The organism is Nocardia sp. NPDC050408, assembly GCF_044458905.1.
Lineage (GTDB): Bacteria > Actinomycetota > Actinomycetes > Mycobacteriales > Mycobacteriaceae > Nocardia.
Window position 1 is genome coordinate 152442 of the sequence record NZ_JBITIL010000013.1, and the last position, 54063, is coordinate 206504.

General features: G+C 65.0%; 63 protein-coding genes (1 of these 63 cut by a window edge). 29 read left to right on the forward strand and 34 right to left on the reverse strand.

Translation table 11 applies throughout. The features are described from left to right. Nucleotides 1–142: 142 nt before the first annotated feature. Nucleotides 143–484 carry a hypothetical protein gene (locus ACIBJI_RS30020; protein ID WP_364348694.1) on the forward strand — a complete coding sequence of 114 codons (342 nt, stop codon included), beginning with the start codon at nt 143–145 and terminating at the stop codon, nt 482–484. A gap of 44 nt (nt 485–528) precedes the next feature. On the opposite strand, the gene ACIBJI_RS30025 is transcribed toward ACIBJI_RS30020, so the two are convergent. Beyond that, nucleotides 529–1698, reverse strand: coding sequence for an acetyl-CoA C-acyltransferase (locus ACIBJI_RS30025; protein ID WP_364348691.1), 1170 nt, complete (start codon nt 1696–1698; stop codon nt 529–531). A 101-nt stretch (nt 1699–1799) separates the two neighbouring features. Here ACIBJI_RS30025 and ACIBJI_RS30030 point away from each other — a divergent pair, with 101 nt between their 5' ends. After that, nucleotides 1800–2312 (forward strand): helix-turn-helix domain-containing protein, encoded by a 513-nt coding sequence (locus ACIBJI_RS30030; RefSeq protein WP_364348688.1) that lies wholly within the window; start codon nt 1800–1802, stop codon nt 2310–2312. A gap of 5 nt (nt 2313–2317) precedes the next feature. On the opposite strand, the gene ACIBJI_RS30035 is transcribed toward ACIBJI_RS30030, so the two are convergent. Continuing rightward, nucleotides 2318–2965: an NAD(P)-binding domain-containing protein gene (locus ACIBJI_RS30035; RefSeq protein WP_364348685.1), complete on the reverse strand. Its 648-nt coding sequence runs from the start codon at nt 2963–2965 to the stop codon at nt 2318–2320. Between the two features lie 163 nt (nt 2966–3128). On the opposite strand from ACIBJI_RS30035, the gene ACIBJI_RS30040 reads away from it, so the two are divergent. After that, nucleotides 3129–3731 carry a hypothetical protein gene (locus ACIBJI_RS30040; protein WP_364348682.1) on the forward strand — a complete coding sequence of 201 codons (603 nt, stop codon included), beginning with the start codon at nt 3129–3131 and terminating at the stop codon, nt 3729–3731. A gap of 96 nt (nt 3732–3827) precedes the next feature. On the opposite strand, the gene ACIBJI_RS30045 is transcribed toward ACIBJI_RS30040, so the two are convergent. Further along, entirely contained in the window at nt 3828–4922 is a 1095-nt protein-coding gene (locus ACIBJI_RS30045) for a sn-glycerol-3-phosphate ABC transporter ATP-binding protein UgpC (protein ID WP_364348679.1), read from the reverse strand. Nucleotides 4923–5105: 183 nt separating this feature from the next. Between ACIBJI_RS30045 and ACIBJI_RS30050 the strand changes: the two genes are divergently transcribed. The 7 genes from ACIBJI_RS30050 to ACIBJI_RS30080 all read left to right on the forward strand — a co-directional run bounded on the left by ACIBJI_RS30050 (nt 5106) and on the right by ACIBJI_RS30080 (nt 11310). After that, the gene (locus ACIBJI_RS30050) at nt 5106–5900 is read left to right on the forward strand and encodes an LLM class F420-dependent oxidoreductase (protein ID WP_364348676.1); all 795 of its coding nucleotides are present in this window, start codon (nt 5106–5108) and stop codon (nt 5898–5900) included. A 214-nt stretch (nt 5901–6114) separates the two neighbouring features. Beyond that, nucleotides 6115–7905: an ABC transporter substrate-binding protein/permease gene (locus ACIBJI_RS30055; protein WP_396958800.1), complete on the forward strand. Its 1791-nt coding sequence runs from the start codon at nt 6115–6117 to the stop codon at nt 7903–7905. Next, complete coding sequence (locus ACIBJI_RS30060; protein WP_364348670.1) at nt 7905–8630, forward strand: amino acid ABC transporter ATP-binding protein; 726 nt, start codon at nt 7905–7907, stop codon at nt 8628–8630. Before ACIBJI_RS30055 ends, ACIBJI_RS30060 begins: the two co-directional genes overlap by 1 nt. 96 nt (nt 8631–8726) lie before the next feature. Beyond that, entirely contained in the window at nt 8727–9023 is a 297-nt protein-coding gene (locus tag ACIBJI_RS30065) for a hypothetical protein (protein WP_364348667.1), read from the forward strand. Nucleotides 9024–9469: 446 nt separating this feature from the next. After that, a complete protein-coding gene (locus ACIBJI_RS30070; RefSeq protein WP_396958801.1) occupies nt 9470–9826 on the forward strand; it encodes a nuclear transport factor 2 family protein in 357 nt (118 codons plus the stop codon). Between the two features lie 92 nt (nt 9827–9918). Further along, a complete protein-coding gene (locus tag ACIBJI_RS30075) occupies nt 9919–10338 on the forward strand; it encodes a hypothetical protein (RefSeq protein WP_396958802.1) in 420 nt (139 codons plus the stop codon). Nucleotides 10339–10470: 132 nt separating this feature from the next. Next, nucleotides 10471–11310: an alpha/beta hydrolase gene (locus tag ACIBJI_RS30080; protein ID WP_364348658.1), complete on the forward strand. Its 840-nt coding sequence runs from the start codon at nt 10471–10473 to the stop codon at nt 11308–11310. A 356-nt stretch (nt 11311–11666) separates the two neighbouring features. Here ACIBJI_RS30080 and ACIBJI_RS30085 read toward each other — a convergent pair whose 3' ends face one another. The 5 genes from ACIBJI_RS30085 to ACIBJI_RS30105 all read right to left on the reverse strand — a co-directional run bounded on the left by ACIBJI_RS30085 (nt 11667) and on the right by ACIBJI_RS30105 (nt 17569). Beyond that, a complete protein-coding gene (locus ACIBJI_RS30085) occupies nt 11667–11921 on the reverse strand; it encodes a MerR family transcriptional regulator (RefSeq protein WP_364348655.1) in 255 nt (84 codons plus the stop codon). 482 nt (nt 11922–12403) lie between these two features. Then, nucleotides 12404–13669 (reverse strand): CHAT domain-containing protein, encoded by a 1266-nt coding sequence (locus ACIBJI_RS30090; protein WP_396958804.1) that lies wholly within the window; start codon nt 13667–13669, stop codon nt 12404–12406. Continuing rightward, complete coding sequence (locus ACIBJI_RS30095) at nt 13666–15201, reverse strand: tetratricopeptide repeat protein (protein WP_396958805.1); 1536 nt, start codon at nt 15199–15201, stop codon at nt 13666–13668. The genes ACIBJI_RS30090 and ACIBJI_RS30095 overlap by 4 nt, the downstream gene beginning before the upstream one ends. After that, nucleotides 15201–16250 (reverse strand): hypothetical protein, encoded by a 1050-nt coding sequence (locus ACIBJI_RS30100; protein WP_396958806.1) that lies wholly within the window; start codon nt 16248–16250, stop codon nt 15201–15203. The genes ACIBJI_RS30095 and ACIBJI_RS30100 overlap by 1 nt, the downstream gene beginning before the upstream one ends. Further along, a complete protein-coding gene (locus ACIBJI_RS30105; protein WP_364349079.1) occupies nt 16250–17569 on the reverse strand; it encodes a hypothetical protein in 1320 nt (439 codons plus the stop codon). Before ACIBJI_RS30105 ends, ACIBJI_RS30100 begins: the two co-directional genes overlap by 1 nt. Before the next feature lie 146 nt (nt 17570–17715). Between ACIBJI_RS30105 and ACIBJI_RS30110 the strand changes: the two genes are divergently transcribed. Further along, nucleotides 17716–18258: a lipoprotein LpqH gene (locus ACIBJI_RS30110; RefSeq protein ID WP_364348643.1), complete on the forward strand. Its 543-nt coding sequence runs from the start codon at nt 17716–17718 to the stop codon at nt 18256–18258. Between the two features lie 73 nt (nt 18259–18331). Continuing rightward, complete coding sequence (locus ACIBJI_RS30115; protein ID WP_364348640.1) at nt 18332–19135, forward strand: hypothetical protein; 804 nt, start codon at nt 18332–18334, stop codon at nt 19133–19135. 58 nt (nt 19136–19193) lie between these two features. Here ACIBJI_RS30115 and ACIBJI_RS30120 read toward each other — a convergent pair whose 3' ends face one another. Then, nucleotides 19194–19439 (reverse strand): hypothetical protein, encoded by a 246-nt coding sequence (locus tag ACIBJI_RS30120; RefSeq protein WP_364348637.1) that lies wholly within the window; start codon nt 19437–19439, stop codon nt 19194–19196. Nucleotides 19440–19715: 276 nt separating this feature from the next. On the opposite strand from ACIBJI_RS30120, the gene ACIBJI_RS30125 reads away from it, so the two are divergent. Next, a complete protein-coding gene (locus ACIBJI_RS30125; protein ID WP_397086810.1) occupies nt 19716–21788 on the forward strand; it encodes a PhoX family protein in 2073 nt (690 codons plus the stop codon). A gap of 98 nt (nt 21789–21886) precedes the next feature. On the opposite strand, the gene ACIBJI_RS30130 is transcribed toward ACIBJI_RS30125, so the two are convergent. Together ACIBJI_RS30130 and ACIBJI_RS30135 are read right to left on the reverse strand one after the other, a co-directional pair. Next, entirely contained in the window at nt 21887–22546 is a 660-nt protein-coding gene (locus tag ACIBJI_RS30130; protein ID WP_364349076.1) for a glycoside hydrolase family 25 protein, read from the reverse strand. Nucleotides 22547–22740: 194 nt separating this feature from the next. Then, entirely contained in the window at nt 22741–24078 is a 1338-nt protein-coding gene (locus ACIBJI_RS30135) for an MGH1-like glycoside hydrolase domain-containing protein (protein WP_364348631.1), read from the reverse strand. Between the two features lie 202 nt (nt 24079–24280). Here ACIBJI_RS30135 and ACIBJI_RS30140 point away from each other — a divergent pair, with 202 nt between their 5' ends. From ACIBJI_RS30140 to ACIBJI_RS30150, 3 genes are read left to right on the forward strand one after another with little or no spacing between them, the layout of a single operon-like run. Next, nucleotides 24281–24976, forward strand: coding sequence for an SDR family oxidoreductase (locus ACIBJI_RS30140; RefSeq protein WP_397086812.1), 696 nt, complete (start codon nt 24281–24283; stop codon nt 24974–24976). 51 nt (nt 24977–25027) lie between these two features. Next, entirely contained in the window at nt 25028–25243 is a 216-nt protein-coding gene (locus ACIBJI_RS30145) for a hypothetical protein (RefSeq protein ID WP_364348625.1), read from the forward strand. Next, complete coding sequence (locus tag ACIBJI_RS30150; protein ID WP_364348622.1) at nt 25240–25641, forward strand: DNA-binding protein; 402 nt, start codon at nt 25240–25242, stop codon at nt 25639–25641. The genes ACIBJI_RS30145 and ACIBJI_RS30150 overlap by 4 nt, the downstream gene beginning before the upstream one ends. Nucleotides 25642–25808: 167 nt before the next feature. Here the strand turns inward: ACIBJI_RS30150 and leuS are convergent, their stop codons facing one another. Further along, on the reverse strand, nt 25809–28658 hold the full coding sequence (leuS, locus tag ACIBJI_RS30155) for a leucine--tRNA ligase (RefSeq protein WP_364348619.1): 2850 nt from the start codon (nt 28656–28658) through the stop codon (nt 25809–25811). Nucleotides 28659–28785: 127 nt separating this feature from the next. Between leuS and ACIBJI_RS30160 the strand changes: the two genes are divergently transcribed. Further along, entirely contained in the window at nt 28786–29193 is a 408-nt protein-coding gene (locus ACIBJI_RS30160) for an SdpI family protein (protein WP_364348616.1), read from the forward strand. Nucleotides 29194–29236: 43 nt separating this feature from the next. Here the strand turns inward: ACIBJI_RS30160 and ACIBJI_RS30165 are convergent, their stop codons facing one another. From ACIBJI_RS30165 to ACIBJI_RS30195, 7 genes are all read right to left on the reverse strand, one after another. Continuing rightward, complete coding sequence (locus ACIBJI_RS30165) at nt 29237–29608, reverse strand: type II toxin-antitoxin system death-on-curing family toxin (RefSeq protein ID WP_396958807.1); 372 nt, start codon at nt 29606–29608, stop codon at nt 29237–29239. Next, nucleotides 29605–29799 carry a ribbon-helix-helix protein, CopG family gene (locus ACIBJI_RS30170; protein ID WP_364348613.1) on the reverse strand — a complete coding sequence of 65 codons (195 nt, stop codon included), beginning with the start codon at nt 29797–29799 and terminating at the stop codon, nt 29605–29607. Before ACIBJI_RS30170 ends, ACIBJI_RS30165 begins: the two co-directional genes overlap by 4 nt. 85 nt (nt 29800–29884) lie before the next feature. Then, nucleotides 29885–30268, reverse strand: coding sequence for a cupin domain-containing protein (locus ACIBJI_RS30175; protein ID WP_364348610.1), 384 nt, complete (start codon nt 30266–30268; stop codon nt 29885–29887). 171 nt (nt 30269–30439) lie between these two features. Beyond that, nucleotides 30440–31474, reverse strand: coding sequence for an aminotransferase class I/II-fold pyridoxal phosphate-dependent enzyme (locus ACIBJI_RS30180; RefSeq protein ID WP_364348607.1), 1035 nt, complete (start codon nt 31472–31474; stop codon nt 30440–30442). After that, the gene (locus tag ACIBJI_RS30185) at nt 31471–32514 is read right to left on the reverse strand and encodes a 3-oxoacyl-[acyl-carrier-protein] synthase III C-terminal domain-containing protein (RefSeq protein ID WP_364348604.1); all 1044 of its coding nucleotides are present in this window, start codon (nt 32512–32514) and stop codon (nt 31471–31473) included. Before ACIBJI_RS30185 ends, ACIBJI_RS30180 begins: the two co-directional genes overlap by 4 nt. Nucleotides 32515–32523: 9 nt before the next feature. After that, nucleotides 32524–33183, reverse strand: coding sequence for an SRPBCC family protein (locus ACIBJI_RS30190; RefSeq protein ID WP_364348601.1), 660 nt, complete (start codon nt 33181–33183; stop codon nt 32524–32526). Continuing rightward, nucleotides 33180–34859 carry a thiamine pyrophosphate-binding protein gene (locus tag ACIBJI_RS30195; RefSeq protein WP_364348598.1) on the reverse strand — a complete coding sequence of 560 codons (1680 nt, stop codon included), beginning with the start codon at nt 34857–34859 and terminating at the stop codon, nt 33180–33182. Before ACIBJI_RS30195 ends, ACIBJI_RS30190 begins: the two co-directional genes overlap by 4 nt. A 202-nt stretch (nt 34860–35061) precedes the next feature. Here ACIBJI_RS30195 and ACIBJI_RS30200 point away from each other — a divergent pair, with 202 nt between their 5' ends. The 3 genes from ACIBJI_RS30200 to ACIBJI_RS30210 all read left to right on the forward strand — a co-directional run bounded on the left by ACIBJI_RS30200 (nt 35062) and on the right by ACIBJI_RS30210 (nt 37440). Continuing rightward, a complete protein-coding gene (locus ACIBJI_RS30200) occupies nt 35062–35577 on the forward strand; it encodes an EXLDI protein (RefSeq protein WP_040697293.1) in 516 nt (171 codons plus the stop codon). 118 nt (nt 35578–35695) lie between these two features. Continuing rightward, a complete protein-coding gene (locus tag ACIBJI_RS30205; protein WP_364348594.1) occupies nt 35696–36673 on the forward strand; it encodes an ATP-binding cassette domain-containing protein in 978 nt (325 codons plus the stop codon). Further along, entirely contained in the window at nt 36670–37440 is a 771-nt protein-coding gene (locus ACIBJI_RS30210; protein WP_364348591.1) for an ABC transporter permease, read from the forward strand. Before ACIBJI_RS30205 ends, ACIBJI_RS30210 begins: the two co-directional genes overlap by 4 nt. A 50-nt stretch (nt 37441–37490) precedes the next feature. Here ACIBJI_RS30210 and ACIBJI_RS30215 read toward each other — a convergent pair whose 3' ends face one another. The 3 genes from ACIBJI_RS30215 to ACIBJI_RS30225 all read right to left on the reverse strand — a co-directional run bounded on the left by ACIBJI_RS30215 (nt 37491) and on the right by ACIBJI_RS30225 (nt 39506). Next, a complete protein-coding gene (locus ACIBJI_RS30215) occupies nt 37491–38198 on the reverse strand; it encodes a zf-HC2 domain-containing protein (RefSeq protein WP_364348588.1) in 708 nt (235 codons plus the stop codon). Next, entirely contained in the window at nt 38195–38704 is a 510-nt protein-coding gene (locus tag ACIBJI_RS30220; RefSeq protein WP_364348585.1) for a sigma-70 family RNA polymerase sigma factor, read from the reverse strand. The genes ACIBJI_RS30215 and ACIBJI_RS30220 overlap by 4 nt, the downstream gene beginning before the upstream one ends. Nucleotides 38705–38861: 157 nt before the next feature. Continuing rightward, on the reverse strand, nt 38862–39506 hold the full coding sequence (locus tag ACIBJI_RS30225; RefSeq protein WP_364348582.1) for a YqgE/AlgH family protein: 645 nt from the start codon (nt 39504–39506) through the stop codon (nt 38862–38864). A 116-nt stretch (nt 39507–39622) separates the two neighbouring features. Here ACIBJI_RS30225 and ACIBJI_RS30230 point away from each other — a divergent pair, with 116 nt between their 5' ends. After that, nucleotides 39623–40384, forward strand: a complete 762-nt coding sequence (locus tag ACIBJI_RS30230) for a 1-acyl-sn-glycerol-3-phosphate acyltransferase (protein WP_364348579.1) — start codon at nt 39623–39625, stop codon at nt 40382–40384. A 1-nt stretch (nt 40385) separates the two neighbouring features. Here the strand turns inward: ACIBJI_RS30230 and ACIBJI_RS30235 are convergent, their stop codons facing one another. Beyond that, the gene (locus tag ACIBJI_RS30235) at nt 40386–40697 is read right to left on the reverse strand and encodes a GNAT family N-acetyltransferase (RefSeq protein ID WP_364348576.1); all 312 of its coding nucleotides are present in this window, start codon (nt 40695–40697) and stop codon (nt 40386–40388) included. Nucleotides 40698–40837: 140 nt separating this feature from the next. Between ACIBJI_RS30235 and ACIBJI_RS30240 the strand changes: the two genes are divergently transcribed. Then, nucleotides 40838–42436: an alpha/beta hydrolase gene (locus ACIBJI_RS30240; protein WP_364348573.1), complete on the forward strand. Its 1599-nt coding sequence runs from the start codon at nt 40838–40840 to the stop codon at nt 42434–42436. 13 nt (nt 42437–42449) lie between these two features. On the opposite strand, the gene ACIBJI_RS30245 is transcribed toward ACIBJI_RS30240, so the two are convergent. The 3 genes from ACIBJI_RS30245 to ACIBJI_RS30255 form a co-directional block, all read right to left on the reverse strand. Next, nucleotides 42450–42572 (reverse strand): hypothetical protein, encoded by a 123-nt coding sequence (locus tag ACIBJI_RS30245; protein ID WP_397086816.1) that lies wholly within the window; start codon nt 42570–42572, stop codon nt 42450–42452. 41 nt (nt 42573–42613) lie between these two features. Further along, the gene (locus ACIBJI_RS30250) at nt 42614–42922 is read right to left on the reverse strand and encodes an aldo/keto reductase (protein ID WP_397086818.1); all 309 of its coding nucleotides are present in this window, start codon (nt 42920–42922) and stop codon (nt 42614–42616) included. Nucleotides 42923–43024: 102 nt separating this feature from the next. Then, a complete protein-coding gene (locus ACIBJI_RS30255) occupies nt 43025–43849 on the reverse strand; it encodes a metalloregulator ArsR/SmtB family transcription factor (RefSeq protein ID WP_364348564.1) in 825 nt (274 codons plus the stop codon). A gap of 161 nt (nt 43850–44010) precedes the next feature. Here ACIBJI_RS30255 and ACIBJI_RS30260 point away from each other — a divergent pair, with 161 nt between their 5' ends. The 3 genes from ACIBJI_RS30260 to ACIBJI_RS30270 are packed head-to-tail and all read left to right on the forward strand — an operon-like array spanning nt 44011 to nt 46029. After that, entirely contained in the window at nt 44011–44937 is a 927-nt protein-coding gene (locus ACIBJI_RS30260) for an ABC transporter ATP-binding protein (RefSeq protein WP_397086821.1), read from the forward strand. Continuing rightward, on the forward strand, nt 44934–45785 hold the full coding sequence (locus tag ACIBJI_RS30265) for an ABC transporter permease (RefSeq protein ID WP_396958813.1): 852 nt from the start codon (nt 44934–44936) through the stop codon (nt 45783–45785). The genes ACIBJI_RS30260 and ACIBJI_RS30265 overlap by 4 nt, the downstream gene beginning before the upstream one ends. Beyond that, nucleotides 45775–46029 (forward strand): helix-turn-helix transcriptional regulator, encoded by a 255-nt coding sequence (locus ACIBJI_RS30270; protein ID WP_084509363.1) that lies wholly within the window; start codon nt 45775–45777, stop codon nt 46027–46029. The genes ACIBJI_RS30265 and ACIBJI_RS30270 overlap by 11 nt, the downstream gene beginning before the upstream one ends. Before the next feature lie 3 nt (nt 46030–46032). Here ACIBJI_RS30270 and ACIBJI_RS30275 read toward each other — a convergent pair whose 3' ends face one another. Beyond that, entirely contained in the window at nt 46033–46911 is an 879-nt protein-coding gene (locus ACIBJI_RS30275) for an NAD(P)-dependent oxidoreductase (protein ID WP_397086823.1), read from the reverse strand. Between the two features lie 180 nt (nt 46912–47091). Between ACIBJI_RS30275 and ACIBJI_RS30280 the strand changes: the two genes are divergently transcribed. Further along, complete coding sequence (locus ACIBJI_RS30280) at nt 47092–47442, forward strand: winged helix-turn-helix transcriptional regulator (protein WP_396958815.1); 351 nt, start codon at nt 47092–47094, stop codon at nt 47440–47442. 160 nt (nt 47443–47602) lie between these two features. Here the strand turns inward: ACIBJI_RS30280 and ACIBJI_RS30285 are convergent, their stop codons facing one another. The 5 genes from ACIBJI_RS30285 to ACIBJI_RS30305 all read right to left on the reverse strand — a co-directional run bounded on the left by ACIBJI_RS30285 (nt 47603) and on the right by ACIBJI_RS30305 (nt 50981). Next, on the reverse strand, nt 47603–48718 hold the full coding sequence (locus ACIBJI_RS30285) for a glycerate kinase (protein ID WP_397086825.1): 1116 nt from the start codon (nt 48716–48718) through the stop codon (nt 47603–47605). Between the two features lie 134 nt (nt 48719–48852). Further along, a complete protein-coding gene (locus ACIBJI_RS30290) occupies nt 48853–49266 on the reverse strand; it encodes an arsenate reductase ArsC (protein WP_396958827.1) in 414 nt (137 codons plus the stop codon). A 17-nt stretch (nt 49267–49283) separates the two neighbouring features. Further along, nucleotides 49284–50009: an aquaporin gene (locus ACIBJI_RS30295; RefSeq protein ID WP_396958817.1), complete on the reverse strand. Its 726-nt coding sequence runs from the start codon at nt 50007–50009 to the stop codon at nt 49284–49286. After that, the gene (locus ACIBJI_RS30300; protein ID WP_364348542.1) at nt 50006–50383 is read right to left on the reverse strand and encodes a metalloregulator ArsR/SmtB family transcription factor; all 378 of its coding nucleotides are present in this window, start codon (nt 50381–50383) and stop codon (nt 50006–50008) included. The genes ACIBJI_RS30295 and ACIBJI_RS30300 overlap by 4 nt, the downstream gene beginning before the upstream one ends. Before the next feature lie 67 nt (nt 50384–50450). After that, the gene (locus ACIBJI_RS30305; protein ID WP_364348539.1) at nt 50451–50981 is read right to left on the reverse strand and encodes an ArsI/CadI family heavy metal resistance metalloenzyme; all 531 of its coding nucleotides are present in this window, start codon (nt 50979–50981) and stop codon (nt 50451–50453) included. A gap of 102 nt (nt 50982–51083) precedes the next feature. On the opposite strand from ACIBJI_RS30305, the gene ACIBJI_RS30310 reads away from it, so the two are divergent. Beyond that, complete coding sequence (locus ACIBJI_RS30310; protein WP_397086828.1) at nt 51084–51443, forward strand: Rv2640c family ArsR-like transcriptional regulator; 360 nt, start codon at nt 51084–51086, stop codon at nt 51441–51443. Between the two features lie 148 nt (nt 51444–51591). Further along, nucleotides 51592–52038 carry a nitroreductase/quinone reductase family protein gene (locus ACIBJI_RS30315; protein ID WP_364348533.1) on the forward strand — a complete coding sequence of 149 codons (447 nt, stop codon included), beginning with the start codon at nt 51592–51594 and terminating at the stop codon, nt 52036–52038. Nucleotides 52039–52091: 53 nt separating this feature from the next. Here ACIBJI_RS30315 and aroQ read toward each other — a convergent pair whose 3' ends face one another. Continuing rightward, nucleotides 52092–52529 carry a type II 3-dehydroquinate dehydratase gene (aroQ, locus tag ACIBJI_RS30320; RefSeq protein WP_364348530.1) on the reverse strand — a complete coding sequence of 146 codons (438 nt, stop codon included), beginning with the start codon at nt 52527–52529 and terminating at the stop codon, nt 52092–52094. 24 nt (nt 52530–52553) lie between these two features. After that, nucleotides 52554–53135 (reverse strand): hypothetical protein, encoded by a 582-nt coding sequence (locus ACIBJI_RS30325; RefSeq protein ID WP_364348527.1) that lies wholly within the window; start codon nt 53133–53135, stop codon nt 52554–52556. A 514-nt stretch (nt 53136–53649) separates the two neighbouring features. On the opposite strand from ACIBJI_RS30325, the gene ACIBJI_RS30330 reads away from it, so the two are divergent. Further along, a protein-coding gene (locus ACIBJI_RS30330) for an NTF2-like N-terminal transpeptidase domain-containing protein (protein WP_397086830.1) crosses the window boundary here: on the forward strand, nt 53650–54063 show its beginning. Its footprint extends 1167 nt past the window's final position; the window shows 414 of its 1581 coding nt (coding positions 1–414); the start codon lies at nt 53650–53652; its stop codon lies off the right edge, out of view.

Sequence of the window (54063 nt, forward strand, 5' to 3'; positions counted from 1 at the left end):
CGGTGCCTCGGTGCCTCGGTGCCTCGGTGCCTCGGTGCCTCGGTGCCTCGGTGCCTCGGTGCCTCGGTGCCTCGGTGCCTCGGTGCCTCGGTGCCGTGGGTGCTGGGATGTATTAGACCGATCTACCGGGCATGCTGGGGGAATGGGGTCGAGTCAGTGGGAGCTGCGGCTGGCGAATGCGATTCGGGCGGTGCTCGGGTCGGTGTTCGCGGTCGGGTTCGGCTGGGTGGTGGCCTCTGCTGTGCCGCTGTATGAATTTCTCGCACGGGATGCCGATCCCGATGGGGGTGTGCGCTACCTACCCGTCGCGTATTGCGTTGCCTGGCTTGGGATTGCGCTTTCGGTAGTTGTGGTGGTCATGAGGATGGTGGGGAAGATCCGCTACCGACGCCGCATTGCGTGGACGCCATTGGTAGCGGTGCCGTTGATCGCCGAGTCGTGGTTGGTCGGCTTTCTGATCGCGGTGGTGCTGGTTTCGGTCTGAGCGCCGCGGCACGGATCGGGAGCGGTGCCGCGGCACTCGGTGACTCAGAGTCGTTCGATAATGGTTGCGTTGGCCAAACCGCCTGCTTCACACATGGTTTGCAGACCGTATCGGGCGCCGCGCTCCTGCATTGCGTGCACCAGCGTGGTCATCAGGCGTGCGCCGGAAGCGCCGAGCGGATGACCGATGGCGATGGCGCCGCCGTTCACATTCACCTTCGACATATCCGCACCGGTGTCGTGCGCCCAGGCCAGCACCACCGGAGAAAATGCCTCGTTGATCTCGACAAGATCGATATCCGACAGCTGAAGTCCGGCGCGCTGCAATACCTTTCGCGTCGCCGGGATGACGGCGGTCAGCATGAGCAGCGGATCGTCCCCGGCCACCGCGAAGCTGTGCAGTCGGGCCAGTGGCTTCAGCCCGAGCTCCTCGGCGCGTTCGCTGGTCATGATCAGCACCGCGGCGCTGCCGTCGCTGACCTGGCTCGCGGTCGCGGCGGTGATCTGCCAGCCGATTTCCGGGAAGCGCGCGGCCATGGCCTCGTCGAAGTAGGCGGGACGCAGTTTGCCGAGGGTTTCCAGGGTGCTGCCGACCCGGATGCCCTCATCGGTTTCCAGTCCGGCGATGGGAGCGAGTTGGCTGGCGAACGAGCCGTTCTTCGTTGCCAGCGCGGCCTTTTCGTGGCTGCCGAGGGCGAATTCGTCGAGCTGGCTGCGGGTCAGTCCCCAGCGGGCCGCGATCAGTTCGGCGCTGATGCCCTGGGATACCAGTCCCTCCGGATAGCGCTCGGCGAAGCCGACACCGGAAAAGTCCTCGGATCCGATCATGTTCGCGCCCATGGGAATTCGTCCCATGGACTCGACACCCGCCGCGACCACGATGTCGTAGGCGCCAGCGATCACACCCTGTGCGGCGAAATGAATGGCCTGCTGGCTGCTGCCGCACTGGCGATCGACCGTCGTCGCCGGAACCGATTCCGGATAGCCCGCGGCCAGCGCGGCACGCCGGGTCATATTTGCACCCTGTTCGCCGATCTGGGTGACGATGCCGCCGATCACATCGTCGATGAGCGCCGGATCGATGCCGCTGCGGTCGACTACCGCGCGCAGGCTGTGGGCGAGCAGGTCCACCGCGTTGACGTTGTGCAGTGCCCCGTTCGGCTTCCCCTTGCCGATCGGCGTGCGTACCGCTTCGACAATCACCGCGTCTCTCATGGTGGTTCCTTTCGAACCGCGAGCCGAGCTCTTATGTCTGGCTCTACTGACTTATAGTCAGGTTAACGCCTGGGTATAGTCAACTCAAGTCAGATTTCGCTATGATGTTCGTCATGGCAGCCGTAATGGAAGGACCGTTGGCAGATCTGAGCGCGTGGAAACCCACGGAATGCTCGATCGCGAAGGCGATGGACCTCATCGGCACCCGCTCGGCGATCCTGATCCTGCGCGAGGCGTATTACGGCACCACGCGCTTCGACGGTTTCGCCGCCCGGGTCGGCATCACCGATGCCGCGGCGTCGGGTCAGCTCCGTAAGCTCACCGAGGCGGGGCTGCTCGCCAAACGCCCGTATCAGGAGGAGGGCAAGCGGACCCGCCACGAGTACGTACTGACGGATATGGGCCGCGATCTACTGCCCGTTGTGCTCGCACTCATGCAGTGGGGCGATGTGTACCTGCAGCCGGGACCGGCCCCGTTGCTGCTGGTCGAGGAAGCCAGTGGCGCGCCGGTTCGGGTGCAGGTCCGCAGCGAATCGGGTCGCGAGCTCGACCTGGAAGAGCTCGGGGTGCGGCTGAACCCCGAATATTCGCGCGCCATCCGCTCGGCGAAGTAATCCGCTCAGGCGGTGACCACCGCGTAGTTGATGTCCTCGGTGCCGAACTTGTTGTAGAGGTGAACCCACAGCAGCACAAGGGGTTCGGTGCTGCGCGCGGTCACCACACCGCCCAGGTCGATGATCTGCTCATCGGACCAGCCGAAGGATTTCAGCAGGGTCGCCACCTCGGCTTTGGCCGACTCGTCATCGCCGCTCAGAAAGACGTTGTGGCGCCCCGGAATTCGAGACGGGTCCACCATGAGCTGGTTGTTCATGGTGTTGAGGGTCTTGACCACCCGCGCTTGCGGGAATGCCTGCTGGATCGCTTCGGCAACGCTGCCCGCCTCGGGCGTGGCCAATTTCGGCGGGAATCCATCGGAGAAATCCAGCGCGTTCGACACATCCACCAGCACTTTCCCGCTCAGATTCGAAGCTCCCGCCGCAGTGAGCGCGGCCAGCGAGACGGTGCCGGACGTCGCATTGATCACCAACTCCGCCTCGGCCACGGCATCAGCGAAAGTGCCGTGCGCGCCCCCGGTTTCGTTCGCCCACTCGGTCGCCGCCGCATTATCGGCGGTCCGGGACCCGAGCGTCACCGAATGACCGAGCTCGACGAGCTTGCTCGCGAGCCTGCGTCCAACCTGCCCGGTACCGAGCACCGCTATCTTCATTACCCGCTCCTCGCGCCGATCCCCGTTCGAGCGTCGAGTTTACGAACACGGCGTGGTCTTCGCGTGGCCTTCCGCCGCGGGCGAACGCCAATGGCGTCGACTCGGCGAGGGCGGTGATTGCGCGCGCAGCGCTTAGACTCGCTCGAAAGTCCGAAGGGGAGATATGCCGTCCACACCGTCGCGCCGGTGGGGCTGTCTGCTGCCACTGGCTGCTGTGGTTCTCATGTTCGGAGGTTTCGCGCTCTACCTGAAACTCGGGTCCATGTACGAGCAGTCGCATCCGGCCGCAGCTGCCCCGCCCGACTTGTGCGCGGCGATCGGTACCAGCCTTTTCGAGCGTTTGGTACCGGATGGCATGCCCGAGCCCAGTGCGATCTACTCGTCGGGTTCCGATGCGGCTTGCCAGTACTACACCGACAAGAGCCGTCCGATCGGCTCCGATACCTATGGTTTCTTGGGGGTGCGGCTGCTGCGCTATGGCCAGGTCGGCTGGGACTCGGGTGTCGATCGTGCCGCCGACGCACTCGTCTCATCCTGTGCGAACAACGCGCTCGCCGGGCAGTTCCACAGTGTGAGCGGTCTCGGGGACGCGGCCTGCGCTGTCTACAACGACGAGGGCAAGGACGGCACCGCATACGGTTCGGCCATAGTCCGCCGCGGTGCGGACCTGCTCTGGGTGGACTACTACACGCACCCCGGCACCGCTACACAAGCCCAGCAGGTGGTCACCGAAATAATGCTCGCGGCCCTGGCAGGAGTTCATTGACCGGACCGCTGAATGCTCGGAATCGTTTCTGCGCGTGCGCTTTCGCTGGCATCCGGTAGGAAGTTTCGGATTGGCGAAAGTGCACGCGCAGCGGTCTCAGGACAGGCGGCGGCCGTCGACGGCGGAGAAGAAGTAGGTGTGTTCCGGTGTGGCCGTCAACTGCACCCGGGTGCCCTTCTCCGGCGGGTTGCGCCAATCTGCCCGGGCGACAATGGTTTCGCCAGCGCCGTTCGTGGGGCCCTCGGCGATGGTGCGGCCGTAGATGTACGCGTCGGAGCCCAGCTCCTCGACGACGTCGACCTCCATCTGGATGCCCGACTTGTCCTGCGCCGCGCCGAGTTCCAGGTGTTCTGGCCGGACGCCGACCACCACCGAACCCTCGGCGGCATCGGCGACCGATCGCGGCACCGCCAGCGTGGCGCCGCCGAGTTCGACCGCGCCGTCGGCGACCGGCAACGTGAACAGGTTCATCGCGGGCGAACCCATGAACCCGGCGACGAACACATTCGCCGGATTCCGGTACAGATCGCGCGGTGTCGCGCACTGCTGTAGCAGCCCGTCCTTGAGCACCGCGACCCGGTCGCCCATGGTCATCGCCTCGACCTGGTCGTGCGTGACGTACACGGTGGTGGTGCCGAGGCGACGCTGCAGCTGGGCGATCTGGGTGCGGGTCTGCACCCGCAGCTTCGCGTCCAGATTCGACAGCGGCTCATCCATCAGGAATACCTGCGGCTGCCGCACGATCGCCCGGCCCATCGCGACGCGCTGACGCTGACCGCCGGACAGCGCCTTCGGCTTGCGATCCAGGTATGGCTCGAGGTCGAGCAGTTTGGCCGCCTCCAGCACCCGGCGCTGCTTCTCCGCCTTGGCGACCTTGGCGAGTTTGAGCGCGAAGCCCATATTCTCCGCGACGGTCATATGCGGGTAGAGCGCGTAGTTCTGGAACACCATGGCGATATCGCGTTCCTTGGGTTCGGCATGGGTGACGTCGTTGGCGCCGATCAGAATGCGCCCGTCGTCGACATCCTCGAGTCCGGCGAGCATCCGCAACGAGGTCGACTTACCGCAGCCGGACGGACCGACCAGAACGAGGAATTCCCCGTCGGCGATCTCGAGGTTCAGCTTGTCGACGGCTGGTTTGGACGTGCCGGGGTAGAGCCGGGTCGCGCTATCGAAGGTCACGGTGGCCATGACAAATCACATCCCATCACCGGCAGGAACGTGCCGGACGATCCGAGTAAGGGTTGACCGGCGATATTACTGGATGTGCTCGCTTCGCACACGATGCGCTCGAGTTCGCGCAACGAATCCCGAAGAGCGATCGCGCCGGTAGCCTCGATCGGGGAACCAGATCGAGCGACGAGGAGCAGACTCATGACCCGACCGGTTCGAATCGGCGTACAGCTACAGCCCCAGCACGCCGCAGACTATGGACTCCTGCGCGATGCGGTACTGCGCGCGGAGGACGCGGGCGTCGATATCGCCTTCAACTGGGATCACTTCTATCCGCTCAGCGGCGACCACAACGGCGCGCATTTCGAATGCTGGACCATGCTCGGCGCCTGGGCCGAGCAGACCGAACGGATCGAGATCGGCGCGTTGGTCACCGGCGGCGGTTACCGCAATCCCGATCTGCTCGCCGATATGGCCCGCACTGTCGATCACATCAGCGATGGCCGACTCATTCTCGGCATCGGCGCTGGATGGTTCCAGAAGGACTACGACGAATACGGCTACGAATTCGGCACGGCGGGAACCCGGCTCGCGCTGCTGAAGGCGAATATGGCCCGGCTCACCGCCCGGCTGAAGAAGCTGAACCCGCAGCCGACGCGCGATATCCCGATCCTGATCGGCGGCGGTGGCGAGAAGAAGACGCTGCGGCTGGTGGCGCAGTACGCCGATATCTGGCACACCTTCGCCGACCTCGACGCGCTCGCGCACAAGAACAAGGTGCTCACCGACCACTGCACGGATGTCGGCACCGATCAGGCGAAGATCGAGCGCTCGGTGCAATGGCCGGGCGCGGAGCGGGCGTCGAGGTTCGTCGAGGCCGGGGTGAATCTGTTCACCATCGGGGTGAGCGGGCCGAAGTTCGATCTGAGTGAGGTCGAGCGGGCGATTCGTTGGCGGGATGAGGTCAATCCGGAGCCGGTCAGAGGGCTGGCCTGACCCGGTCCGATCTCGAGAATCGTGCTCCGTCGGCGGCGTAACGCCGGTCGACGATCGGGTTCGAATCACCGTGATCCGAATTCCGGGATCGGGTTACGGTGGCGCGTCCGCGCACGCCTGGCGGCTGTAGGGCGCGAGTGCGCGGTTCACCCGAGTGCGTGCGCCACGGGGTAGCTACCTATTAGCGCTGAATTGGACGCTAGGGTTCCTCACCATGGCTGGTCTGCCCGCTGTGCGGTCTCGTGCGTTGATCGCCGTGCTACTGCTTGCCGTCGGCTTCGCAGCCACGGCCTGCGGTTCCGGCGACGGTTCCTCCAACCGAGACCAATGCGCGCCGCCCGGACTGAGCGCGGCCTCGGCCGCACCGACGAACCTCGGCTCCGCGTCCTCGGCGGGCGCGGACAAGTACACCACCGCGAGCACACAGCCGGTATCGGCGATCGATACCAGTAAGCTGCGGCTGATCACGCCCGGCAAGCTCACCGTCGGCACGCTCTCGGATGCACCGCCGAGCATCTGCCTGAACTCGGCGGGCTCGTTCACCGGCTTCGACAATGAGCTGCTGCGGGCGATCGGTGCGAAACTCGGTCTCCAGGTGGAATTCTCGGGCACCGAATTCGCACCACTGCTTTCGCAGGTCTCCGGCGGTCGCTTCGATGTCGGTTCGTCGAATATCACCACCACCGCGGAGCGGCGCGAACGCGTCGGGTTCACCAACGGTTACGACTTCGGGTACTTCTCGCTCGTTGTCCCCAATGGCAGTGCCATCAAGGGCTTTTCGGATCTGGGCCGCGGTAACCGGATCGCCGTCGTGCAGGGCACGGTGCAGGACGATTACGTGGTCAACCAACTGCATCTGGATCCGGTGAAGTTCCCGGATTACGCCACCGCGTACGCGAATCTCAAGTCCGGTCAGGTCGATGCCTGGGTCGCGCCGTCGGCGCAGGCCGAGGGGCAGGTGAAGTCGGGTGACGGCACCACGATCATCCAGAACACCTTCAGCCTGGACAATTTCGTCGGCTACGCGATCGCCAAGAACAATCAGCCGCTGATCGACGCGCTCAACAGTGGTCTCGACGCCGTGATCGCCGATGGCACCTACGCCAAGCTCTACGCCGACTGGGTGCCGAGGCAGTTGCCGCCCGGTTGGCAGCCCGGTTCGAAAGCCGCACCGGCACCGCAACTTCCGGACTTCGCAGCCATTGCCGCGGAGAAGAAGACCACCGACAGCGGACAGAACGCGCCGAAATCGACAACGCAGCAGTTGAAGGAGACGTTCTTCGACTGGTCGCTGTACCGCAAGGCATTTCCCGATCTGTTCAAGACCGGCCTGCCGAACACCTTGATCTTGGCGGTGGTCTCGGGTGTGCTCGGCACCATCCTCGGCATGCTGCTCGCGGTCGCGGGCATTTCCCGGACGCGCTGGTTGCGTTGGCCCGCAAGGGTTTACACCGATATCTTCCGTGGCCTGCCCGCGGTGGTGATCATCCTGATAATCGGACTCGGCATCGGTCCTGTCGTTCGCAATATCACCGGCAACAATCCGTATTGGCTCGGCGCGATCGCGCTGGCGTTGCTGGCCTCGGCCTATATCGGTGAGATCTTCCGCTCCGGCATCCAATCCGTGGAGGCGGGGCAGCTCGAGGCCGCGCGCGCCATCGGCTTCGGCTACCGCCAGGCCATGACGCTGGTGGTGATCCCGCAGGGTGTGCGCCGGGTACTGCCCGCGCTGATGAACCAGTTCATCGCGCTGGTCAAGGATTCCTCGCTGATCTACTTCCTCGGACTGCTCGCGACCCAGCGCGAGCTGTTCGCGGTCGGCCGAGATCTCAACGCGCAGACCGGAAATCTTTCCCCGCTGGTGGCCGCCGGTCTGGTCTACCTGCTGCTGACCATCCCGCTGACGCACCTGGTGAACTATATCGACCACCGGATGCGCACCGGCCGACCCGACCAGCCCATCGACCAGGTCGAGGCGGCCACGATCACGGAAGGGCGCGGGTAATGAGTTCCTCTCTCACCGGAACCGGTCTGCATCTGACGCTGGGCCACAACCATGTGCTGCGCGGCGTCGATATCCATGTCGACGCGGGTAAGACAACCACCGTCATCGGGCCGTCCGGGTCCGGCAAGTCGACGTTGCTGCGCGTGCTGAACCGGCTGCACGAACCCGATCAGGGTGATGTGCTGTTGGACGGCAAGTCGGTGCTCACCGAGGATCCGGATAAGTTGCGTCAACGCATCGGGATGGTGTTCCAGCACTTCAACCTGTTCCCGCACAAGACGGTCGCGGACAATGTGGCGCTCGGGCCGCGTAAGTTGCGCGGTCTGTCCAAGGATGCCGCTCGGGCGTTGGCCGTCGAGCAGCTCGAGGTGGTCGGCTTGGCCGAGAAGGCCGATTCGCGGCCGGCGAATCTATCCGGTGGGCAGCAGCAGCGGGTGGCGATCGCCCGTGCGCTGGCCATGCAGCCGGAGATCATGTTCTTCGACGAGGCCACCTCAGCGCTGGATCCGGAGCTGGTGAAGGGCATTCTCGCGGTGATGGCGGATCTGGCTACCCAGGGGATGTCGATGATCGTGGTGACCCACGAAATGGGTTTCGCTCGTAGCGTCTCCGACAGTGTGTTGTTCATGGACGCTGGTCAGGTGGTGGAGACCGGCACACCCGATGCCCTGTTCGACAACCCGCGGACCCCGCGACTGCAGCGCTTCCTCTCGCAGGTTCTGTGACGCCCAGCACATCTCTAGTAAAGTTGATAGATGCGCACCTGTTAATGTGTCGCCACGCTAGGCGCCGCATATCCAGCAATGGAACGAGGATGTCCGATGACCACAGCGCATCCCGAGCACTCCGAACACCAGCACACCCACGGCCCCGGCTGCGGCCATACCGAAGTCCCGCACGGTGACCACACCGACTATGCCCACGGCGGCCACCTGCACCGTGAACACAACGGTCACTGGGACGAATGCGAACCCGCCGGCCACACCGAACACGCGGGCCACGACCACACCCACGGCCCCAATTGCGGCCACGAAGCCGTCCAGCACGGCGACCACGTCGACTATCTCCACGACGGCCACCGCCACGCCGCCCACAACGGCCACTACGACGACCACTGAGTCCACCGTGCCGCGCTCCGGTCCAACCCGGCCGCAGCTCGTCGCAAGCCGCCCGAAATCGATGTATCTGCGGCACGGATTGCGGACCGGGGTGCCGGGTGCGATCGCCCCGGATGATCCCCGACTGGAATTCGAGATGATGTTGGACCTGTGAGGCGGCGGCGAGATACGTCTTGCCGCCGGGGGCTGATCGTCGCGCTGACCGAGCACCTCGGCCCGGCGGGCGCGGAACGCCTGGCCATCGCCCCCTTCGTCTGGTGGCGAATCGCCACCGGTGCGTTCTGTTCGGCGCCTCGACGCAAATTCTAACCCGCTGACCGCATACGTATAGGTCGGCGAAAAGTACTTATAGATGACTGATTCGGCACCCCCGGCTCTGCTCATAACGTAGTTCCTGTCAGCAAGAACGACAGAGAAACCGCAGATCAGAAGCCTAGGAGGCCATCATGAACGAGCTCGTCGCACAGTACCTGGAAGTTTGGAACACCACCGACGCGGCTGCCCGCAAAGCCGGAATCGAAGCCGTGTTCACCCCCGAGGCCAGCTACGTCGACCCGCTGGCGGCGGTCGCCGGACACGACCAACTGGATGCCGCCATCGCGGGTGTGCAGGCCCAGTTCCCGGGTTGGGTGTTCACCCTCGCCGGACCGGTCGACGCCCACCACAACCAGGTGCGCTTCACCTGGGAACTCGGCCCCGTCGACGCCCCCGCCGTCGTCGTCGGCTTCGACGTCGCGGTCATCGAGGACGGGCGTATCGCCAACGTCTACGGCTTCCTGGACAGGGTTCCGGCCGCCGCCTGACCCCGCCCGACCGACCCCGCCGCAGCCACCGCGCTTCCGGTGGCGGCGGCTCCTAGTCGTCCGAACTCGTTACCCCAGAAGGAAATACCGTCATGACCACCAGTGCCCCCACCTACATGTCCACCCTGCTCGCCCCCGGTCAGAACCTGCTGCGCACTTCGCTGCGACTGGACTCGGTCGTCACCACCGTCAACGGCCTTGCCTACCTCGCACTTTCGGGACCGCTGGAATCCCTGCTCGGCTTGGACAGCAAGATCGGCATCCCGATCGGAATATTTCTGACCCTCTACGGCATAGGTGTTGCCCTGGTCGGCATGACCAAGACCGTCAATACCAAGGCCGCCGCCGTGGTTGCCGCTGGTAATGCCGCCTGGGTGGTGGTCAGCCTGGCCGCCCTCGTCGAGGGCGCACTCGAATTGAACCTGGTCGGCTCGATCTGGACCGTCATGCAGGCAGCCACCGTCGGAGGTTTCGCGGCCTTGCAGTACCTCGGCATCCGCAAGGCCCGCTGAATATTGGATCCCATCGACAAACCCCGCAAAACGCGGCATCGGCAGTGCTTATCCACCCCGCCGGCTTCGCCGGTTGCTGCCCGATGCCGCGTTCGGCGTTTGTGGTCGGTGCCGGCCTCTAAAGTCGAGGGCGTGCTCGAGGCAACCAGGATCCCGACCGAATTCGGCACCTTCGACGCCCTGACCAGCGGCGAACCCGGTGGACGCGAAGTAATGCTGTTGCACGGCTTTCCGGAATCGGCCATCGCATGGGAGTTCCAGCTGGCCGCGCTCGGTGGCGGCGGCTGCCATGTCATCGCGCCCGATCAGCGCGGTTATTCGTCGGATGTGCGTCCCGAAAATGTCGCCGATTATCGGGTCGAGGAGTTGGTCACCGATGTCATCGCCATCGCCGACCAATTGGGTTGGCAGCGTTTCGATCTCGTCGGCCACGACTTGGGCGCGCACGTCGCCTGGACGGTAGCGGCCGACCACCCGGCACGAATCCGAACCATGACGGCCGTATCGCAGCCGCACCCCACCGCCTTCCTACAGGCCATGATCGAGGACGAAGACCAGGCCCAACGAGCCCAGCACTTCACCTACTTCCGCCAGCCTCGCAGCCCTGAGCGCGCCCTTCTCGCCGACGATGCCGCCGCCCTCCGCAAGATCTTCGACTGGAAGATTCCCGAGGAACGCATCGACGACTACATCTACCGCCTCACCCGCCCGGATGCCCTCACCGCGGCCCTCAACTGGTACCGAGCCTTTCCGCTCGCGGGTCCGACCGCCTCGATCACCGTCCCCACCCTCTACATCTGGGGCACTGAAGACCCCACCATCGCCCCCACCGCCGCCCTGGCTACCGCAAGTCACGTCACCGCCCCCTACCGCTTCGAAATGCTCGAAGACACCTCCCACTGGCTCCCCGAAGAAGCCCCCGAATCCCTCACCCGCCTCCTCATGCAACACCTCCTGGCTCACCGGTCCTGAGTCCGAAAACCGCTGCAGGTTCCCGCCAACGGGAGTGGATCGGAAGTCTCGGGTTGCATCCTGTACCTGGTGCAGGCTCATGATGATCTCGCCAAGCCGGGGAAGCGTCCGATGGGGAGGGGCAAGCCGGCTCTCCCCCGGCGGATGACCGGACTCAGCTGACGGCGTGGATCCGTGGCCCGACCATTCGGGCGGGCGCGCACTGCTACTGGTGGCGCAACTCGTGACCCGATGGGGAGGTCAAGGACCGCGATGGCGTCAAAATCGGGTGGCCGAACTCAGCCCCGGCCCGATAGTGACTGATCCGGCACGGACTGCCACCGGGGCCTTTCCCGGCCGAAGGTGGCAAAGACTGGTCAGTCCTGCTGGGTGAGTTTGGCGTTGAGTTCGAGTGCTTCGCTGAGCTGGTCTTCGAGGATGATGATGCGGCACGCTGCTTCCAGGGGGGTGCCTTGGTCGATGAGTTCGCGGGCGCGTGCGGCGATACGCAGTTGGTAGCGGGAGTAGCGGCGGTGCCCGCCGGTGGAGCGTTGCGGGGTGATCAGTTCCGCTTCGTCCAGGCTGCGCAGAAATGCTTGGGTGGTGCCGAGCAAATCCGCGGCCCGGCCCATGGTGTAAGCGGGGTAGTCGTCATCGTCGAACTTCTCGTTCGCGGTCGTTGGTTCAGAAATCGTGATGCCTCCATACGCCGAAGTGCCCCGGCGCCTGCGGCGCCGGGGCACTGAAAGGGGGAATTACTTCGTCTTCCGACATGTAACCGAGACGTCGGCGATCACCCCAACTGCATATCTTCGCGGGTGACCCGACGGGCAATGCCTCCTCTCTACTCACGGGATTACTTCATCTTTCCGTGCAACTTCATCTTCCTGCCCGGCGAGCGGTGGGACCGTCGTACCTGCTGGTCCTGCGTCCGCGTCCGCCGTCTTACCATCACGGGCAGTTCATCATCTCCCGTGCCGTTTGGATACTTCCTTCTCTTCCGACGTCACAGAAGTTACCGCACACTGCGTGGAATGTCTACTGTTGCCGCTGTAGATTTTTTCGGCGGGTCGTCGTGTCGAAGCGATCCGACGCATAACCGGCCGTCCGGCCGTCAGGTGCGGACGGTGGCGAAGGCGGACCAGAGGAGGGGGGAGTGTTCGATGGCGCGGGTGGTGCGCCAGGCGGTGAGGCGAGAGCGTTGCCAGTTGGCGAGGGCGGTCACCGGGTCCGGGTGTTCGTGGGCGGCGTCGATGGCGCAGATGGCGTCTTGGAGGGGGTGGGCCTCGGGGGGTGCGCCGGCGAGGCGTTGGAAGGCCAGGTCGGTGGGCAGGGGCCAGCGGCTGGCGGTGACCAGTTCGGCGCCGCCGTTGATCATGGCGGCGACCAGACCGAGGGCCTCGCTGAAGCGCATATCGCCGCCGCTTTCGCAGGCGATCAAGGCGACTCGGCTCGGAATGGGCCAGAGTTGAGGTCCGGCAACGGGTTCGGTAGTCAGGGTGTGGGTGCCGAGTAGTAGGTCCTTGGCCGAGAGGGGGCGGTGGGCTCGGATGGGAGTGGCGAAGCCGATGGATTCGGCATCGCAGGCCAGGTGTAGTTCGGAGGCTTCGCTCTGGCCGGATTCGGGGGCCGCGGCGGTCACATGTCCCACATAGGTCAGGCGGCTGGCACCGCCGCGCAGCGCTGCGCTCAACCAGCGTCGATCGATATCGGTGCGGCGGAATGCGTCGATCGGATCGTCGACCGCGGGCAATAGTCTGCCTTCGCGGGAATACGCGGCAACCCGTTGCGCGAGTGGGGCTTTCGGGTCCATTCGGCCGAGGACGGAGCCGAGCGCGGAATCGGCGCGGAACCCGGGAACGCGTGGGTCCAGTACCGCCACCACTGGCAAGGAGCCCGTCTCGGACCAAGCCCGGGCCGTGCGGTCCGGACCGTGCACAATGCTGGCCGGGGCGAGCAGGCTGACATCGGCGATATCCACCAGCCGCAGCTCGGGATCGGGAGCGATGATTTCCCAGGGGATCTGAGCTACCCGGGGCGAGGGTTGCAGCCGAATATGTGGGCGTACACCGCGTACATGCAGGTCGTACAACTGTGCGGCAAGACCATAGGGCAACAAGGCGCGCGAAAGTGACCGCGCAACAAGATATTCCGCATCATAGGAGGCGAATGTGCCGGTGGTCATCGCGCGTTCGAGCCCCCCGGGCACCGCCGGATTCGGCAGCGCCCGCACGAACTGCTCGACGGCATCGGTGATCGCATCCCCGGGCAGCATGCTCGCACCCTGGGCGTATTCATCGCCCAACCAGCGCCACGACATGTACAGATCGCCGGCATCCGCCATCCGAACAATGACGGTCGGTTGTTCGGAAATGGTCATGCGGGCAACACCCGGCTGTCCCGTACCGAATGCCCGTACCGCCGCTCGGCGGCCTCGATATACGCGCCCAATGCGATATGTCCGTCCGGTGCGACGGCCACTCGCGGCGGCGGCGCCACCGGCAGCCCCGCGCTCGCCGCGACCGAGGCCAGAGCTGTGCCCAGCTGCGGTGCCGAACCACTCTGCGACCCGGTCCCGACCTGCACCGTGGGCTGCGCCACCGCAGCCGGTGGATCGAATAATTCGAGCGGCAGGCGCGGCGGCGCAGCGACCGCGGATCCGGCGATATCCAATGTCGTACCCGCGCATTGTGTTTCGATGAGGTCCACGATCAACGGACCATTGCCGGACAGATAGGCGAACCGAAATGCCATCCGCATTGCCGGATCGGCGATCTGGCGATTCCATTTCTCGCGCTGATTGCCATTGGGCAGGGTGTATCGTACGGCGTCGATGGCCAGCGCCGACGATACCGCGAGATCGACCGCCCGCCCCAATAGCTCGGCATCCGGCTTTTCGGCCGCCTCGATCACCGACTCCAACAGCGCGGCATGCCAGAAATCGATTTGGGCACAGTGCAATCCGAGACCGCGCTCGGCATAGGCGGCGAACGCCGCACCGATGAGGGCTTCCCCCTCGTCGTATTGCCCGTTCCAGTACGCCACGGTCGCCAGACGAACTCGCACATCGGCGGCATCGAGCACCGCACCGGACGCAAGGAAATAGTCGAGGCTGCGGCGATAGAGCTGATGCGCCGCAGCGGTATCGCCACGACCCTCGGCGAGAAAGCCCATGGTCTTCAGCCCGACGCCCGCCCGATATCCGAGTTCGGCACGCTCGAAGTACTCCTGGCTGGAACGCAACGGCTGTTCCGCCTCGTCGAACCGATCCAACCTGACGTACATGACGGCCAGATTCTGTTCCGTCTCGGCGACGGCATTGCGATCACCGGCGGCATCGAAGGCGGCCAGCGCCTGTCCCATGAAGTCGACGGCGAGTTCGCGCCGTCCGGTCTCGAAGTAGATACCGCCGAGTGTAGAAAGCGGATGTCCGGTCAGGTGCGGAGCGAAACGCACTGCCGCATCCAGGGATTCGGTGGCGAGTTCGATGGCATAAGCCCAGTTCTGGCGATGAAATGCCACTGCGGTCAGCGAAAGCAGACAGGCCACCCGCTGCATACTCTCGTCATCGTGTTCGGCGAGCAGCGCCCGCGCCTGCTCCAGCGCCTCCTGCGCACCGTCGAGATCGCCGACGTGCTGCAGCGCCTGGGAGAGGTTGATCAGTGCGGCGGGCCGCTTTTCGATCGCGTCCGCGGGCATCTCCGCGAGCGCCTCGCGAAACATGACGATCGCCCCGGCATGATCGCCCAGTTCATCACACATGCTCGCGGCATTGACCAGCGCGCTGATCCGCAAGCCATCCGTGCTCGTCCGGGCGATTTCCTCGAACAGCCGCCTGGCCTCGCCGACATCGCCGCGCTGATAGGCGGCTGCTCCATCGGCGAGCAGTTCGCGACCGTCATCGGCGGGCATCAGAAGTCCGAATCAGATGCGGCGGCCGCGATTTCGGCCAGCAAGGGCGCGTCGACGGCATCGTCTGCCACGGTCGCCCGTCGCAATCGGGCGGCCGCGAACTCACGAATCTGTCGCCGGATCTCCGGACCGCCCAACTCGGGTGCACCGGGTGCGCCGACACCGGGCACATAGACATCCACCGTCGAGACGGAATCCGAGGGCGTGGTGGCCGCGCCGGTCCACAGATCGCCGATCAGGTTCAGCTCGGCTTCCGCAGTACCGACGGGCGTGGTGATGAACGCACGCGGGTGCAGGTGTGCCGGTGCGGCCGAACCGAGTTGGGGCGCGGCAACCGCGGTAACGCGGACCGTCGTGGTGCCCGAATTTCGTGTCGATTCCCAAGACACCGCCCGCTCGGAGGCGTCGACAACCCCCGGTGGGCACCGCCGCCAGTCCCATCCACCGGTGCCTCGACCGATCGACAGCGCCCCGGTCGTACGGTCGCCGGATCCGCCACCCGCAGCGAGCGCGTAATCTTCTGCACGAGCGGATATTCCGGCTGAGACGGCAATATCGGTGGGTGCTGTCTCGTGGTCGGGCGCCTGCTCATCGTCATCGATGAGCATTTCGCACTCCGCGCGCAATGCGGTGATTTCCTGGTCGAGCAGCTGGTCGTCGAGCGGCGTGATGCCGTCGATCGTCGATGCGGGCCACCAGCGCGCCGCCCAATAAGCGAACCCGAGCCGCCAGGCGGCGGCCACCAGATCCGGTACCGCGGGTTCGGCCACGTCGGCGAATTCGGTTTCGCCGCTCTCAGTGTCGGCAATGGCAACGGCGATCCGCTCGCCGTACACCGCCCACAGCCAGTCCTGAGCGAGCTCGACATCATCAATCACCGCGGCCGGGATTGTCTGTCCGGCAAGCAGACTCCAGGACAGATGACCGCCGAGCACCTCGAGCACCAGCACGTCTATTGCCACGGCATCGTCCAACACCGTAGGCGCGCCCTCGGGCGCGATGATCCAGATTCCGTCCCCGCCCGGTTCGATCCGCACGGTCGCACTCATCAGCTCGCCCTCGATTCCGCCGGATCCGGCTCGGTGACAAGGGACCTCACACTCAGTGCCTGTTTGACCCGCATGCGATGGTCCAGCATGACCGAGCGCGCCACACCATCGAGCAGATCCCACAGCTCGTCCGGCTCATAGACGCCGAACTCCCTGACATCGCGTCCGTGCAGGCGCACCCACAGTCGCCGCAAATAGGGCCGCCACGGCGTGCGCAGTTCGGTGGCAATAGCCGTCAATGGGCCACTGGGCATTTCGACATCGGTGCGCACCGCGAGCCGCCGCGCCTGCAGCACGTATGCCTCCCGCTGCCAGCGGCTATTGATCACCCGATGTGCCGCGGTTTCGGCCGCCGCCGACTGCGTGCCATGCAATGCGATCGGTCGCAACCCGAGCGCAAGCGCGGCCCCCGCCGTCGCCGCGACCCGCAGAGATTCATCCAAAAGTGCCCAGGGCGAACAACTTCGGGCGATCTCCGTGGTCACCAATTCCGGAATGGGCGGCAGTTCGGCCCGGTCACTCGACGCCTGCAGCACGGTGAATACGCGTTCGTAGATAGTGCGATCGAACGGCAGCCCGAGGCTGGCCTTCGAGGCCGATGAACCGAGCTCCGGTGGCTGCGCAACCGGCACCGCGGTCAACCCGAGTTGATGTGCGGTCGGTTCGAAGCTGTTGTCCCATAGTCGGATTCCGCCGTGCGTCCCGGCGCGGGCGGCGACCAGCTCATCGAATGTCCGCTGCCCGTCGGCGCTGCGACCGTCGCGTGCCGCGGATGTATCGAGCAGCGCCGCGAACAGTTCGGCGTGCTCGCCGGTCGGTCCGCCCAACGGTCGCCGTCCCCATGCGATATCTATCAACGACCCGAGTTCGGCAGTCCGCGCACTCGCGGTCATGTACTCCTTGAGCGCTTGCGTCGTGCGGCCCGCCGCGAATTCGTGCACGTCGCGCAGTGTCGCCTCGGCGGTCGCCCGGTCCCGGTCCGGATCCGGCATACCCGAGGTGGTGGCCAGTTCGAAGGCACGCTGGAAATACAGATCCTGCGGATTGCCCTCGGTGATCCGCAGCGTCCGCCGGACCTGTTTGAGCAGCGAAAACCACGCTGCCGTCGCGCGCAGCACGTCAGCGGCGGCATGGATTCGGGTGGCGAGCAGGACCGCACCGTCGGCGGTCAGGATCGGGCCCGCGCACAGCGGATGCTGTACCGGGCGAATGACAAGCGGATCCAGGATGAGCTTCACGGTTCGTCGCAGCGGCCCACCGTGCGGTCCACTGAGCGGTTCGACGCCCTCGAGTCGGCGCCAAACCTCGTCCAGCACCATCGCGCGCGGCCGTCGCATTCGACCAGGTTAACGGAACTTTGCGTGTTTCAGACTCCGAAAAACCTGGGATCGGTAGGGCGCGTTCGATTCCTACCTTTCTCGTATCGGCCCAACACCGGAGCCGAACGAAGCAAAAGGAACAGATCATGAACAGCAAGCCGGTCCGCATCTCCGCCGCCGCTCTCACCGCCTCGGCCGCCGTTTTGGCCCTCTTCGTTACCGGATGCAGCGACGACTCGGGCAGCTCGCCGACCACCTCGGCCAATCCGGCCACCTCGGCCGCCCCGGCGCCGGCATCGGGCAAGTCGAGCGCCTCGGTCGACGGCAAGGCGCTCGACGGCAAGTTCGAGACCACCTGCGCCAAGCAGGGCGGCACTCTCGCCCTCGCGCTCAGCGACACCAATAACGCCACCTACGGCACGCTGAGTGTCAGCGCCTCCATCACCGGCTCCGACAACGTCCAGGCTGTCGCGGTCGCGGGCAGCAAGGGCGGCGCGAACGGCCTGCCCTATGCCCTCGGCTTCGGCAACGGCATGCCCGGCGGTTCGGCCAAGGTCGTCAAGGACGGCAACACCTACAAGGTCAGCGGTGAGGGCGTCGGCGCACCCGACCTCACCAATCCGACCGCAAGCCCGAAAAGCTCGAAATTCGACATCACCTTCGCCTGCTCGACCGTGGTCGGCGGCTGACCCTTCGCTCGCTCACGCCCCTTGATATGAGGGGCGTGAGCGGGGCAAACCTCTTCACACCCAAGGGAAAACCATGAAAAACATCGCCCGCTCGCTCGCCGCCGCGTTCCTCGTCCTCTCGATCGGCTACTACCTCTGGCACGGCCTCACCTACACCAGCTATGGCCCCTTCGACGACGGCACGCTCGCCTGGGTCGGACCGCAGATGGCGCTCCCGATCATCGCCCTGACCATCGTCCCGATCGTCTTCGCCTTTACCGGCGCGGGCATCCTGGCGGCCTTCACCGGCAACAACAGCTCGGCTTTCCGCGATGGTTCGGTCGGTATCGGCACCATCAAGTCCTTCCGGCAGACCGGTCTGACCGTCAATGATCAGCCGCAGATCCGCATCGACTTCAGCGTCGAGGGCGGCGACGGCAAGATCTTCGACTCGCACGCCAAAATGATCGTTCCGCTCACCGAACTCGCCCTACTACAGCCCGGTGTTGTGCTGCCGGTGCGCTATCTGCCCGATCGCACCGACAAGGTCGAGGTCGACCGCTCCGGCGATATGTCGGCAGCTCAGCGCGCCATGAACGAATCCATGATCCGAAAGGGCTTCACCACCAAGGCCAAACTCGATATCGCCGAGCGCGGCATTACCGCTCAGGCCGTCGTGCAGTCGCTTTCGGTGCCCGGCGAGATTCGCAACGGGTATTCCAAGATCGAGCTCGGCCTGGTCGTGACCCGGCCCGACGGAACGACTTTCACTACGAGTGTGGACAAGTTCCTGCCGCCCGCCAGCGTGGCCCAAGTGCAGGTCGGTCGCATCATCCAGGTCCACTATCTGCCGGAGAACGAACAAGAGGTCGTGATCGCACTGCAAGTCAATGCGTAGCCCCGGCACCGAATGTTGCTCTCGTTCACCAGGAACGGGAGCAATATTTGTTTGTGCGTCAGAAGACGCGGTGGCTGAAGAAGCTGTGCTGGCAGGTGGGACGCTTGCAGACCGCGCCACCGCTCGGGATGAAGCCGACACAAGTGGGGTGGGTACACCTGTTGCAGCCACCGTCGCCCACTTCACCCGTGCCGTCGTGGTCGACGAGTACGGCGCGGGCCTCGGCCACCGCGCCCGCGAGAATCGAATCGAGATAGTCCAGCGCCTGCGGGCTGAGCTGGGATCTTCCTCTGGATAAAGACATCGCACTACTCCTGGATCGGTCCTCATGTCCTTGTACCGATACTCCTCCTGGAAGGAGAGTTGCGCATGAGTAGCGCGATACGCGGCTAGGCCGAACATTGGCTATTCGACCAGGTAAAAGCGGTAGCGGCCGGTCGGTGTAAGGATAGCGGGCGCGTGCTTTCCGGTAGCTTCACAAATGAGGGTTACCTAATTGGTCGGACGTTCATCTGACTGTTTCCTGTGGATCGCCTGAGCGGCTTAGCGTGCGCCCGTCAGCAAAAGTCAGGAGTTCGTCGTGACACCGAAGCCCCTTGCCCTGTTCGTGAAGCGGGACGGCCAGCCGAAGCGCTCGGCCATCACCTGTCAGTACAAATGCGGTAACGCCTGCTTCCACGAGGTTCCGAACACCTCCGAGAACGAATACTTCGGCGATATGGTGCGCGCGGCGCTGACGCGGCGCGGCATGTTGAAGGGCAGTGCGGGGGGGGTGGTCGCGGTCGGCGCGGCCAGTGTGCTCGCGGCCTGCGGTGATGACGACAAGGTCGAATTGGCGGCGGGCGGCTCGCTGGTCGACGGTGTGCCGGTTGGTACCAACTTCGCACCGGTCGCGGCGAATTCCGATGACGCACTGGTCATTCCGGAAGGTTATGAACACAATGTCGTGATCCGCTGGGGCGACCCGCTATTCGCCGACGCGCCGAAGTTCGATGCCAACGCCCAATCCGCGGCCGCGCAGGCCGAACAGTTCGGCTTCAACAACGACTTCGCCGCAATACTGCCCATCGAAGGCCAGGCGAATACCTACCTGCTGGTGGTGAATCACGAGTACACCACCGAACCGCAGATGTTCAAGGGTTACAACAAGGAACAGCCCGCACTCGAGCACTATCAGACCGCCATTGCCGCGCACGGTCTTTCGGTGGTCCAGGTCAAGGGCGATTCCGGAACCGGCAAGCTGACACCGGAATTCGGCAAGTACAACCGTCGCATTACCGGCACCACCGAGTTCACGGTGACCGGCCCCGCCGCGGGCAGCACCTTCCTGAAGACGAGCGCCGACCCGTCCGGCGCCAAGGTGCTCGGCACCCTGAACAATTGCTCCGGCGGCCTGACGCCCTGGGGCACGGTACTTTCCGGTGAAGAGAACATCAACCAGTACTTCGCCAACGGCGATCAGGTCACCGACGAGGCCGCCAAGGCAAGGCTCAAGCGCTACGGCTTCCCGAACGGCGCCTCCGAGCGCAAGTGGGAGCGGCACGAGGCGCGCTTCGATCTGGCGAAGGAACCCAATGAGGCCAACCGATTCGGCTGGGTCATCGAGGTGAATCCGTGGGACGCCTCGGCCGCGCCGATCAAGCACACCGCGCTCGGCCGGTTCAAGCACGAGGCCGCGACCATTCACGTCGCCGCGGATGGCACTGTTGTCGCCTATATGGGCGATGACGAGCGCTTCGACTACATGTACAAGTTCGTCTCGTCGCGAAAGGTGCAGTCCGGCAACGGTCAGGCGAGCATGCGGCACAACCTGACGATTCTGGACGCGGGCACGCTGTACGTCGCGAAATTCACCGGCGATCACCCGGACAAGATCGACGGCAATGGCACGGTGCCCTCGGATAAGGGCTTCACCGGTACCGGCCAATGGATTCCGCTGCTGGTCACCGGTGCGGACGGTAAGGCAACCTCGAAGGTGGACGGCTTCACCGCCGAAGAGGTTTCGGTATTCACCCGGTTGGCTGCCGATAGGGTCGGCGCGACCAAGATGGACCGTCCCGAGGATTTCGAGGCGAATCCCAAGTCCGGCAAGGTCTATGTCGCGCTGACCTACAACGAGCAGCGCGGCGCGCAGGGCAAGCCCGCCATCGATGAGGTGAATCCACGCAATATCAATAAATTCGGGCAGGTGCTCGAACTGGACGACGATCACGCGGGCACCACCTTCACCTGGAATATCCTCATGCTGTGCGGTGACCCGAAGACCACCGACACCTACTTCGCCGGTTTCGATAAGGCCAAGGTCAGCCCGATCGCGGCACCGGACAATCTCGCCTTCGACGATTACGGCAATCTGTGGATCTCCACCGATGCCTCGCGCGCCAACGGCGCCAATGACGGACTGTTCTCGGTGGTGCTCGAGGGTCCGAATCGCGGTGAGACCAAACAATTCCTGACTGTCCCGTTCGGCGCGGAGACCTGCGGTCCGACCGTATCGGAGCAGCGGGTTACCGTTTGTGTCCAGCATCCGGGCGAGCGTGACGACGCGACCGCGGACAAGCCCGCCTCGCATTGGCCCGATGGGGGCGATAGTCTGCCCAGACCCGCCGTTGTCTCGGTGTGGAAGAAGGGTGGCGGGCGAATCGGCACCTAGGGGCGGCAGCCGGCGGGGCGGGTAGGCCCAGTCGATTCCCCGCGCAACACACGAAACCGCTACTCGAACCTGCAGGGAGTAGCGGTTTCGTGCTGTGTTCAGTCCATATTGGCGTAGCGCGCGAAATCGCCTTGGGCGCCGCTGTATACGTTGACATCGGTGCCACCCGCGATACCGGGAATGCGGCCGCTGTCGGTGGTCTGCCAGAACGTCCAGGTCGGCCAGCCGCCCGGTACTTCGGGTTGTTCGTTTCCGCGATAGTCGGCGATCCAGAGCGGATACCTGGTGAATTCATTGGTATTCGCCATGGCCGTCTTCCAGAAATTGGGATAGGTGTAGATGATCGGCACCCGTCCGGTCAGGGCCCGCACGGTATTCAGATACCGATGCGTCCAGTTGATCAGCCCGGCCGGATCGAGTCCGCCCGCATTCTCCAGATCGAGCACCGGCGGCAGATCCAGCGGCCCGTTCTGTCCGAGTACGACCGCCGCGTACAGCGCCGCCTGCGGCTCGGGCAGCAGGTTCGGTCGCGCGTAGTGATACGTCCCGCGCGCGACTCCCGCCGTCCGCATCAGAAGGCTGTCCGGCACGAAATACGGATTGATGTAATTCACGCCCTCCGTCGCCTTCACCATGGCGAAAGCGTGCCCCGCCCCGCGCACCGCGAACCAGTCGATGAACCGGCCGTCGACATGCTGCCACGACGACACATCGGGCCCGCTCGGTTCGGCCACTGCCGTGCCCGTCGAGGTAGCCATCAGGATGCTGCCCAGCGTGATCGCGGACAACGCCACAGTGCGAGTGGATCTCCAGCGAGTGCTATCCATGCTGTTCGACGATAGCGACAACGGACTCGTGTGACCAGTGTTACATGTGTGACAGTTGCGCAGTATTCACTCACTGCTCGCTTGGGCCGCTCACATCAGCAGCGGCCCCAACGGTTCCGGATGCGTTAGCCGAGCCAGTCCAGGACCGAGGCCGCGGTCCAGGACTGCTGCATGCTGCCGAGGGGTTCGCCGGTGAATGGTTCGTAGTATTCGGCGAAGCTGCCGTCGCTGGCTTGGCGCAGACCTTCGGCGCGCAGCATGAAGGATCGTTCGGCCCAGCCGCGGCGGGCGAAGACCCAGGAGAACAGCCAGCTCATCACCGGCCAGACCGGGCCACGCCAGTATTCGCGGGAGCGGAAGTCCTTGGAGACCGGTGAGGTGGACGGCGGCAAGGCATAGCGCAGATCCGGGTGGCCGCAGAAGCGCGGTCCCTCGAACAGGCGCAATAGGCTGCGTTCGGTGTCGCGGGGCAGGCCGCCGCACAGCAGTGGGGCGAACATCGAGAGGGTTTCGGTACTGATCCAGCGCGCGAGTCGCACGTCGAAATCCCTGGCCGCACCCGTGCGGGCATCGGTGGTCGCGACCACCCCCGCGCGGAACCGATCCGCCCACGAATGCAGTTCGCGGACATCGGCATGGGGCTGCTTGTACTCCTCGCCGATATTGGCCAGAACCTCACACGCCAACGCGAAGATGGCGGTGACGAAGACATCCTCCACCGCGAAGCTCATCGTCGAGGCGAGCTGGTAGTCGTCGTATCCGGCGCGGCGCATCTGCTCGACCAGCCACAGATAACGGTCGTATTCGCGATCGCTCGGCCGCTGCGACGGATCCGAGACGACCAGCAGATCCTCGCGCTGATACGGCGGCAGATCGCCGGGCGTCACATTCGCATAGGCCCGATCCCAGCGCGGCGAATTGTCCATTCCGGATTCCCAGCCGTGGTACAGCGTGATCCGGCCGCTCTCCTTGGGGTCGCGGGCATGGGCCAGCCAGCGATGCCAGCGCACCAGATCCGGCCAGCGCCGATTCAGGAATTCCTCGGCCACCGCCCTGGTGCTGCGGCCGTGACGGCGGGAATGGTCGAGGATGCGCTGCACCGCGATGGCGTGCACAGGCGGCTGGGTGATGCCGGAGGTGTCCGGACCGTCGGGGGCGTTGGCGGCCAGCCTCTTGCACTCCCAGCGGGCCGGGCCGGGGAAGTAACCGTCCACGCCATTGGCGAAGACGATGTGCGGAATCATCCCGTTCTTCCACTGCGCCGAGAGCAGGGTGTCCAGTTCGATGACAGCGCGCTCGACGCTCAGCGGGGCGAGCCCGACCGCCACGAAGGCGGCGTCCCAACTCCACATGTGCGGGTACAGCCGGGGCGCGGCAGTGGTCATGGTGCCCAGATCATTGCCCCGTAGCAGATAGGCGGCGCGAGCCGCGAGCTGTGTTGGGGTGAAACCTGGGTGTGCCATCCCCCTATTTTGCGATGACACCCGCAAGTACGCCCGTTCAGTGACTCGTGTCTCGTCCTGGTGCGCCCTGGTGGCCAGCTGGTGTGCGCTGGATCTCACTCTGCATGCCCCGTCCGTGAATTCCATTTATTCGCTTTATGCATCCATCGCCGCGCGCGCGGGTATTGCTACTGCCCGTTTCGGTGGCCGATACGGTGACTGCATGACCTCCGCCGTGACCAGCACACCGAAGCCGACCGCGCTGATCACCGGTGCCAGCCGCGGGCTCGGTGCCGCGATCGCCCGCGAACTCGCACCGACCCACGATCTGCTGCTCGGCGCCCGCTCGGCCGAGGCGCTGCGCGCGATATTAGGCGAACTACGCGGGGCCACCGGATGGCCGGTCGAGTTGACCGACTATTCCGCAGTGGCGGAAGCGGTTTCGTCGATTCAGCGCCTGGATGTGTTGGTACACAATGCCGGTATCGCCGACCTGGGTTCGATCGCTGATTCTTCGGTGCAACAGTGGCGAAATACCTTGGAAGCCAACGTGGTTGCGGTCGCCGAGCTGACCAGACTGTTACTGTCCGCGCTGCGTGCGGCCAACGGTCATGTGGTGCTGATCAATTCGGGCGCCGGTTTGCGGGCGAATGCGGGCTGGGCCTCCTATGCGGCGAGCAAGTTCGGATTGCGCGCGTTCGGTGACGCGCTGCGGTTGGAGGAACCGACGCTGCGGGTGACCTCGATCCATCCCGGCCGCATCGATACCGATATGCAGCGCGAGATCATCGCGGGTGAGGGGCGCGAGTATCGCGCCGAGGAATTCCTGAGTCCGCAGACGGTCGCGGGGACCGTGCGCTCGGCCATCGATACACCGCGCGACGGCCATCCGACCGAGATCGTGCTCCGGCCGTTCTGATCCTGCATATCGCGGTGTGCCTATGTCATGTCGTCGACCCAGAGGATCACCGTGACCCTGCCAGCTGAGCAGGTCGCGGAGTTGCGTCAGCGGACCGACAACGTCTCCGGCTACATCGCGGCTGCGGTGGCGCGTCAACTCCGCCACGAACTACTCGCGGATGATCTGCGCGGGTATCAGGAGAAGCACGGTGCCTTCACCGACCAAGAGCTCGCCAATGCTCGCGATGAAATATTCGGCGGCGATGCCAGGACGAGCGCTGCGTGACAGAACGCTTCGAGACCGTCGTATTCGACAGTCGAGGAATCGCGCTGTGGGTGGGGCAGGATCGCGGGATGCTGGCGAAGATTCAGGTGCTGCACCAGATGGGCGCGGATCTGGTAGTCGGAGCCAACACGATTGTCGAGGTGAGCCATGCGAAGGTGAATATGCCTCGACTGCAATGGACACTGTCCCGGGTGCGCGTCGGGCCGGTGGACCAGGCCGCCGCGACGGCCGCCGCCGAACTCCTGAAACAGGCGGGTCCGCACGGCCACAAGTACGCCATAGATGCGACTCTCGCCGAAATGGCGCTGCGTCAGCCTGGCCCGGTCGCCATCGTGACATCCGATATCGACGATATGTGGCGGCTGTGTGGTAACCGGGTCCGAATGATTGCGGTATAGCTGGCGCCGGGAGTCATCGCGGCACGAAAGTTGGCGAAGTCACTTCTGTGGAACAACTTCGGTGTCGATGGCACGCCATACGATCGTGTCCTGCTGCCACCACACTGACGGACCTGCGCCGCGCACGAAATGCTGGGTAAATCCGTGCGCGGCGGTGGTTCTATCGCCTACGCGACGATATTGACGAGCCGCCCCGGCACCACGATCAGCTTGCGCGGCGCATTCCCGCCCAGCACGGCCGCGATCTTCTCATCGGCCAGCGCGGTCGCCTCGATGGTCGCGTTATCGGCGTCGGCGCGCACCTGAATTCGGCTGCGCACCTTGCCGTTCACCTGAATCGGATACTCCACCGACTCATCGACCAGCAGGGCCGGATCCGCCACCGGGAACGGACCGTGCGCCAGGGATTGCTTGTGTCCCAGCCGTTCCCACAGTTCCTCGGCGATATGCGGTGCCATCGGCGCCAGCATCAGCACCACCGGCTCCACCACCTCGCGCGGTGCACCGCCGGGGTAGCTCTTGGTCAGATGGTTGGTCAGCTCGATCAGTTTGGCGCCCGCGGTGTTATCGCGCAGTGCGGCGTAATCGTCGTCTACACCCGCGATCGTCTTGTGCAGCAGACGCAGCGTCTCCTGCGACGGCGTCGCATCGGTGACCCGGATCGCGCCGGACTCCTCGTCGACTACCAGTCGCCAGACCCGCTGCAGGAACCGGTGCGCCCCGACGACATCCTTGGTCGCCCATGGCCGCGAGGTATCCAGCGGCCCCATCGACATTTCGTAGAAGCGGAAGGTGTCGGCGCCGTACATATCGCACATCTCGTCCGGCGAGATGGCGTTCTTCAGCGACTTGCCGATCTTGCCGTACTCCTGGAACGCCTCGATCTCGATGCCGGTCGTGGGATCGGGGAAGTAGTGCTTGCCGTCGCGCTCGATGATCTCGGCGGCGGGCAGATACGCACCGCGCGCGTCGGTGTAGGCGTGCGCCTGGATGTAGCCCTGGTTGAACAGGCGACGGTACGGCTCGGAACTGCTCACATCGCCCAGATCGAACAGCACCTTCTGCCAGAACCGGGAGTACAGCAGGTGCAGCACCGCATGTTCGACACCGCCGACGTACAGGTCGACACCGCCCGGATCGTTGGGGCCGTGCTCCGCGGTGCGCGGGCCCAGCCAGTACTGCTCGTTCTCCTTGGCGCAGAACGCGTCCGCATTCGTCGGGTCCGCGTAGCGCAGCTGGTACCAGGAGCTGCCCGCCCAGTTCGGCATGACGTTGGTATCGCGGCGGTACTGCTTGGGTCCATCGCCCAGATCCAGCTCGACATTCACCCAGTCGATGGCCTTGGCCAGCGGCGGCGACGGTTCGGAGTCGGCATCGTTCGGATCGAAGGTGACCGGCGCGAAATCGTCCAGCTCCGGAAGTTCGACCGGCAGCATGGATTCCGGCAGCGCGTGCGGTGCGCCGTCCTCGTCGTAGACGATCGGGAACGGCTCACCCCAGTAGCGCTGGCGGGCGAACAGCCAGTCGCGCAGCTTGTACTGCACGGTGCCCTTGCCGTGGCCGTCGGCCTCCAGCCGGGCGATCACCGTGGCCTTGGCCTCCTCGATGGACAGGCCGTTCAGGTAATCGGAGTTCACCAGCGCGCCGTCACCGGAGTAGGCCGCGGCCGAAATATCCCCGCCGGAAATGACTTCCACAATCGGCAGACCGAAGACCGAGGCGAACTCCCAGTCGCGCTGATCGTGCCCGGGCACCGCCATGATCGCGCCGGTGCCGTAACCGGCCAGCACGTAGTCGGCGATGAAGATCGGTACCTGAGCGCCGTTCACCGGGTTCGTCGCATAGGAACCCAGGAATACGCCGGACTTCTCCTTGTTCTCCTGACGCTCCAGATCCGATTTGGCCGCGATCGCCTTGCGGTACCCGGCAACGGCTTCCCGAGGATCACCGGCATCCTCGAAGGTCCAGCGCGGATCGACGCCTGCGGGCCAGGCCTGCGCCGTCAGTCTGTCGACCAGCTCGTGCTCGGGAGCCAGCACCACATAGGTGGAACCGAACAGGGTGTCCGGCCGCGTGGTGAAGACCTCGATCTGCTGACCGTCGGCGTCGAATTTCACCTGCGCGCCACGGGATCGACCGATCCAGTTGCGCTGCATGGCCTTTACGTTCTCCGGCCAGTCCAGATGGTCCAGATCGTCGACCAGTCGGTCGGAGTAGGCGGTGATGCGCATCATCCACTGCCACAGCCGCTTCCGGAATACCGGGAAGTTGCCGCGTTCACTGCGACCGTCGGCGGTGACCTCTTCATTGGACAGCACCGTGCCCAGCCCCGGACACCAGTTGACCACCGAATCCGTTTGGTACACCAGGCGATACGAGTCCAGCACCTCGGCGCGTTCGGCCGCGGTCAGATCCTGCCAATCGCGGCCGTCGGGCGTCGGGCGCGCACCCGAATCGAACTGTGCCCGCAGTTCCGCGATCGGCCGGGCGCGTTCCAAATCCTGGTCGTACCAAGCGTTGTAAATGCGCAGGAAGATCCACTGCGTCCACTTGTAGAACTCCGGGTCGGTGGTCGCGAACGACCGCCGACGATCGTGGCCGAGACCCAGCCGGTCCAGCTGACGCTGCATGGTGGCGATATTCGATTCGGTGGTCTGGCGCGGATGCGCACCGGTCTGCACCGCGTACTGTTCGGCGGGCAGACCGAATGCGTCATAGCCCAGCGCGTGCAGCACATTGCGGCCGTGCATCCGGTGATAGCGCGCGAAGACGTCGGTGGCGATGTAGCCGAGCGGATGCCCGACATGCAGACCCGCGCCGGAGGGGTACGGGAACATGTCCTGGACGAACAGCTTGTCCGCCGGGGTCGCACCCGCGAGCGGGCCTACCGGGTTCGGCGCGTGGAAGGTCCCGCGCTCATCCCAGGTCTGCTGCCACCGGCGCTCGATGCGGCCGGCGAGGCCCGCGCTGTACCTGTGCTCCGGTACATCGCTTTCGGTTGCACGAGTGTCCGCCACGGTCCTGCCTTCTTGTTCTCGCCGATCCCCGTCATAGATGTGCCTATCAGGGTAGAACGTCCGGGCTTATACACCGAAAATCGGGCGGGCTGGATTCGGCGTCGCGGCGGTGCGCTAGCCTCGTTGGGTGTTCGTCGTCGCTCTCACCCTGTTCGTGCTGGCCATGGTTGCCATCGCAACCGGCGTGCTCGGACTGACCGGGCGGCTGCCACGCAACCGCTTCATCGGGGTGCACACCGAGGCGGCACTGCACGACGAGGAAACCTTCCGCATCGCCAACCGCGTCGCCGCCCCCACCTCCCTGGCCGCGGGCGCACTACTCTTCGCGGGCGGTCTCGTCGCACTCGCCGCAGGTGGTTTCCCGGCTTTGATCGTGGCGGTGGTGACAGCCACCGTGGCACTGTTCACCCTTGGCGCGGGCGCGAATGCCGCAGCTCGCGCGGTCGAGTCGTTGGTTCCCGCACAAGAGACCGGCGGCTGCGGTTCCTCCTGCGGCGCGTGCTCGTTGCGCGACGCCTGCGCCCCGACCAACTGACACGCGGTCGCGACCAGACCCCGTCGCGACGTCGTGTGCGTTGCTATTCGCGCCATTTCCGGAGGTGCTCGGCGATCTCCGGCACGTCCATGTCCCCGACTGCGACGGCGATCATGATCGGCTCCTGTTCGTCCGGGAGGGCGGCCAGCATGACTCCGTTACGTTCGAGCATGAGGGCCGCCGCCAGGAACGCGGTGCGTTTGTTGCCGTCGATCAGGGCACGATTGCGAGCAAGCGAATGCAGCAATGCTGCGGCCTTTTCGAGCAATTCCGGATACGGATCGACGCCGAACACCGTGGTGGACGGACGTGCGGCGGCAGAGGCGAGCAATCCGTAATCCCGAATCGCGTCGGTACCGCGGTTCACGGCCCGCGCGATCAGTAGGAGTTCGTGGACCGTCAGATATCGGATCACGCGAGCCGTTCCTGCAATTCGGCGTGCCGGTTCATGGTGCGGGCCAGCATCGCCTCGAACACTTCCTGGTTCGCGGTGAGATGCAGATGTATCGCTTCCTTCGCGATCTCTTGCTTGGAGCGGCCGGTGCGCGCGGCTTCCTCGGTCAGCATGCGGTCGTCGTCGTCATCGAGTCGCAAGGTCATCGCCATAACCTGCATGATACCTGTCAGATACCACGACAATCCGATCGCGCGCCAGCTGCTGCTGCGAGCACCGGACAAGTCGGTTCGAACGCTATTGGTCGGCGCATTCAGGCGGGTCGACGTGATGTGACAGCGGGCTACCGACGGGGTTCGAGTACAGCACGAACAGGGTCACCGGGGTCGTCCCGAGATTGCGTGCCACATGGGGATAGGACGGGCCGCTGGGCTCCCGGAAGATTCGGCCGCGCCGGTAGGTGACCGGGACACAGTCGCCACCGGGATGGTCGAGGGTGCCGCGGGCAACCAGCACGAACAGCGTGCCGTCGTGGTAGTGCCAGCCGCTTGTCCCACTGGACTCGATGACAGTCTGGCGAACAACGACCTCGCGCCGCCCCAGCGTGAACCGGAACAGCACGCGACTCGCGGTCCCGCGCGCTGGTGCCGAATTCACCTGGAACTTCCGCCACGGCGTCATCACTCCATCGAACCACCGCGCGATCACGAGAAGTTCGTGGACCGGCACGTATCGGATCACTCGAGCCGCAAGGTCCTCGCCCCTAACCTGCATGATGCCTGTCGAGCATCTCGGGTTGGGGCGGCGGCGCAACGGAAACAGGTTCCGTGAGCGCCGCCGCTCCAACACCACCTAGCGCAGTGACTCCAGCGCCTGCAGCACCGCGCTGTCCGCCTCGGGGTCTCCGACGGCGATGCGCGCGCTGCCGTCGGGGTATGCCTTGGCCGCGATGCCGGCTCGGCGCAGCGCCGTTGCTACGCCGGGGCCCGGCAGGTACAGGAAGTTGGCGTAGCTGCGCGGCACGGCGATGTGTCGACGCAGCAACGCACTGCGCAGGGTCTCGCGTGCGGTGGTGATGCGCAGGATGCGCGCGGCCAATTCGGGTTCGGCGGCGTAGGACGCGGCGACCGCGGCCACCGCCGCTGAACCCACCCCGAACGGCAGCTGCAGCCTGCGGACGCGGCTGATCAACTCGCTGCGCCCGAAGGTGTAGCCGATGCGCAGCCCGGCCAGTCCGTATGCCTTCGAAAAGGTGCGCAGGACCAGCAGATTCGGATGTCTATTCAGCAGCGCCAGTGTGTCGACCTGATCGGCGGGGCCGAGGAATTCGGCATAGGCCTCGTCCAGGATGACCGGTACCCGCCGCGGTACCGAGCACAGGAAGGACTCCAGCGCACTGGCCGGGATCGCGGTGCCGGTCGGATTGTGCGGACGGCAGACCACCACCAAACCGGTCCGCCTGTCGATGGCCTTCGTCATCGCCCAGAGATCCTGATTGCCCGCGGCATCCAGGGGCACCGGAACAACCTCGAGATCGGCCATCTCGGCCATGATCGGATAGCCGTCGAAAGTCGGTGCCCCGTAGACGATTCCGTCACCGGGTTTGGTCAATGCCTGGATGATCTGCATGACCACCCCGGTCGCGCCGGAACCGACGACCACCTGATCCGAATGCACCCCGACGTGTCCCGCGATCAACCTCGGCAGCCGACGCGGCAGGAATTCCGGATAGCGATTGGCCTGCGCCAGTACGCTGTTCACGGCGACGAGTACCGAAGGCAATGGCGGAAACGGATTTTCGCTCAGGCTGAGATCGAACCGCGCCTGCGTCCGCTGACTTCGATGCTGTTGCGAGGGCCGAGATTCGTCGGCCACCCGCACTCTCATCTCGCCGCACCCCAGCGCACGGCCGCGGCCCCGGCGAAATCACCGGCGTGCGCGAATGCCGATAGCAGCACCACCGAGCCGTTGCGCAGCCGACCCGCCCGATTCTCGGTATCGAGCGTGACCGGGATACCCGCGGCGAACAGATTTCCGCACTGATCGAAGGTGTCCGGGTGCCGCTCCGGCGGCAGTTCCAGCGCATCGTGCCAGTTGCGCAGGAACAGCCGGTTCGGCTGATTGGTGACGAAGGTGTCGATATCGCGGCCCTTCACCCCGATCCGATCGCACACCGTCAATGCCACCTCCGGCACCAGCCGATTGCCGCGTGCGAACACCTTGGTGATCTTCGATTCGGTGAAGCTGACGCAGCCCTCGCCCTCGCCCGGCTCCCAATACTTGCGCTCGCCATTGGTCGAGAACTCCATATCCCCGGCGAATTCGGGATAGGTGCGGCATTCGATGTCCAGGATCGGCGCGGAATCATCCTTGACGAGCAGTCCGACACCGCAGGCGTCACCGGGCACCGGGGCCTGGGCGAGCTTGCGGATTTCGGTCTGGGTGAACACCGGGCCCGCGCAGTTCTGGGTGGCCGCGATGAGCGCGGTGCGGGCGTCGGTGGTCTGCAGGATCATCCTGGCCATGGCCATCATGTGCACGAAGGCCGCACAGCCGCCATTGTGCACGTCGTAGACGAAACCGGGTTTCATCCCGAGGCGACGGGCCACCTCGGGTCCGCAACCCATCACCGGATTGTCCGGCAGCTGGGTGTGTGTGATCAGTACATCGATATCCGTAATCGCCTGTGCGCCATGGCGTTCGATCAGCGGCGCGACGGCGCGCTCGACCATATCCACAGCGGTCTCGTCCCTGGCCACATGGTGGCGCGCCTTGGGCGAGCGGAACATGACGTTCTTGGCCATCCGATCGGATCGGCTGTACTGGGTGAAGTATTCGGTGCCGACCGGCTCACCCGGCAGATAGCTCGCCACATCGACGAGGCTGACCGTCGGCAGTCCAGCGGTGTTCGGATTGGAGAAGTTCATGGTGCGGCCTCACTTCATCCAGTCGGGCTTGATCGGAAGACCGTTTGCCGCACGGTATTCGCAGATCGCCTTGAGGTTGTCCATTTCGAGCTGGTGCCCGGCGGAGAACATCTCCCAGAAGTCGCCCACCCACACCGGGCGCTTATCGGGAGCCGTTTCCGGATAGGGATTTTCGTCGTAGAACGGGTGATGGCAGTTGACCCACAGCACCACCGAACCCGGCTTGTTGAACACCAACTGGGCATCGATCACCCGCAGCAGGTAGATCATCCACAGGTGCTGTCCCTGATCCCAGGCACAGTGGTAATCGACGGTCATGCCCTCGCGGTGCGCGACGGTGCGGGTGAAGATCTTGGTCCCCGGGCCGAGCCGGTCCCAGGCCAGCCACAGACCCGGCTCCTCGGTCTCGACGAAGCCGCGCAGACTATAAGTCCACTCCTCCAGGCTGCGGGTATCGGCCAAGTATTCCCACACCTCATCCGGCGGCGCGGCGATATACGCCTGTACCGGACAGTACTCGCCGAAGATTTGGTCGTGCGGATACACCGATCGCAGCATGTCCATGATGATCGGCGTGGTTGCGTCCTTATCGGAGTTCTCGATCCGCAGCACACCGGGGACTACGTCTTCCGGAATATCGCTGAGGGCGGGGAGGGCGCTTGTTGTCACGGCTTCTTCTCCAATGTCGCGAGAAACGGGATGAAGGGTGGGACTTCGTCGGGGTCGACGTCGACCGAGATGAACGCCGGCCCTTCGGATTCGACGCATCGCCCCAGTGCGATGGCCAGCTCTGCGGTAGTACGGACGGAGTACGCGGACAGTTCAGGGAACATGGCATCGATGCCCGCGCCCAGGTTGGTGGGCCGAAATCGGTTGAAGCTGTAGCGATCTTGGTAATAGAGCTGTTCGCGAGTGACGCACATGGCGTGTGCGTTGTTGTTGAGCACGATGAAGATGACCGGCAGCTGATGTTCGATCGCGGTGTGCAATTCCATGCCGTGCATGTAAAATGCGCCGTCACCTGCGACGACAATGGTGCGTCTGATTCCGGACGGTCCGCGACGCCGTGCGAATGCCGAACCTATTGCGGCGCCGAACGCATAGCCCATCCCGCCCATGCCGAGCGCGACCACGAATCGGCCGCCGCGCGGCACTCTCAAATGGTGCACCACCGCGGCCCCGGTATTGCCCGCATCGGCGAAAACATCCGTGCCCTCGGGCAATAACGCCTCGATCGTCGCAACCAGTTCGCGATAGCGCAGACCGGGACCGGTGGACTCGGGTACCCGCAAAGGAGTCAGTTCGTGCGGAGGATACGGATGACTCGAGTCTTCGACACCGTTGGTGAGTTCATTCGCGAGTTCGGCCAGATCCCGCGCTAGATCCGTACTCGTGGCGTGCATCGCGGACAGGTACGGCGCGGCGACACCGATATGCGCGACGGTGCGGTCGGCCAACAGCTCGTCCAACCCGGTGCGCGCGGTGATCGGCATCGGTGTGCCGACGATCAGGCACAGGGTCGCCGAGCGCAGTGCCGCCGACAGCTCCGGATGCCCCATACTCCCGGCGACACCGCGGAACGCCGGGTCGGCATTGTCGTAGGTGTCCTTCGCATCCGGGGCGACACCCACCGACGCATCCAATGTGCGTGCCAGCCGAGCGAGTTCGGCACGGGCATCGTCACGCGCGACCTGGTCGCCCGCGATGATCACGATCTTGCCGACCGTGCGCGCCGCGGTCAGCGCCGCGCGTAGCCGGGCCAGGCCGCTTTCATCGCGTCGATGCGTCTGTGGTGCCGATCGGAATGGTGGGACATCACCGATATCGCTCTGCTGCACGTCCTTTGGCAGCAGCAGGACTGCGGGTCCGCCGCGCCGGGCGGCCTCGACCGCCCTGGACAACTTGTCGGGTAGATCGGCGGCGCTGTCCACTCGTGCGCAGTACTGGGTGATCGCGCCGAACATCCGTGCCGCATCGATGGTGCCCGCGAGTCCACTGGAGTCCTGGAATGCGCCGTTGCCCTCCAGTGCGGTCGGCGGCTGCCCGACCAGCGCCAACACCGGCACCCGGGAGGCGAACGATTCGGCAAGTCCGGCAACGAGATTCATCGCGCCACCGCCGGAGGTGGCGGCGACGACGCCGAGTCCGCCGGTCGAGCGGGCATAGCCGTCGGCCATGGTGGCGGCCGAAAACTCGTGCTTGGCAACGATTCCCGCGACGTCGTATGGCGCATCGAAGAGCGCGTCGTATAGATCCTCGATATTCGCGCCGTCGACACCGAAGATGTGCCGCACCCCAAGGGTGGAAACCGCTCGAACCAGATAATCTACGACCCTGCTCGGCATCGGTTCTCCTCTCGCAGTGACCGGCTGTGTGCCTGAGGCCGAGCACGGGCTCGGTCACACATCGCGTACACGTGAACTACGAGTTGGACTGCTCAGCGGTTCAATACCTCGCGCACGATGTACTCCCCGCACAACGCGCTCGGCAGATTCTTGTGAGCCGCCACGGCTTGTGTGTACGTATACATCTACGTATAGTGAGTTCATGCCCAACAAGACGATCTACGTTGCCGATGACGATCTGCCCCTGTTCCAGCGTGCGCAGGAGTTGGTCGGCGGCAACCTCTCGGGGGCGGTGACCACCGCACTGCGGCGGTTCATCGAGCTGGAAGAGGGCAGGCTGGAGGGCTACGACGAGGTTGTGCTGCGGGTCGGTCACAACGGCGTGCGCCAAGTTCGCTTCTCCGGCGCCCTGCTCGGCGAGCACCGCGACGTGAATGAAGAGCGCATGGAGCACGTACGGGTGTATCGCAGTCGGAAGGGCAAGTTCGTCATGCACGCCCAGTATTCGAACTGGGACGAATACCCGCAGAGCACCAATTGGGTCAAGGATCTGACGAACTGGCGGCGCATGCTCGGCGTCGGTGACCAGGACTGGGGCGACTTCATTTTCGAGATCGTCGATTCGCTCGGCGAATTGAAGGGAAAGATTCCGGACAAGCTCTACGAGCGGGTGGCTCAGATCGCCGACCGTCCGCCCGTCGAGGAACTCGACATCTAGTCGAACTCGATACCAACCGAACACCACCTCGGACAACGCCGCACCGGACTTCGGGCGCGGTGCGGGCAACCCATGCTGTCATTCGCATTCTTTTATCAAAATTCTCGAAAGGAAGACCATGACCAACGGTCATCGCGCCCCCGCCATTTCGGCGCAGGGCCTGCGTAAATCGTTCGGTGAGCACGTGGTGCTCGACGGCATCGACATCACGGTCCAGGAGGGCACGATCTACTCCCTGCTCGGCCCGAACGGTGCTGGCAAGACCACCACCGTGCAGATCCTCACCACGCTGCTGCGTCCCGATGCGGGTGAGGTGCGTGTCGACGGCCATGATCTGATCACCGAACCCGATGCCGTGCGAACCGCGATCGGTGTCACCGGCCAGTTCTCCGCGGTCGACGAATTGCTGACCGGCCGCGAAAACCTGGCCCTGATGGGCGATCTGCATCATCTGCCACGTCGCGAGAGCAAGCGCCTGGCCGCGGAACTACTGGAGCGCTTCGACCTCGTCGAGGCCGGTGACAAGACCGCGGCCACCTACTCCGGCGGCATGGTGCGGCGGCTGGATCTGGCCATGACGCTGGTCGGCGATCCGCGCATTATCTTCCTGGACGAGCCGACCACCGGCCTGGATCCGCGCAGTAGGCGGGTAATCTGGGAAATGATCCGCACGCTGGTCGACGACTACAGCGTGACCGTCTTCCTCACCACCCAGTACCTCGAGGAGGCCGATCAACTGGCCGACCGGATCGCGGTACTCGATCACGGCCGGATCGTCGCCGAGGGCACGGCCGCCGAATTGAAGCGGCGGGTACCCGGCGGACATATCCGACTGGAATTCGCCGATCAGCTCGGACTGGCCGCCGCGGCAACGGCATTGGGGCCGGACGCGCGCGTCGTCGATGACACGGCCGAGGAGGAATTCACCCTCGCGGTCCCCAGCGACGGCGGCGTCAAATCGCTGCGCGCGGTGCTCGACCGGCTCGACTACGAGCAGATCGAGGTCGCCGGACTTTCGGTGCACACGCCCACTCTCGACGACGTATTCCTCACCCTCACCGGACATCCCACCGCCGAAAAGGAGACCGTGCGATGAGCATGACCTACGCGCTCGCCGACTCGAAAACGATGTTGCGGCGCAGCCTGCTTCATGCGAAGCGGTACCCCAGCATGACCTTCAGCATCATCCTGATGCCGATCATCCTGCTGCTCACCTTCGACTTCGTTTTCGGTGGCGCACTGGAGAAGTCGTCCGGCGGCAACTATATCGACTACCTGACCCCGGGCATGCTGTTGATGATCCCGGCCTATATGACCGCGGGGGTGGCGGTCTCGGTCTGCACCGACACCACCAAGGGCATTGTGAATCGCTTCCGCACCATGGCGATTTCGCAGTCCTCGATACTCGCCGGACATGTGGTCGGCGCATTGATCCAGGCCCTGCTCGGCATCGCCGCCATGGTCGGTGTCGCGGTGCTCGTCGGTTTCCGGCCGTCGGCGAATGTCGTCGAGTGGATCGCCGCATTCGGACTGCTCGCCATGCTCGTCTTCGCACTCACCTGGCTCGCGGTCGGTATGGGGCTGGTCGCGTCGAGTCCGGAGAGCGCGAGCAATATGCCCTTCCCGCTGATCATGCTGCCGTTCCTCGGTAGCGGCCTGGTCGGCACCGACACCATGCCGGTCGGCATGCGTCAGTTCGCCGAGTACCAGCCGTTCACCCCGCTCACCGAAACCATCCGCGGACTGCTCATGGGCACCGAGATCGGCAATAACGGCATCATCTCCGTCGCCTGGTGCGTCGGTCTCGGTCTGGTCGGATACTTCTGGTCGACCTCGGTCTTCCGCAAGCAGGGCCAGCGCTGAACTACCGAAAGCGATCCCCCCGCCGAATTCGGCGGGGGGATCGAAGCGTGTCAGACCGTGCCGGACAGCAGCGTCTCACCCGTCGACGCCTTGCGGATCTGCACCGCCTGGATCTGATCCGGCGTTTTGGCGATGGTCCGGTCGATCGTCAGCTCGGTGCCGGGGCCGGCGGGCCACCGGTCGAGTTTGGCCTGGCTGCCGTCGGTGCCGATGACGTACAGGTCCAGATCCCAGTCGTACCTCTGGTCGCTCGGTCCATAGCTGCAGGTCATCACTATCCGGGTCTTGCCATCGGCCTGTAGGACCTTGAAGCTGGCCGTCACCGGATTCGGTGTGATCGGTTCCATACTGCGTTCGGCCACAACCTGTTCGGGGCTCGGCCTATCCACCGCGGTGACCGCGGTGACCACCGGAACCGCGATGGCCACCGCCGCGGCAGCCGCCGCAATCGCGGCACCTACGGCCGCCCATCGGCTGCGGCGCCTGCGCTTCTCGGCGGCATCGGCGAGCCGGGGCAGCAGCTGAGCGGGGGGATTCGCCTCGCCCGCAGTCTTTTCCGGCGGCTCGATCATGGCGAACGCGGTGTCGGGATCGACCATGGAGAGCAGACCCGGGAGTCCGGCGAGATCGGCTACCGCCGCTTGGCAAACCGGGCAGCCAGCCAGATGCTCTTCATACTCCCGTCGTTCGGTGCGGGACAGGGAGCCGAGAATGTACGGTGCGTCCCACGTCGAATAGTCGTCGGCGATGTCCGTCATTGATTCGTCACCCCCATCTCCTGTAATGCCAGCCGTAGCGCCCGCATGCCGTAGTGCATGCGAGATTTCACCGTGCCCGCCGGGATACCGAGTTCCTCGGCGATCTGGTGGGTAGAAAGGCCTCGATAGTAGGCCCGCACGATCACCTCGCGATGATCGCCGCTGAGTCTGCTCAATGCGTCCGCGACCAGCCAGCCGTCCAGGGCCCGATCGGCCTGATCCGGTGTGGCCTGTTCCGGCGGATTATCGGTGCGGAATTCGCGCCGATTGCGGGCACTGCGGTGCTCATCCACGGCGAGATTGCGCGCGACCGTGAACAGCCACGCCCGTGCCGATGTCGTCGATTGATCGAGCACGTGCGGGCGCTGCCACGCCCGCAACAACGTCTCTTGCACGATGTCCTCGGCCCGACCTGGATCGCGGACCAAACCGAGCGTGTACCGCCACAGCACCGAAGCATGTTCCTGATACAGAACCCGCATGAGCTCGTCTTGTTCGTCGGGCATTAGTCACCTGCTTCCCCGCCTTTCCCTCGGATTCCTCGCGGGCCGGCGGTGATTGGGGTGATCAGCTTCTTTGCGCACCCGCTGAGTTACCCATGTTCTCGCCAGATCAGTTGTCTCGTTGCATGTCGTTATTTCCTCCTTCATGCAAACCACGTCCCTAGTTGCGTTCTAGTTCAATCGGATGCGTGGCGAGCAAGGATAGGGGCAGTGGCTGGCGGCGTAGCACGTGGGCCCACAGGTCGGGGCGGCCGGTGCTGATCGGATCCGAGGGCAACGCGGATAGGACGATCCAGTCGTTGTTCTGCAGTTCGCCCTCGAGTTGGCCGAAGGTCCAGCCCGCATAGCCCGCGAAGATCCGCAGGCCCTCGATCAGCGGGGCGATCTGATCCGGGTCCGCGTCGAGATCGACGAGCACCACGCGGCCATCGATGCGACGCAGTCCACGCACGCCCGTGATCGACGCGCCGACCCGGATGGTGCCCAGACACAGCGCCGCGTCCCGCTTGACCGGTCCGCCGATGAAGAGCGTGCGCGGCGCGGCGGCCGCCTCGGACCAGTGCGGAAGCACGTCGTGCACCGCGGTATCGCTCGGACGGTTGAGCACGACACCGAGGCTGCCCGCCTCGTTGTGTTCGATGATGTACACGACGGTGCGCCGGAAGGTCGGCTCGACCAGTTCGGTCGCCGACACCAACAGGGTGCCTGCGCGAACCACCTGCTCGCCCTGCCGGAACTCGCGTCGCCTGCGGTCACCGCGTCCGCCGCGAGTTTTCCGATCGTCCGGGTCATCTGCGCGTGCCACACCGACATCATCGCACTGGCGCGGGCGGTTCGTCGGTCAAGCGGCGTGGCGGTTTCCCGGGTCGAGGGCGGCCGGGATCTCGATCACCCCGAAAACAGACCGGTTAGGGTGTGGCCATGGAACGGCCCGAGGTCCTCCTCGACAACGCTGACACTGTGTACGACTTCTATCGCAGCCACCGGCAGAACCGCCTCAAGGCTTGGGGCGCCTACGCCATTCTCGGGCGTCGATACCATCCGCGCGTCACCTATGCCGAGGGTGCGCAAAAGGTGCTGCACCAGGTGATACGCCAGGGCAGCCCATTGCTCGTCGCGCTCAACCACCTCTCCGAATCCGACCCGTACACCGTCGCCGCCGCGGCCTGGCGCAGCGAATTGCGTTCGGTGATCGGGCGAGTTCGGGTGCTGGCCAAGGACGAACTGTTCCTCGATCCCGACCAGCGCCGCAAGATCGACATGATGGGCGGCATCCCGGTATTCCGCGGTAAAGACCACGGCCTGCGGGCGGTGAATGCGGCCGGGCAGCGGATGATGGACATCTGCGCGCAGCGGCTGGCCGACGGTGACGGCATCGCGGTCTTCCCGGAGGGCACCTGCAACGATGTCGACCACACCGAGGTGCAGCCGGTGGGGAGCGGGATCGGACATATCGCATTCCGTGCGATGAAGCTGGGTGCGAAGCCGGTGCTGGTCAGCCTGGGTTTGAGCTACGGGCCGCGAGCCGATCCGAGCGAGCCGGTCACCAAGGAGGAGGCCAAGTCGGCCAGCTTCTATTTCGGGGTGCCGATCACCGAGCTGCCGACCAAACCCTCGGAGATCGCCCGACTGGTGCGCACCGACCTACAGCAGGCGCTCGACGGAGCCGTCGCCGCGTACTGACCTACAGCGGCAGGCCGAGTTTCTGGCGCGCCCACTGCGGAACCATCGCTATGTACTCCGGTCGCGACTCGACGACATGACGCACCATCGGGCACATCGGCAGAATGCCGAAACCCTCCTGACGCGAGTCGTTCAATGCCGCCTGCACGAGAACCCGGCCGCATCCCCGGCCTTCGTGCTTCGGGTCGATCTCGGCATGGATGAAGGCGCGTTCGGCGCCCGTGTCCTGATATTCGGCGTAGCCAGCGATGGCACCGTCGACGTAGATCTCGAAACGTTCCAGCGCGAAGTTGTTGCGGACCTCAGTCGACATGGCTCGACGTTACTCCGGTGGGCGCGGATGGTTGTGCACCGCAATGCCAATCGCGGCTCGACTTGTCTGCGCGTCCCAGGCTGACCAGAATGCACATGGTCGCGTCGAATACCGCGATGGGCCCGGCGGAGGTACGAAACATGATGAGGACGCCAGGTTTTCCGCGAGCGCTGGTCACTGTCGCGGCCGCGAGCCTGATCAGCGGATCGATCGTGACGGGTTGGGCCGAGGCCGCACCCGCGGCATCCTTCGGCGCCTGCCCGGATTCGTCGGTGACCGAGGGACGCGATGTGCAGTGCGCGGTGATATCCGTCCCGATGAATTACGCCGAGCCCAAAGGTGCGCGCATCGAACTCACCGTCAGCCGGATTGCCGCGACCGGGGATCGTCGCGGCGTCATCGTCGCGAATCCGGGCGGACCCGGCGCGGATGCCCTCGACTACTGGGCCCGTCGGATCGAATCGATGCCCGCCGAACTCAACGAGCACTACGACCGGGTCGCGGTGCAGCCGCGCGGACTGCGCTGGGCCACGCCGCTGCGTTGCGATTCCCAAACGACGAGCTCGGCGTCGAAATCGGCTGAGGGCGACCAAGTTTCGCTGGGCGGCGGTAATCGCGACGATATCAAGAAAGCATGCGACGCGGCGCTGCCCGGTTACCTCGACACCATCACCACCGAGAGCACCGCGCGCGATCTGGACGAGGTGCGCGCCGCACTCGGTGTGGATCGGATCAGTTACCTCGGGACCTCCTACGGCACCTACCTCGGCGCGGTGTACGCGTCGTTGTTCCCGAGCCGGGTAGATCGAATGGTGTTGGACTCCAATGTCAATCCCGATTGGGTGTGGACCGAGGAATTCGCGCAACAGCAGGTCGCGGGCAAACAGCGGCTCGACGATCTGTTCGCCTGGATCGCCGAACACAGTGGCGACTACGGGCTCGGTGAAACCGCGCTGCAGGTCTACCAGAACTGGGTGCGGCTGGTCGCCGACCAGGGCGGCGGCTGGTACGCCAACCTGACCCCACCACCCGCGAGCGTCACCGATCTGCCCGGCGCGCTGCCCGAACCGCTCGCCGAAATCGCCCGCGACGGTTTCAACGACAGTGTGGAACAGGCGGGCAAGGTGCAGAATCTGGTGCGCCTGCTGGTCACCGGCGGCGGGTCCGCACAGGTGCCGCTGGTCGGTGCGACCGCGGTCGCCACTTACACCCGCACCTTCTGGCCGACCTTCGCCAGGGCGATGGCCGAGGCCAATATCGATCCGAAGAATGTCCGCCAGCTGCTTGCCATCGAGGGCGCGACCAGCACCGATCCCACCGGCCGCTTCGTCTTCTCGGCTATCACCTGCAACGAGAACAATGTGCCCGGCCGCTACGAGCTGATCGGCTCGGCCATCGCCACCATCGCGACCGGCGGCAATGCCATGGACGCCCGCGCCGATCTGGTCCGCTCCGGAACCGCCTGCGGCAGTTGGAAACCGGTGACCAAGCCGGTCCCGATCACCGGAAAGGATCTGCACACCCGCCCGCTACTGCTGCAGAGCCGCTGGGATGCGCTGACCGCCTACGCGGGCGGACCGGCCATGGCGTCGGCGCTCGGCGGATCACTGATCACGGTCGAGGGCGGCGACCACGGCGCATTCGGTCGCGGCAACACTGTCGTCGACGATGCTGTGATGACGTATCTGCGCACCGGTCTGGTCACCATCGACCACGCCGACCAGGCGCCGTTGCAGTAGGCGGTATCGGCGCTCAGGCCAATCCGTACCCGGCCGCTGGGTCATCGGCGACCACCGCGCTCCGGCGACCATCCAGCGGTGGTGCGATATCCGCCGCGTATATGGCGCGGGACAGTCCGTGGTAGTCGACCTGCATCGGTCGGTCATGATTCCTGGGCCAGGATGGGTGGGGCGTGATTACCGGCTTACCGGCGATGGACGACGTCGTAGTACCGCGTGGACCAGGGCGGGTGGCGTGTCGTGCTTCTCGTCCGGGGCGAGGTCGACGCCGGGCGCCACGATCGCATCGATCGCATCGAGCACGTCGGCGGAGAGCACGGTGTCCGCGGCGGCGAGTTGCGAATGCAAGTGATCCGTCGTACGGGGCCCGATGATGGCGCTGGTGACACCGCGGTGTGCGGTCACGAAACCGAGGGCGAGCTGGATCATCGTCAATCCGGCCTGGTCGGCGATCTTGGCCAGCTGCTGACTGGGTTTCTGATCCACGCTGATCGCCTTGCTGTGAGCAGCAGTTACCGGCCAGGGGGGCAACCATCCCGGCGCCGCCGTGCTGGCGGAGGAGCAGCACGGTCAGCGATCCGGCTGCAACTACGCCACCGGTTCCGGCAGGGACTCGCCCGTCTCCAGCAAGCTCTTGAGGCTCGACAAGATGCTCGGCCAACCGCCGCTGATTCCGGCCAGGACGGCGCTGCCGGGTTCGAAACCGTCATGGATGACAGTCAGTTTCACGGTTTCGCCGTGGGGCTCGAGTTCGAAGGTCACCTTCGAGCGGGGCTCGCGGGCCCAGACTGCCACGTCTTCGGGGTCCATATCGAAGGTGGTGGCGAAGGTGGGGTCGAAGGTGTGCCACGTGTAGGAGAGCTTGGTGTACGGATCTGACTCCAGGACAATCTGTTCCGGATCCTTGCTGGTCCAATCGCGTTGGTGCCACACCATTTCCGAGCCGGGCTGCCAATCGGTATCGAAGCTGGCACCCCAGTAGCGGTTGGTGAAAGCGGGGTCGGTCAGGGCCTGCCAGAGCCGCTGCGGCGTCGTCTTGATGTAGGTGGTGTAGACGAATGCGTTGCCGGCGGTGTCGATTTTTTGTTCGCTTCGCTCACTCATGGGGTTTGCCTCCAATGCTTGTTTGAGGTCGGCCAGCGCGTGGACGCGGGCGCGGTGGTAGCGGGTGATCCAGCGGTCGGCGATGGCGTTGATGGGTTCGGCATTGAGGTAGTGCAGTTTTTCGCGACCGCTGCGGCGAGTGGTGATCAAATTGGCGGACTCCAGGACCGCGAGATGTTTGCTCACCGATTGGCGGGCCATATCCAGTTCGGCGCACAGTTCGCGCAGAGTCTGGCCGTTGCGCGCGTTGAGGCTGTCGAGCAGCCTTCTGCGGCTCGGATCGGCCAGCGCTCGGAATACCTCGTCCATGCCACCTTCTTCGAGATGCGCAGCCGTTTGGCTGCACATTCTCACGATAGGCAGCCATTTAGCTGCCTGTCAATCGAAATGTAGGCAAGAGGCAGCATTGTCGCCGCGCAATGTAGTAGGTATGCTACGAAACATCCCGATCTCACAATGGGGAGGATGAGATGATCCTGGGTGACGGCGTCGCGCTCGACGTCGAGAAATTGCGGATGCGGTACGGCACGACCGACGTCCTGCATGACGTGACTTTCCAAGCCCGGCCGGGCGAGGTGCTGGTGCTTCTCGGCCCGAACGGCGCGGGCAAAACCACAACCATCGAAATTCTGGAGGGCTTCCGCATGCGCTCCGCGGGCCGCGTCGAGGTACTCGGCATGGATCCGGCGCGCGGCAACGAAGCCTGGCGGGCGCGACTGGGCGTCGTCCTGCAATCGTGGCGCGACCACGCCAAATGGCGTGTACGCGAACTACTTTCCCACCTTGGCTCCTATTACGCGCCGTACCGCACGGATCGGATCCACAGGCCTTGGGACACAGACGAACTCATTGCCGCCGTCGGCCTTACCGAGCAGGCCAACAGTAAGATCGGAGCGCTGTCCGGCGGGCAGCGCCGTCGCATGGACGTCGCGATCGGCATCGTCGGCCGCCCCGAACTGCTGTTCCTGGACGAACCGACCGCGGGCTTCGATCCACAGGCCCGTCGCGAATTCCATGATCTGGTCCATCATCTCGCCGACGACCGGACCACCATCTTGCTCACCACCCATGATCTCGACGAGGCCGAGAAGCTCGCCGACCGCATCATGATCCTGGCCGGTGGCCGGATCATCGCCGACGGCTCGGCCGACGAACTGTCGCGCCGCATCGCGGGTGAGGCCGAAATCCGTTGGACCCACGATGGACAACGGTTCGTGCACACCACCGCCGAGTCGACCAAGTTCGTCTACGAGCTGTTCAAGCAGCACGGCGACGAGATCGGCGAGCTCGAGGTGCGCCGTGCCTCGCTGGAGGAAACATATATGGCACTGGTGCGGCAATACGAGTCCGGTCGGCTCGAAACCGAAGTCCATTCGCTGCAGGAGGTTGCGCGATGAATCCGATCGATGCCGCCGTGCGGGCGGGAACTCGGCGCGGACTGATCGAAATACGGCAATCGCTCACCAATGTGCAGGATCTCTGGGGGATGCTCTTCTGGCCGGTCGTCATGGTCGTCGTGCTGTTCTTCATGCGCGACGCGACCTTCGAGGCGAGCGGCTTCGCACTCGGTTCGCTGGCCCTGCCGAGCATCCTCGGCTTGCTCGTCGCCTTCAACGGCATGTTCGGCATCGCCCAGATGCTGACCTTGGAACGCGAAGACGGAACCCTGTTGCGCGCCAAGGCGACTCCGAACGGCATGGTCGGCTATCTGATCGGCAAAATCGTCACGACCGCGGGCTGGGTGGTCATCCCCTTCGTTATCGTGCTGATTCCGGGGCTGTTCCTGGTCGACGGCACGGCGATGGGCAGCGTCGGTTCCTGGCTGGGCCTGATCGGCGTCGTCGCGCTCGGCATGCTCGCGACCATGCCGGCCGGTGCGGTGCTCGGATCGCTGTTCAGCAACCCGCGCAATATCGGCTTCGTCTCGCTGCCGATCATGGGCATCGTCGCGATCTCGGGCGTCTTCTACCCGATCACCTCGATGCCGGGCTGGCTGCAGGGCGTCGCGCAGGTATTTCCGGTCTATTGGCTCGGGCTCGGCATGCGTTCGGCGATGCTGCCCGGCGATGCGGTCGCCATCGAACTAGGACATTCCTGGCGGCATCTGGAAACCATTGCCGTGCTGGGTGTCTGGGCGGTGGTCGGGCTACTGCTCGCGCCGATCGTGCTGCGTAGGATGGCACGTCGCGAGTCCGGGTCGAACGTGGCGGCGCGGCGCGAGAAGGCGATTCAGCGTGCCTACTGAGGTCATCTACAACCGCATCGCCATGTTGCGGGCCGAGCGCGGCATCTCCCGGCGGGAGCTTGCCGAAGCGCTCGGTGTGCACTATCAGACGATCGGTTACCTCGAACGCGGCGAATACAGCCCGAGCCTGCATCTGGCGTTGCGGATCGCGGCGTATTTCGAGGTCGCGGTGGAGGTGATCTTCTCGACCACCCCATTCCCGCGCCTCGGCTCCGTCGATTCGGCGCGTGCCGCGGGGGACTGAGATTTACCGCGGCCCAGTGAACAACTGGTACACCGGAACCGGCTGCCCCGCCTCCTCGCTTGCCGCGATCGCACGCCGCCAAAGGCCCTGCACCGCGTGCGACAGGGACGCATCGACGCCGACCTCCTCGCTGGCATCGATGATGTGCTGTGCCCCGGCATCCATCATCTTCATACTCGCCAGTGTCCCCCAGCCGCCCACCTTCGCCGCGGCCGCGAAATCCTCGATGAAATACGGGTACGCGCCGGTCGCGCGCAGTGCGAAGGGCAGGAACTGGTCGATGCTGTGACCGGACTTCTCGATCACCGCGAGCGCCTGATCGAAGGCGAGCATCCAGGGATGGAAAATGATCAAACCGGCCTGGTAGAAGACCTGCGCGAGACCGTCATCCGCACCGAGGTATTCCTGCGGGCTCAGCGGACGCAGCAATTCGGCGTGCGCGTCGAAAACCTCTTTCGGACCGCTGTAGAAGATGAACGACGCAGGATGGGAGATATTGTCGCCCGCCGACATGACGCCGCCGGAAAAGAATTCCGCGCCGTGCGAGCGCACCCACTCGGCACCCTTGCGCGCTTTTTCCGGTGAATCCGAGGACAGGTTGGCGATCACCTTGCCCGGCAAATGGTCGGTGGCCTGTCCCAATACTTCGTACATGGCGGCGTAGTGGGTAAGGCTCAGCACGGTCACCGCATTGGCCTCCAGCGCCTCGGCGACCGTGGCGGCCCGCTTCGCGCCGAGTTCGACCATCGCGTCGACCTTTTCGGTGCTGCGATTCCAGACCGTCACCTCGATACCGGCATCCAGGAAGGCCCGGACCATGGCCTGGCCCATCGGACCCAGGCCGACGACGGAAACGGAGCCAGCGGTGGTCTGCTCGGACATGTTGTGTCCCTTCGGTTCTCATTGCGATTGGTGGTCGACTGACCCTTTCGAGCGACCTGCAAGCAGTCGCTACGGCCGAGATCCATGGTCGTTGTCGCAGGTAGCGTCGGGAAGACCGCACGTTCAGGTGTGGTTGCTTACCTCGAGGTTCGAATTCAGGTCAGAAGGAGTGCGGTGGGCATGAGCAGTGATGGAGATCACGATGTGTGCGGCATGTCGGTGGCGATCGACGTCGTCGGCGGCAAATGGAAGCTGCACCTGATGTGGGTGCTCGCCGCGGGCCCGCAGCGGTTCGGCCGGATACGCAAGCTGCTCACCGGGGTCAGCGAAAAGGTGCTCGCGGAGAATCTGCGTCATCTGGAGGCCAGCGGTGTGGTGCACCGTGAGGTCTTCCCCGAAGTCCCGCCGCGCGTCGAATACTCGCTCACTCCGCTCGGCGAAGAGCTCGAAATTGCGCTGCGCCCGCTCGAAGCCTGGGGCGACAAGCACCGCGACGAACTCCTCGGCAATCTGCTCGCCGCGGCGGGCTAGTGCTCCAGCCGGCCCCGGTGGTTCGCCGCACCGGACGGGTCATCCCAGTCCCGGGGTAGTGGACTCGTGGCCGGACTGCACGCCGATGTCATCGTCGGCGGGCTCGGTTTCCTGGTGGCCGCCGCGCTCACCGTGATCACGGTTCGACCCTGATCCATTTTCATGGGTTGTCGACACCTATTTGTTCGCCGACGCGAGTGAGTAGCTGTGCCGCATCGGCGATGGAGCGGGCAGGGTCCGGTTCCAGATCGGCAAGGGCGTAGCAGGCAGAGAAGCCTGCCGCTCGGATCTCGTTGGGCGTCAATTGCGTTCGGCCGACGGCGGCCACCACCGGGACGCCCGCCTTGCGCGCGACCTCGCACACACCGATCGGGGCCTTGCCGTGCAGGCTCTGGGTATCGAGGGCACCCTCACCGGTGACGACCAGGGTGGCTCGGTCGAGAAGTGTTGGGAAATCGAGGAGTTCGAGTACGACCTCGATGCCGCTGCGGACCTGCGCGCCGAGCACCGCGAGTGCGCCGAATCCGGTGCCGCCTGCCGCACCCGCGCCGGGGACATCCGCGAATTCCGGTGCGACAATGGCCGCCCAATTCGTCAGTGCCGCTTCGAGAATGGACAGATCCGGCGGTGTCGCACCCTTCTGTGGCGCATATACCGCGACTGCCCCGGTTGGGCCGAGTAGCGGGTTGTCGACATCGCAGGCCAGGGTGAAGGTCGTCGCCGCGATCCGCGGATGCAATCCGGTGCGATCCAATCGCGCGGCACGCGCCAAAGTCGCTCCGCCTGTGGATAATTCAGCGCCACCGGCATCGAGGATTCGCGCACCGAGGGCCTGCAGCATGCCTGCCCCACCGTCGGTCGAGGCGCTGCCGCCCAAGCCGAGGACGATATCGGTTACCCCTCGATCCAGGGCGTGTGCGATGACGACACCCAGCCCATAGGTGTGCGCTCCGAGCGGATCGGGTTGTCTCCCTGGCAGTTTGGTCAGCCCGACTGCCGCTGCCAATTCGATCACAGCCGTGGTTTCGTGCACCGCATAGGCGGCGGTGTCGGGTGCGCCGGTTGGTCCGGGCGCATCGACCTCGATCCGCTCCCAGCCCGCGGCCACGAATGCGTCGACGGTTCCGTCACCGCCATCCGCGACCGGCACCTGCCGGATCTCGGCATCCGGACGGGCGCGCCTGATGCCCGTGGCCAAGGCGGCCGCCACCTCGGCAGCGGTCAGCGAGCCCTTGAATTTGTCCGGGGCGAGCACCACCCGGGGCGCAGATGTCATCTCCACATTCTCGGTGGTGGTTCCGAACGGCGCACGCCGGGAGTGCGCGTGATTTCCTCGTAGATCAGGTCCGGCGGCGCTTTGGGAGGCCCCATTCACGCGCCCTCGGGCAGCATTGAACTCATGCTCGGTGTTTATGACCGTGCCGGGATGCCTAGTTCGTCGAGCAGGCCGCGGACGCGTTTTTCGATGTCGTCGCGGATGGGGCGGACAGCGTCGATGCCTCGGCCAGCGGGGTCGTCGAGTTTCCAGTCCAGGTACTGCTTGCCGGGGAAGTAGGGGCAGGCGTCGCCGCAGCCCATGGTTATGACGACGTCGGATCCTTGCACGGCGTCGACGGTGAGGATCCTGGGGATCTCGGCGCAGATATCGATCCCGATCTCGCGCATGGCGGCGACGGCGGCAGGGTTGACCTGGTCGGCGGGCGCGGATCCGGCGGAGCGGACTTCGACCGAGTCGCCGGCGAGGTGGGTGAGGAATGCCGCGGCCATCTGCGAGCGTCCGGCGTTGTGCACGCAGACGAACAGCACGCTGGGTTTGGAGGTCATTGCCGGAGTGCGTTCTTTCATGCGGGATCCGTGACGGAGTGCGAGGCGACGATGTTTTCGGCCGGTGCCGGATCGGGATAGAGCAGTCCGATCAGGGCGAATCCGATACCGGCGCCGAGGATTTGGGCAGCTATGAACGCGGGCACCGAGGCGGGGGCGATACCGGCGAAGGTGTCGGAGAAGATCCGGCCGATCGTGACGGCGGGGTTGGCGAAGGATGTGGAGCTGGTGAACCAGTAGGCCGCACCGATGTAGGCGGCCACCGCCGCAGCCGACATCGCGGCGCGGCCGGTGCGGGCGAGGGCGAAGATGACCGCGATCAGCCCGGCCGTGGCCACCACCTCCCCGACCAGGTGCCCGGTGGTGACGCGGTGGTGGGTGGAGATCTGGACGGCACGCTGGTCGAACATGATGTTGGCCAGTACTGCCCCGACCGCCGCGCCGAGGACCTGCGCGCCGATGTAGGCGGCGAGGTCGGTAGCGGGGAGTCCGGTACCACGGCGGCGTCCGGCCCACCAATCCGCGACCGAGACAACGGGATTGAAGTGCGCGCCGGAGACAGGGCCGAGCATCAGGATCAAAACACCGAGCCCGAAAACGGTTGCGGTCGAGTTCTCCAGCAACTGCACGCCGTGATCGTGCGGCGAGAGCTGTTGGGCGGCGATACCTGAGCCGACGACCGCGCACACCAGCAGCGCGGTCCCCATGAGCTCGGCCAGCAGCCGCCGCGATAGCGCACTCATCGAGCGAGCGCCTCGGGCAGCGTGATGTCCAGAAACTGTGAAAGTTGGTGCAGGGCGGCGGGTTCGACGCGGTAGTACACCCACGACCCGCGCCGTTCGCTCGACAGCAGCCCCGCTTCCCGCAGCACCTTGAGGTGGTGGGAGATGGTGGGCTGGGAGACGTCGAATCCCGCGGAGACATCGCATACGCAGGCTTCCTGGCCGGTGTGGCTGGCCACCACCGACAGCAGGCGCAGCCGGACCGGGTCCGACAATGCCTTGAACACCGCCGCCAGATCGCCGGCGGCCTGCGTGGTCAAGGGTTGCCGAGCCAGGGGCGTGACCTCACACGCGGGTGAGGTCACGTCGGTCAGCGGGAGCGCTCGATTCGACACGCATCGATATTGATGGTTATCGAATCCGAGGGCAAATGAACAACGGATGAACGAACCCATGAAACGGTTAGTTGCAGCAGGACGCGCCGGAGGTGACGGCGTCCTTCTTGGCGTCGCTTGCGCAGCACGCTCCCTCAGCGGCAGCATCCTCGGCAGTGCCGCAGCATACTGACACCGCCTGCGCGTCATCGACCGTCTCATCGGTGGCGAGATGCGGTGTGGTGCCGAAGGTTTCGCTGTCGGCGAGCACGGTGTAGACCTCCCAGCGTTCGGCATCCGGGGCGGTGACCCACACCTTGTCCTGGGTGGCGAAGCAACACGTGGTCGCGATCTGCTCCTCGGTGAACAGCCCCGCGGTCGACAGGCGCGCTATCTCGGCATGCACCTCATCGCTGGATTGCACCTCGACACCGAGATGATTGAGACTGCCGCCCTGGCCGGGATTCTCGATCAATACGAGCTTGATCGGTGGCTCGGCGATGGCGAAGTTGGCGTAACCCGGCTTGCGCTTGGCGGGTTCGGCATTGAACAGGGTCGAGTAAAACCGCACCGCCTGATCGAGGTCGTCGACATTGAGGGCGAGCTGGATGCGGGACATGAGAATCTACCTCCACTTGTGAGACATATGTCGAAAAGCTGACACGGTCGAGTCTGCACCACCTCTTCGACATATGTCAACAAGGTGGCTAGAGTTGATTACATGCCCAAGGCGCTACCCGTGATCGACATGTCCGCCCCTGTCTGCTGCGCCCCTGTCGCGGCCGCACCGATCGATGACGCCGCCGCGCTGGAAATCGCATTGCGGCTCAAGGCCATCGCCGAACCTGTCCGCGTCAAACTGCTGTCCCTGCTGCTCACCAGCCCGGCCGGTGCGGAGAACACCGGCGATCTCGCCCGGGCGATCGGACTGGCCGAATCCACCACCAGCCACCACCTCGGCCAGCTGAGAAAAGCGGGTCTGGTCGAGACCGAACGCCGCGGCATGAACACCTACCACCGCGCCCTACGCGACGCCCTCGCAGCGCTATGCCTGGTCCTGGACCCCAACTGCTGCCGTTGACCTTCCTGGCAGACCATCGCGAAAGCTGCCGTCAGGGCATCGACAATTTCGTCGAGACAACAGAAATGAGAGCAGTGCTCTTGACTTGGCGGGAAGCGGTGTGGAACACTGATCTCAACAGAGAGCAGTGCTCACAAAGGAGTAGGAAATGAACGCCAGCACCCGCTACCTCGGCCCGACCGGCATGGACCCGATCGTGAACAAGATTGCCAACTGGCTGCCTCGCCTCGGCATCAGCGTTATGGGGTCGCGGCTGTTGGCGGTGCGCGGTCGTAAGAGTGGCGAATGGCGCACCACCATGGTCAATTTGATGACCGATTCCGATGGCACGCGCTACCTGGTTGCGCCGCGCGGCCACACACAGTGGGTGCGGAACCTGCGCGTCGCGGGCAATGGTGAACTGCGGCTGGGGCGTAAGGTCGAGGCGTTCACGGCGATCGAAGTAGCCGATGCGGACAAGGTGCCGCTGCTGCGCCTCTACCTGCAGAAGTGGGGCTGGGAGGTCGGCAAATTCTTCGAGGGTGTCACCAAGAATTCCACGGATGCGGAGCTGGCCCAGATTGCCCCGGGTTTCCCGGTCTTCCGACTCGCCTAGTGTGACAAGCCGATCCGGTCAGCCGACCCTTTCGAGCGACCTGCAAGCAGTCGCTAGCGATGGATCAGGAATTCGATGGCTGCGGCATAACCCTGAATCCCCATCCCGGCCACTACCGCGGTGGCGATGGGGGAGATATAGGAGTGATGCCGGAACTCCTCGCGCGCATGCACATTGCTGATGTGCACCTCGACGATCGGGAGTTCCGGAATAACCAGCGCATCACGCAGCGCGACCGAAGTGTGCGTGAGCCCGCCGGGATTGATGACTATGCCTGATTCGACGCCGCGCGCCCGGTGGATCCGATCGATCAGCGCTCCTTCGGAATTCGATTGGAACGCATCGATCTCGCGGCCGTACCGGGCGGCGGTCTGTCGGCACAATGCGACGACATCGTCGAGTGTGGCCGACCCGTAGATCTCCGGCTGGCGGGTGCCGAGCATATTGAGGTTCGGGCCATTGAGAACCAGAATCGGGCCAGGTGTCGACATGGCTAAGACCCTAGCCCGCCGTGTTCACAGACCCTGCGGACCTTCCGAACGCAGGTCGTCCACCTTCCGCATGGCAGTGCGCAACTCCTCGAGCCAGGCCTCCGCATGCTTGCCCGCCAACTTGACCGTCCACGCCAGCGCATCCGCGCGTGAGCGCGCCACCCCGGAATCGACGAGCGTATCGAGCACCTTGCGCTCCGGCTGCCGCAGCCGCGTCATCACCGGGACCGCCAAGTGCGTGAACATGATTCGTTCGCCGTCTACCGAAACACCCCAGGCGACGCTGCGTCCGTAGCGGCGCTGGGCCTCGTTCGCGATCTGCATGCGGGCCGGTCGGGTGGTCTCGCGGAAGCGGGCGACGGCGCCCTCCTTCGTCGCGGCGGGGACCTCCTCGGCGGGAGCGTCTTCCTTTTCCGATACCGGTGCCGGGAGCTCACCGATAACCACGATCTCGTCCCGGTCGATTTCGATGACGGGCGGCCCGGCGAACCAGTCGCTCGGCAACCGTCCAGCGAACCAGTCCGGGGCGTCCGCGGGATCCGGGAGATCGGCCTGCTGCCAGCCGCCCGGTCGTCCGAAGCCCCGTCCCCGATGCTCATGCCTCATTGGGATTCACCTACTTACTGTGGTGCCTATATTTCATTGATTACAAGATTACGTCGCAAAGCGCCCGCGTGGTTCCGCTCTGTGCGAACGGTTTCGGTCACGCGCCGTGCGGGTACGCCAGATAAAGGTGTGTGCTGGTCAACGAGGCCCTGCGCGATCCAAACGCGGACGCGGGCCGCCGAAACGCCGACGTGGGCCGTTTTCTGACAAGTTCGTGTTCCGGCCGGTACGGTTGCGGCGCCGGGTGTCGCGACGGGACCGGAGAACGTCCATGATCGACCAACCGAAGCACGGGCTTCGGGCACAATTGGAGATGCTGAGCATGGGTAACGTCCGGCTGGCGTGGCACGGCGGGCAGCTAATTTCAGGTACGGTGGTCTTGTTACTGGAGTGACAAGAGTAAAGAGTGGGCGACATGGATGTGTGGGGATCCCGCCGCTATCGCGTCCGGGGCGCAATCGCACTCTCGGGGGTGGTGGCGCTGGCTATCGCAATTGGGGCGTGTGGTTCGGATGTGAAGCGCAGTGAAGCCGAGTACGTCGTCGATCGCTTCACCCAACTGCTCGACGAGCAGAACTTCGCCAAGGCCGCGGAGCTCACCTCTTATCCCACGGCCGCATCCGCAACGCTGAAACAAATGTTCGCCGGATTGCAGCCGGGCAAGGTCGACTACCAAAAAACCCAGTTCATCGACCTGGACCGCGAGGCGGGCCTGTTCAGCATGGATGTCGCCTGGAACTTCGGCGAGAACAAGACCTGGAAATACAGCCTGCAGGGCAATGTGCGGAAGTTGGCGATCGGCTGGCGCATCTCCTGGGATCCCGCCGTCGTCATGCCGCAACTGGACCACAACCGCACGGTCCGGCTCGTGCGCACCACGCCGACCCCACCGCCGCGGGTCAAGGACATCGTCGGCGACGCGTTGATG

Coding starts and splice junctions, on each gene's coding strand:
- ACIBJI_RS30215 (WP_364348588.1), bottom strand. CDS start 38,198: ATGACGGACATCGCCGACGACTATTCGACGTGGGACGCACCGTACATT.
- ACIBJI_RS30230 (WP_364348579.1), top strand. CDS start 39,623: ATGGAACGGCCCGAGGTCCTCCTCGACAACGCTGACACTGTGTACGAC.
- ACIBJI_RS30035 (WP_364348685.1), bottom strand. CDS start 2,965: ATGAAGATAGCGGTGCTCGGTACCGGGCAGGTTGGACGCAGGCTCGCG.
- ACIBJI_RS30280 (WP_396958815.1), top strand. CDS start 47,092: ATGAGCAGTGATGGAGATCACGATGTGTGCGGCATGTCGGTGGCGATC.
- ACIBJI_RS30260 (WP_397086821.1), top strand. CDS start 44,011: ATGATCCTGGGTGACGGCGTCGCGCTCGACGTCGAGAAATTGCGGATG.
- ACIBJI_RS30120 (WP_364348637.1), bottom strand. CDS start 19,439: ATGTCTTTATCCAGAGGAAGATCCCAGCTCAGCCCGCAGGCGCTGGAC.
- ACIBJI_RS30020 (WP_364348694.1), top strand. CDS start 143: ATGGGGTCGAGTCAGTGGGAGCTGCGGCTGGCGAATGCGATTCGGGCG.
- ACIBJI_RS30115 (WP_364348640.1), top strand. CDS start 18,332: ATGAAAAACATCGCCCGCTCGCTCGCCGCCGCGTTCCTCGTCCTCTCG.
- ACIBJI_RS30235 (WP_364348576.1), bottom strand. CDS start 40,697: ATGTCGACTGAGGTCCGCAACAACTTCGCGCTGGAACGTTTCGAGATC.
- ACIBJI_RS30180 (WP_364348607.1), bottom strand. CDS start 31,474: ATGAGAGTGCGGGTGGCCGACGAATCTCGGCCCTCGCAACAGCATCGA.
- ACIBJI_RS30140 (WP_397086812.1), top strand. CDS start 24,281: ATGACCTCCGCCGTGACCAGCACACCGAAGCCGACCGCGCTGATCACC.
- ACIBJI_RS30210 (WP_364348591.1), top strand. CDS start 36,670: ATGAGCATGACCTACGCGCTCGCCGACTCGAAAACGATGTTGCGGCGC.
- aroQ (WP_364348530.1), bottom strand. CDS start 52,529: ATGTCGACACCTGGCCCGATTCTGGTTCTCAATGGCCCGAACCTCAAT.
- ACIBJI_RS30055 (WP_396958800.1), top strand. CDS start 6,115: ATGGCTGGTCTGCCCGCTGTGCGGTCTCGTGCGTTGATCGCCGTGCTA.
- ACIBJI_RS30220 (WP_364348585.1), bottom strand. CDS start 38,704: ATGCCCGACGAACAAGACGAGCTCATGCGGGTTCTGTATCAGGAACAT.
- ACIBJI_RS30090 (WP_396958804.1), bottom strand. CDS start 13,669: ATGACCATTTCCGAACAACCGACCGTCATTGTTCGGATGGCGGATGCC.
- ACIBJI_RS30315 (WP_364348533.1), top strand. CDS start 51,592: ATGAACGCCAGCACCCGCTACCTCGGCCCGACCGGCATGGACCCGATC.
- ACIBJI_RS30110 (WP_364348643.1), top strand. CDS start 17,716: ATGAACAGCAAGCCGGTCCGCATCTCCGCCGCCGCTCTCACCGCCTCG.
- ACIBJI_RS30060 (WP_364348670.1), top strand. CDS start 7,905: ATGAGTTCCTCTCTCACCGGAACCGGTCTGCATCTGACGCTGGGCCAC.
- ACIBJI_RS30050 (WP_364348676.1), top strand. CDS start 5,106: ATGACCCGACCGGTTCGAATCGGCGTACAGCTACAGCCCCAGCACGCC.
- ACIBJI_RS30100 (WP_396958806.1), bottom strand. CDS start 16,250: ATGAGTGCGACCGTGCGGATCGAACCGGGCGGGGACGGAATCTGGATC.
- ACIBJI_RS30205 (WP_364348594.1), top strand. CDS start 35,696: ATGACCAACGGTCATCGCGCCCCCGCCATTTCGGCGCAGGGCCTGCGT.
- ACIBJI_RS30265 (WP_396958813.1), top strand. CDS start 44,934: ATGAATCCGATCGATGCCGCCGTGCGGGCGGGAACTCGGCGCGGACTG.
- ACIBJI_RS30245 (WP_397086816.1), bottom strand. CDS start 42,572: ATGCAGGTCGACTACCACGGACTGTCCCGCGCCATATACGCGGCGGAT.
- ACIBJI_RS30255 (WP_364348564.1), bottom strand. CDS start 43,849: ATGGACGAGGTATTCCGAGCGCTGGCCGATCCGAGCCGCAGAAGGCTG.
- ACIBJI_RS30275 (WP_397086823.1), bottom strand. CDS start 46,911: ATGTCCGAGCAGACCACCGCTGGCTCCGTTTCCGTCGTCGGCCTGGGT.
- ACIBJI_RS30185 (WP_364348604.1), bottom strand. CDS start 32,514: ATGAACTTCTCCAATCCGAACACCGCTGGACTGCCGACGGTCAGCCTC.
- ACIBJI_RS30170 (WP_364348613.1), bottom strand. CDS start 29,799: ATGGCGATGACCTTGCGACTCGATGACGACGACGACCGCATGCTGACC.
- ACIBJI_RS30045 (WP_364348679.1), bottom strand. CDS start 4,922: ATGGCCACCGTGACCTTCGATAGCGCGACCCGGCTCTACCCCGGCACG.
- ACIBJI_RS30065 (WP_364348667.1), top strand. CDS start 8,727: ATGACCACAGCGCATCCCGAGCACTCCGAACACCAGCACACCCACGGC.
- ACIBJI_RS30200 (WP_040697293.1), top strand. CDS start 35,062: ATGCCCAACAAGACGATCTACGTTGCCGATGACGATCTGCCCCTGTTC.
- ACIBJI_RS30325 (WP_364348527.1), bottom strand. CDS start 53,135: ATGAGGCATGAGCATCGGGGACGGGGCTTCGGACGACCGGGCGGCTGG.
- ACIBJI_RS30075 (WP_396958802.1), top strand. CDS start 9,919: ATGACCACCAGTGCCCCCACCTACATGTCCACCCTGCTCGCCCCCGGT.
- ACIBJI_RS30285 (WP_397086825.1), bottom strand. CDS start 48,718: ATGACATCTGCGCCCCGGGTGGTGCTCGCCCCGGACAAATTCAAGGGC.
- ACIBJI_RS30130 (WP_364349076.1), bottom strand. CDS start 22,546: ATGGCTACCTCGACGGGCACGGCAGTGGCCGAACCGAGCGGGCCCGAT.
- ACIBJI_RS30095 (WP_396958805.1), bottom strand. CDS start 15,201: ATGCCCGCCGATGACGGTCGCGAACTGCTCGCCGATGGAGCAGCCGCC.
- ACIBJI_RS30025 (WP_364348691.1), bottom strand. CDS start 1,698: ATGAGAGACGCGGTGATTGTCGAAGCGGTACGCACGCCGATCGGCAAG.
- ACIBJI_RS30305 (WP_364348539.1), bottom strand. CDS start 50,981: ATGTCCCGCATCCAGCTCGCCCTCAATGTCGACGACCTCGATCAGGCG.
- ACIBJI_RS30085 (WP_364348655.1), bottom strand. CDS start 11,921: ATGGGCCGGGCCGCGGATTTGCTCGGCACCACCCAAGCATTTCTGCGC.
- ACIBJI_RS30290 (WP_396958827.1), bottom strand. CDS start 49,266: ATGACCTCCAAACCCAGCGTGCTGTTCGTCTGCGTGCACAACGCCGGA.
- ACIBJI_RS30175 (WP_364348610.1), bottom strand. CDS start 30,268: ATGACGCCGTGGCGGAAGTTCCAGGTGAATTCGGCACCAGCGCGCGGG.
- ACIBJI_RS30195 (WP_364348598.1), bottom strand. CDS start 34,859: ATGCCGAGCAGGGTCGTAGATTATCTGGTTCGAGCGGTTTCCACCCTT.
- ACIBJI_RS30240 (WP_364348573.1), top strand. CDS start 40,838: ATGATGAGGACGCCAGGTTTTCCGCGAGCGCTGGTCACTGTCGCGGCC.
- ACIBJI_RS30135 (WP_364348631.1), bottom strand. CDS start 24,078: ATGGCACACCCAGGTTTCACCCCAACACAGCTCGCGGCTCGCGCCGCC.
- ACIBJI_RS30040 (WP_364348682.1), top strand. CDS start 3,129: ATGCCGTCCACACCGTCGCGCCGGTGGGGCTGTCTGCTGCCACTGGCT.
- ACIBJI_RS30105 (WP_364349079.1), bottom strand. CDS start 17,569: ATGGTGCTGGACGAGGTTTGGCGCCGACTCGAGGGCGTCGAACCGCTC.
- ACIBJI_RS30295 (WP_396958817.1), bottom strand. CDS start 50,009: ATGAGTGCGCTATCGCGGCGGCTGCTGGCCGAGCTCATGGGGACCGCG.
- ACIBJI_RS30310 (WP_397086828.1), top strand. CDS start 51,084: ATGCCCAAGGCGCTACCCGTGATCGACATGTCCGCCCCTGTCTGCTGC.
- ACIBJI_RS30070 (WP_396958801.1), top strand. CDS start 9,470: ATGAACGAGCTCGTCGCACAGTACCTGGAAGTTTGGAACACCACCGAC.
- ACIBJI_RS30030 (WP_364348688.1), top strand. CDS start 1,800: ATGATGTTCGTCATGGCAGCCGTAATGGAAGGACCGTTGGCAGATCTG.